Origin of the sequence: Massilia cavernae, assembly GCF_003590855.1 — a bacterium.
GTDB classification, from domain to species: Bacteria; Pseudomonadota; Gammaproteobacteria; order Burkholderiales; family Burkholderiaceae_D; genus Telluria_A; species Telluria_A cavernae.
Window position 1 is genome coordinate 1 of sequence record NZ_QYUP01000121.1, and the last position, 56,834, is coordinate 56,834.

The 56,834-nt window shown below is 63.3% G+C and carries 52 protein-coding genes, 5 tRNA genes and 3 pseudogenes (1 of these 60 running past the window's edge); 27 read left to right on the forward strand and 33 right to left on the reverse strand.

Annotated elements, in window-relative coordinates; translation table 11 throughout:
• The first annotated feature begins 179 nt into the window (after positions 1-179).
• The 6 genes from D3872_RS14950 (at position 180) to D3872_RS14975 (ending at position 5,598) form a co-directional block, all read left to right on the forward strand.
• Entirely contained in the window at positions 180-413 is a 234-nt protein-coding gene (locus tag D3872_RS14950) for a hypothetical protein (RefSeq protein ID WP_119811558.1), read from the forward strand.
• Between the two features lie 97 nt (positions 414-510).
• On the forward strand, positions 511-1,923 hold the full coding sequence (dbpA, locus tag D3872_RS14955) for an ATP-dependent RNA helicase DbpA (RefSeq protein ID WP_119811616.1): 1,413 nt from the start codon (positions 511-513) through the stop codon (positions 1,921-1,923).
• Positions 1,924-2,088: 165 nt separating this feature from the next.
• Complete coding sequence (gene tagH / locus D3872_RS14960; RefSeq protein WP_119811559.1) at positions 2,089-2,733, forward strand: type VI secretion system-associated FHA domain protein TagH; 645 nt, start codon at positions 2,089-2,091, stop codon at positions 2,731-2,733.
• Positions 2,726-3,502 (forward strand): PP2C family protein-serine/threonine phosphatase, encoded by a 777-nt coding sequence (locus D3872_RS14965; protein ID WP_182915813.1) that lies wholly within the window; start codon positions 2,726-2,728, stop codon positions 3,500-3,502. Before tagH ends, D3872_RS14965 begins: the two co-directional genes overlap by 8 nt.
• Positions 3,499-5,133 carry a serine/threonine-protein kinase gene (locus D3872_RS14970; protein ID WP_119811561.1) on the forward strand — a complete coding sequence of 545 codons (1,635 nt, stop codon included), beginning with the start codon at positions 3,499-3,501 and terminating at the stop codon, positions 5,131-5,133. Before D3872_RS14965 ends, D3872_RS14970 begins: the two co-directional genes overlap by 4 nt.
• A gap of 9 nt (positions 5,134-5,142) precedes the next feature.
• A complete protein-coding gene (locus tag D3872_RS14975; protein WP_182915814.1) occupies positions 5,143-5,598 on the forward strand; it encodes a TssQ family T6SS-associated lipoprotein in 456 nt (151 codons plus the stop codon).
• A 10-nt stretch (positions 5,599-5,608) separates the two neighbouring features.
• On the opposite strand, the gene D3872_RS14980 is transcribed toward D3872_RS14975, so the two are convergent.
• Both D3872_RS14980 and earP read right to left on the reverse strand, forming a co-directional pair.
• Positions 5,609-6,184 (reverse strand): elongation factor P, encoded by a 576-nt coding sequence (locus tag D3872_RS14980; RefSeq protein WP_119811562.1) that lies wholly within the window; start codon positions 6,182-6,184, stop codon positions 5,609-5,611.
• Positions 6,185-6,295: 111 nt separating this feature from the next.
• Entirely contained in the window at positions 6,296-7,489 is a 1,194-nt protein-coding gene (earP, locus tag D3872_RS14985; protein ID WP_119811563.1) for an elongation factor P maturation arginine rhamnosyltransferase EarP, read from the reverse strand.
• 457 nt (positions 7,490-7,946) lie between these two features.
• Between earP and D3872_RS27075 the strand changes: the two genes are divergently transcribed.
• The 3 genes from D3872_RS27075 to D3872_RS15000 all read left to right on the forward strand — a co-directional run bounded on the left by D3872_RS27075 (position 7,947) and on the right by D3872_RS15000 (position 11,455).
• On the forward strand, positions 7,947-9,176 hold the full coding sequence (locus D3872_RS27075; RefSeq protein WP_274381727.1) for a hypothetical protein: 1,230 nt from the start codon (positions 7,947-7,949) through the stop codon (positions 9,174-9,176).
• Positions 9,177-9,242: 66 nt separating this feature from the next.
• The gene (locus D3872_RS14995) at positions 9,243-9,503 is read left to right on the forward strand and encodes a hypothetical protein (protein WP_119811565.1); all 261 of its coding nucleotides are present in this window, start codon (positions 9,243-9,245) and stop codon (positions 9,501-9,503) included.
• A 35-nt stretch (positions 9,504-9,538) separates the two neighbouring features.
• Positions 9,539-11,455, forward strand: a complete 1,917-nt coding sequence (locus D3872_RS15000; protein WP_119811566.1) for a S8 family serine peptidase — start codon at positions 9,539-9,541, stop codon at positions 11,453-11,455.
• 70 nt (positions 11,456-11,525) lie between these two features.
• Here D3872_RS15000 and D3872_RS15005 read toward each other — a convergent pair.
• The 6 genes from D3872_RS15005 to gltX form a co-directional block, all read right to left on the reverse strand.
• Positions 11,526-11,601 (reverse strand) — tRNA-Glu (locus D3872_RS15005).
• Positions 11,602-11,635: 34 nt separating this feature from the next.
• A tRNA-Ala gene (locus D3872_RS15010) sits at positions 11,636-11,711 on the reverse strand.
• 95 nt (positions 11,712-11,806) lie between these two features.
• Positions 11,807-11,882 (reverse strand) — tRNA-Glu (locus D3872_RS15015).
• Positions 11,883-12,000: 118 nt separating this feature from the next.
• Positions 12,001-12,076, reverse strand: a tRNA-Glu gene (locus tag D3872_RS15020).
• Between the two features lie 34 nt (positions 12,077-12,110).
• A tRNA-Ala gene (locus D3872_RS15025) sits at positions 12,111-12,186 on the reverse strand.
• Between the two features lie 67 nt (positions 12,187-12,253).
• Positions 12,254-13,648: a glutamate--tRNA ligase gene (gene gltX, locus D3872_RS15030; RefSeq protein WP_119811567.1), complete on the reverse strand. Its 1,395-nt coding sequence runs from the start codon at positions 13,646-13,648 to the stop codon at positions 12,254-12,256.
• Between the two features lie 88 nt (positions 13,649-13,736).
• On the opposite strand from gltX, the gene D3872_RS15035 reads away from it, so the two are divergent.
• Positions 13,737-14,486, forward strand: a complete 750-nt coding sequence (locus D3872_RS15035; protein ID WP_119811568.1) for a Mut7-C RNAse domain-containing protein — start codon at positions 13,737-13,739, stop codon at positions 14,484-14,486.
• On the opposite strand, the gene apbC is transcribed toward D3872_RS15035, so the two are convergent.
• Positions 14,483-15,571, reverse strand: coding sequence for an iron-sulfur cluster carrier protein ApbC (gene apbC, locus D3872_RS15040; protein WP_119811569.1), 1,089 nt, complete (start codon positions 15,569-15,571; stop codon positions 14,483-14,485). The two genes, D3872_RS15035 and apbC, sit on opposite strands and share 4 nt — an antisense overlap.
• Positions 15,572-15,721: 150 nt before the next feature.
• Between apbC and metG the strand changes: the two genes are divergently transcribed.
• From metG to panC, 5 genes are all read left to right on the forward strand, one after another.
• Positions 15,722-17,881, forward strand: coding sequence for a methionine--tRNA ligase (gene metG / locus D3872_RS15045; protein WP_119811570.1), 2,160 nt, complete (start codon positions 15,722-15,724; stop codon positions 17,879-17,881).
• Between the two features lie 145 nt (positions 17,882-18,026).
• Complete coding sequence (locus D3872_RS15050; protein ID WP_119811571.1) at positions 18,027-19,349, forward strand: enoyl ACP reductase FabMG family protein; 1,323 nt, start codon at positions 18,027-18,029, stop codon at positions 19,347-19,349.
• Between the two features lie 217 nt (positions 19,350-19,566).
• Positions 19,567-19,776: a DUF3460 family protein gene (locus tag D3872_RS15055; RefSeq protein ID WP_119811572.1), complete on the forward strand. Its 210-nt coding sequence runs from the start codon at positions 19,567-19,569 to the stop codon at positions 19,774-19,776.
• Between the two features lie 11 nt (positions 19,777-19,787).
• The gene (locus D3872_RS15060; protein ID WP_119811573.1) at positions 19,788-20,669 is read left to right on the forward strand and encodes a segregation and condensation protein A; all 882 of its coding nucleotides are present in this window, start codon (positions 19,788-19,790) and stop codon (positions 20,667-20,669) included.
• 40 nt (positions 20,670-20,709) lie between these two features.
• Positions 20,710-21,549, forward strand: coding sequence for a pantoate--beta-alanine ligase (panC, locus tag D3872_RS15065; RefSeq protein WP_119811574.1), 840 nt, complete (start codon positions 20,710-20,712; stop codon positions 21,547-21,549).
• A gap of 115 nt (positions 21,550-21,664) precedes the next feature.
• Here panC and D3872_RS15070 read toward each other — a convergent pair whose 3' ends face one another.
• Both D3872_RS15070 and D3872_RS15075 read right to left on the reverse strand, forming a co-directional pair.
• Positions 21,665-22,123 (reverse strand): hypothetical protein, encoded by a 459-nt coding sequence (locus D3872_RS15070; RefSeq protein WP_147373893.1) that lies wholly within the window; start codon positions 22,121-22,123, stop codon positions 21,665-21,667.
• Positions 22,124-22,131: 8 nt separating this feature from the next.
• Positions 22,132-22,617, reverse strand: a complete 486-nt coding sequence (locus D3872_RS15075) for a lysozyme (RefSeq protein WP_441295146.1) — start codon at positions 22,615-22,617, stop codon at positions 22,132-22,134.
• A gap of 38 nt (positions 22,618-22,655) precedes the next feature.
• Here D3872_RS15075 and tnpC (D3872_RS15080) point away from each other — a divergent pair, with 38 nt between their 5' ends.
• From tnpC (D3872_RS15080) to D3872_RS15090, 3 genes are all read left to right on the forward strand, one after another.
• Positions 22,656-24,068, forward strand: coding sequence for an IS66 family transposase (tnpC, locus tag D3872_RS15080; RefSeq protein ID WP_119809239.1), 1,413 nt, complete (start codon positions 22,656-22,658; stop codon positions 24,066-24,068).
• A gap of 32 nt (positions 24,069-24,100) precedes the next feature.
• Positions 24,101-24,364: a hypothetical protein gene (locus tag D3872_RS15085; RefSeq protein ID WP_119809238.1), complete on the forward strand. Its 264-nt coding sequence runs from the start codon at positions 24,101-24,103 to the stop codon at positions 24,362-24,364.
• A 229-nt stretch (positions 24,365-24,593) separates the two neighbouring features.
• Complete coding sequence (locus D3872_RS15090; RefSeq protein ID WP_119811577.1) at positions 24,594-25,088, forward strand: Hcp family type VI secretion system effector; 495 nt, start codon at positions 24,594-24,596, stop codon at positions 25,086-25,088.
• A gap of 113 nt (positions 25,089-25,201) precedes the next feature.
• Here the strand turns inward: D3872_RS15090 and D3872_RS15095 are convergent.
• Positions 25,202-25,564 (reverse strand): annotated as a pseudogene (locus D3872_RS15095) (transposase); the annotation flags it as partial.
• Between the two features lie 73 nt (positions 25,565-25,637).
• On the opposite strand from D3872_RS15095, the gene tnpC (D3872_RS15100) reads away from it, so the two are divergent.
• Entirely contained in the window at positions 25,638-27,050 is a 1,413-nt protein-coding gene (gene tnpC, locus D3872_RS15100) for an IS66 family transposase (RefSeq protein ID WP_119809239.1), read from the forward strand.
• Positions 27,051-27,082: 32 nt separating this feature from the next.
• Positions 27,083-27,346: a hypothetical protein gene (locus D3872_RS15105; protein ID WP_119809238.1), complete on the forward strand. Its 264-nt coding sequence runs from the start codon at positions 27,083-27,085 to the stop codon at positions 27,344-27,346.
• A 9-nt stretch (positions 27,347-27,355) separates the two neighbouring features.
• Here D3872_RS15105 and D3872_RS15110 read toward each other — a convergent pair.
• A pseudogene (locus tag D3872_RS15110) lies at positions 27,356-28,030 on the reverse strand (IS630 family transposase); the annotation flags it as partial.
• A 385-nt stretch (positions 28,031-28,415) separates the two neighbouring features.
• Between D3872_RS15110 and D3872_RS15115 the strand changes: the two are divergent.
• Genes D3872_RS15115 through D3872_RS15130 form a run of 4 tightly spaced genes read left to right on the forward strand, consistent with a single transcriptional unit; the run spans position 28,416 to position 34,081 of the window.
• The gene (locus D3872_RS15115; RefSeq protein ID WP_119811578.1) at positions 28,416-29,984 is read left to right on the forward strand and encodes a DUF1800 domain-containing protein; all 1,569 of its coding nucleotides are present in this window, start codon (positions 28,416-28,418) and stop codon (positions 29,982-29,984) included.
• A gap of 9 nt (positions 29,985-29,993) precedes the next feature.
• Positions 29,994-30,899, forward strand: a complete 906-nt coding sequence (locus tag D3872_RS15120; RefSeq protein ID WP_119811579.1) for a DUF1501 domain-containing protein — start codon at positions 29,994-29,996, stop codon at positions 30,897-30,899.
• 57 nt (positions 30,900-30,956) lie between these two features.
• A complete protein-coding gene (locus tag D3872_RS15125; RefSeq protein ID WP_119811580.1) occupies positions 30,957-32,672 on the forward strand; it encodes a DUF1800 domain-containing protein in 1,716 nt (571 codons plus the stop codon).
• Positions 32,673-32,680: 8 nt separating this feature from the next.
• On the forward strand, positions 32,681-34,081 hold the full coding sequence (locus D3872_RS15130; RefSeq protein WP_119811581.1) for a DUF1501 domain-containing protein: 1,401 nt from the start codon (positions 32,681-32,683) through the stop codon (positions 34,079-34,081).
• Positions 34,082-34,141: 60 nt separating this feature from the next.
• On the opposite strand, the gene D3872_RS15135 is transcribed toward D3872_RS15130, so the two are convergent.
• On the reverse strand, positions 34,142-35,296 hold the full coding sequence (locus D3872_RS15135; protein WP_229459343.1) for an EAL and HDOD domain-containing protein: 1,155 nt from the start codon (positions 35,294-35,296) through the stop codon (positions 34,142-34,144).
• A 123-nt stretch (positions 35,297-35,419) separates the two neighbouring features.
• Between D3872_RS15135 and tnpC (D3872_RS15140) the strand changes: the two genes are divergently transcribed.
• Together tnpC (D3872_RS15140) and D3872_RS15145 are read left to right on the forward strand one after the other, a co-directional pair.
• Positions 35,420-36,832: an IS66 family transposase gene (gene tnpC / locus D3872_RS15140; protein WP_119811618.1), complete on the forward strand. Its 1,413-nt coding sequence runs from the start codon at positions 35,420-35,422 to the stop codon at positions 36,830-36,832.
• A gap of 32 nt (positions 36,833-36,864) precedes the next feature.
• Positions 36,865-37,125: a hypothetical protein gene (locus D3872_RS15145; RefSeq protein WP_119808949.1), complete on the forward strand. Its 261-nt coding sequence runs from the start codon at positions 36,865-36,867 to the stop codon at positions 37,123-37,125.
• A 76-nt stretch (positions 37,126-37,201) separates the two neighbouring features.
• Here the strand turns inward: D3872_RS15145 and D3872_RS15150 are convergent.
• The 11 genes and pseudogenes from D3872_RS15150 to D3872_RS15205 form a co-directional block, all read right to left on the reverse strand.
• Positions 37,202-37,531 (reverse strand): annotated as a pseudogene (locus tag D3872_RS15150) (protein phosphatase CheZ); the annotation flags it as partial.
• A gap of 373 nt (positions 37,532-37,904) precedes the next feature.
• Positions 37,905-39,281: an OprD family outer membrane porin gene (locus D3872_RS15160; protein ID WP_119811583.1), complete on the reverse strand. Its 1,377-nt coding sequence runs from the start codon at positions 39,279-39,281 to the stop codon at positions 37,905-37,907.
• The gene (locus D3872_RS15165) at positions 39,278-40,852 is read right to left on the reverse strand and encodes an SDR family oxidoreductase (RefSeq protein WP_147373894.1); all 1,575 of its coding nucleotides are present in this window, start codon (positions 40,850-40,852) and stop codon (positions 39,278-39,280) included. Before D3872_RS15165 ends, D3872_RS15160 begins: the two co-directional genes overlap by 4 nt.
• Positions 40,810-42,255 carry an amino acid adenylation domain-containing protein gene (locus D3872_RS15170; RefSeq protein WP_119811585.1) on the reverse strand — a complete coding sequence of 482 codons (1,446 nt, stop codon included), beginning with the start codon at positions 42,253-42,255 and terminating at the stop codon, positions 40,810-40,812. The genes D3872_RS15165 and D3872_RS15170 overlap by 43 nt, the downstream gene beginning before the upstream one ends.
• A gap of 27 nt (positions 42,256-42,282) precedes the next feature.
• On the reverse strand, positions 42,283-43,239 hold the full coding sequence (locus tag D3872_RS15175) for a DMT family transporter (RefSeq protein ID WP_119811586.1): 957 nt from the start codon (positions 43,237-43,239) through the stop codon (positions 42,283-42,285).
• A 14-nt stretch (positions 43,240-43,253) separates the two neighbouring features.
• Positions 43,254-44,528, reverse strand: coding sequence for an ATP-grasp domain-containing protein (locus D3872_RS15180; protein ID WP_119811587.1), 1,275 nt, complete (start codon positions 44,526-44,528; stop codon positions 43,254-43,256).
• Positions 44,518-45,849, reverse strand: a complete 1,332-nt coding sequence (gene lysA, locus D3872_RS15185) for a diaminopimelate decarboxylase (RefSeq protein ID WP_119811588.1) — start codon at positions 45,847-45,849, stop codon at positions 44,518-44,520. Before lysA ends, D3872_RS15180 begins: the two co-directional genes overlap by 11 nt.
• Before the next feature lie 9 nt (positions 45,850-45,858).
• On the reverse strand, positions 45,859-46,509 hold the full coding sequence (gene cysC, locus D3872_RS15190; RefSeq protein WP_119811589.1) for an adenylyl-sulfate kinase: 651 nt from the start codon (positions 46,507-46,509) through the stop codon (positions 45,859-45,861).
• Positions 46,506-47,243: a sulfotransferase-like domain-containing protein gene (locus D3872_RS15195; RefSeq protein WP_147373895.1), complete on the reverse strand. Its 738-nt coding sequence runs from the start codon at positions 47,241-47,243 to the stop codon at positions 46,506-46,508. The genes cysC and D3872_RS15195 overlap by 4 nt, the downstream gene beginning before the upstream one ends.
• A 36-nt stretch (positions 47,244-47,279) precedes the next feature.
• Entirely contained in the window at positions 47,280-48,446 is a 1,167-nt protein-coding gene (locus tag D3872_RS15200) for an argininosuccinate synthase domain-containing protein (RefSeq protein WP_182915815.1), read from the reverse strand.
• Positions 48,447-48,508: 62 nt separating this feature from the next.
• Positions 48,509-49,432, reverse strand: a complete 924-nt coding sequence (locus D3872_RS15205) for an aldo/keto reductase (RefSeq protein ID WP_220476944.1) — start codon at positions 49,430-49,432, stop codon at positions 48,509-48,511.
• A 195-nt stretch (positions 49,433-49,627) separates the two neighbouring features.
• Between D3872_RS15205 and D3872_RS15210 the strand changes: the two genes are divergently transcribed.
• Entirely contained in the window at positions 49,628-50,545 is a 918-nt protein-coding gene (locus tag D3872_RS15210; RefSeq protein ID WP_182915816.1) for a LysR family transcriptional regulator, read from the forward strand.
• Positions 50,546-50,591: 46 nt separating this feature from the next.
• Here the strand turns inward: D3872_RS15210 and D3872_RS15215 are convergent, their stop codons facing one another.
• The 8 genes from D3872_RS15215 to cheA all read right to left on the reverse strand — a co-directional run.
• Complete coding sequence (locus D3872_RS15215; protein WP_119811593.1) at positions 50,592-51,800, reverse strand: EAL and HDOD domain-containing protein; 1,209 nt, start codon at positions 51,798-51,800, stop codon at positions 50,592-50,594.
• A gap of 57 nt (positions 51,801-51,857) precedes the next feature.
• On the reverse strand, positions 51,858-52,523 hold the full coding sequence (gene cheZ, locus D3872_RS15220) for a protein phosphatase CheZ (RefSeq protein ID WP_119811594.1): 666 nt from the start codon (positions 52,521-52,523) through the stop codon (positions 51,858-51,860).
• Entirely contained in the window at positions 52,524-52,922 is a 399-nt protein-coding gene (gene cheY / locus D3872_RS15225) for a chemotaxis response regulator CheY (protein WP_119811595.1), read from the reverse strand. It abuts the gene before it with no gap.
• Between the two features lie 122 nt (positions 52,923-53,044).
• Positions 53,045-54,112: a protein-glutamate methylesterase/protein-glutamine glutaminase gene (locus D3872_RS15230; RefSeq protein ID WP_119811596.1), complete on the reverse strand. Its 1,068-nt coding sequence runs from the start codon at positions 54,110-54,112 to the stop codon at positions 53,045-53,047.
• 20 nt (positions 54,113-54,132) lie between these two features.
• On the reverse strand, positions 54,133-54,735 hold the full coding sequence (gene cheD, locus D3872_RS15235; RefSeq protein ID WP_119811597.1) for a chemoreceptor glutamine deamidase CheD: 603 nt from the start codon (positions 54,733-54,735) through the stop codon (positions 54,133-54,135).
• 23 nt (positions 54,736-54,758) lie between these two features.
• The gene (locus tag D3872_RS15240) at positions 54,759-55,613 is read right to left on the reverse strand and encodes a CheR family methyltransferase (RefSeq protein WP_119811598.1); all 855 of its coding nucleotides are present in this window, start codon (positions 55,611-55,613) and stop codon (positions 54,759-54,761) included.
• A 55-nt stretch (positions 55,614-55,668) separates the two neighbouring features.
• Entirely contained in the window at positions 55,669-56,169 is a 501-nt protein-coding gene (locus tag D3872_RS15245) for a chemotaxis protein CheW (protein WP_119811599.1), read from the reverse strand.
• Between the two features lie 36 nt (positions 56,170-56,205).
• Positions 56,206-56,834 carry the end of a chemotaxis protein CheA gene (cheA, locus tag D3872_RS15250; protein ID WP_119811600.1) on the reverse strand. It continues 1,540 nt past the right edge of the window, so 629 of the gene's 2,169 nt are visible here — the last part of the coding sequence; its start codon lies off the right edge, out of view; the stop codon is at positions 56,206-56,208.

Sequence of the window (56,834 nt, forward strand, 5' to 3'; positions counted from 1 at the left end):
GCAGCTCGTCGGGCTCATAACCCGAAGGTCACAGGTTCAAATCCTGTCCCCGCAACCAATATCACTACGGAGCCCGACTTTCATCAGCCGGGCTTTTGTTTTTAAGAATGGGAATGGCTGCCTTAAGCCGTTCCGCACCAGCGCAGCCGGTCAACCGCGCTTGGTGTAAAGAGGTCGACATGAGAGACAAAAAAGATAACGCGACGTTTGACCTGCCGGGTTTCGAGGCAGCCGTCCCGCTGGCGCCGTCCACGATTGAAGTGCCGCGCGCCACCACGCGCCGCCCGCGCAAAACCTCCCTCAAGCAAGAACAGCTCGAACTGCTGGACGAAACCGACGCCACCGGCCTGCCGGTCTGGCGCCGCGACGAGAACCTCGACCTGACCGGCCTGCCCATCTGGGCCCAGGCCTGATTCCACCATGCGCGGCCTGCCCGCCGCGCGCGCAGCACCTCCCGGCCCGGTCGCCTGATAGACTAGGCCCGTTCTCCTTTTGCCCGGCCCCGCCACCATGACTACTAACGCCTTCTCCACCCTGCCCCTGTCGCAAGCCCTGCTGTCCAACCTCGACACGCTCGGCTACCACGAGATGACCACCATCCAGGCCCAGAGCCTGCCGCCGGTGCTCGAGGGCCGCGACCTGATCGCGCAGGCGAAGACCGGCAGCGGCAAGACGGCGGCCTTCGGCATCGGCATCCTGCACAAGCTGAACCCGGCGTGGTTCGCGGTGCAGGGCCTGGTGCTGTGCCCTACCCGCGAACTGGCCGACCAGGTGGCGAACGAATTGCGCCGCCTCGCGCGCGGCGAAGGCAATATCAAGGTGCTGACCCTCACCGGCGGCACCGCCATGCGCCCGCAGATCGCGTCGCTCGAACACGGCGCCCACATCGTGGTCGGCACCCCGGGCCGCATCCGCGACCACCTCGGACGCGGCACCATCAACCTGTCGCACGTGCAGACCCTGGTGCTGGACGAAGCGGACCGCATGACCGACATGGGCTTCTACGACGAGATCGCGGGCATCGTGAGCGCCTGCCCGCAGCGCCGCCAGACCCTGCTGTTCTCGGCCACCTACCCGGACGACATCCGCCGCGCCACCGAGCCTTTCCTGGTCGACCCGGTGGAAGTGATCGTCGAGGCGCAGCACACCGGCGACCAGATCGAGCAGCGCTTCTATGAAGTGGGCTTCGACGAGCGCGACCAGGCCGTCGGCCGCCTGCTGAAGCATTTCAAGCCGGTGTCCACCCTCGCCTTCTGCAATACCAAGGTGCATTGCCGCGAACTGGCCGAGGAACTGCAGTCGCAGGGCTTCTCCGCGCTGGCACTGTACGGCGACCTGGAACAGCGCGAGCGCGACGAGATCCTGGTGCTGTTCGCCAACCGCAGCTGCTCGGTGCTGGTGGCAACCGACGTCGCCGCGCGCGGCCTCGACATCGCCAACCTGGGCGCGGTGATCAACGTCGACGTCTCGAAGGACACCGAAGTCCACATCCACCGCGTGGGCCGCACCGGCCGCGCCGGCGAGTCGGGCCTGGCGCTGTCGCTGTGCGCGCCGAACGAGAAGAAGTGGGTGCGCCTGATCGAGGAATACCAGGGCGCGCCGGTGGCGTGGCACGCTTTGTCCGAACTGGATGACACCGAGGGCGAGGAAGCGGCGCCGGCGCCCATGGTCACGCTGTGCATCCACGGCGGCAAGAAGGACAAGCTGCGCCCCGGCGACGTGCTGGGCGCGCTGACCGGCGACGCGCAACTGACGAAGGAACAGGTAGGCAAGATCAACGTTACCGAGTTCCAGACCTACGTGGCGCTCGACCGCCATGTGGCGGAAGCGGCCTTCAAGCGCCTCAACGCCGGCAACAAGCTGGGCCCGGACTTCGGCAACTTCAAGGGCCGCAGCTTCAAGATGCGCTTTATCGCTGCCTGATCGCCCGTACCGGAGGTGCGCCTGCCACTCCTCCTTCTCTTCGGGTGAACTTTCTGTCGCTTTCTGTCCCGTACCGCACAGCGGAGTGCGTTTGACTGATGCACACGGCAGCCAAATCTGGCATTATTGCCTCAGATAAACTTTTCAACCCAATTGACTAGTCAAATGAGCAAGCTTGCGGATATCTCACCTGACAGCGCGGACGCGACCGATGCGCTGACCCAGGCGTTCCTGCGCGGCGCCGGGATTCCCACGGACGCGCTCGCCTCCGGCCTGACGCCCGAGCTGATGGAGCTGGTCGGCAAGCTGCTGGCGAACTCGCTGCAGGGCGCGATCGACCAGCTGGCGCTGCGCTCGCTGGTCAAGCAGGAAGTGAAGGCCGACGTCACCATGGTGGTGGTCCGCAACAACAATCCGCTCAAGTTTTTCCCCGACAGCCCGACTGTGCTGACCCAGATGCTGCGCAAGAAAATGCCCGGCTTTATGGAGCCGATGGAAGCGATCGAGGACGCCAGCCGCGCGCTGCACGGCCACCAGCTTGGCGTGGTCGCCGGCTGCCGCGCCAGCATGGACGGCGTGATGCAGCGCCTCGCCCCCTCGCACCTGGAAGCGGCGCTGGGCGCGCCCGGCGTGCTCGATACGCTGATCCCGTCGCGCCGGCCCGCGGCGCTGTGGCGTGAATACGTGCGCCAGTATGGCGCGCTGGCCACCGAGGCCCGCGATGAATTCAAGGGCGCGTTCGGCGCCGCCTTCCTGGCCGCCTACGAACATGAGGTGGACCGCTTCGACAAGGATGCCGCCCATGTCTGAACTGGCCACCGCCATCGTGAGCCTGGTGTCGTCCAGCCTCTGTGCGCAGGGCATGCGCGAAACTAACCAGGACGCCATCGGCGACGCCGGCAAAGAAGGCATCGCCTGCTTCGTGGTGGCCGACGGCGCCGGCGGCCATGTGGGCGGCGAAGTCGCCTCGCGCCTCGCGGTCGAATCGGTGCTCGGTAGCTTTGCCGGCAACCCGGCCTTCGGCGCCGCCGCGCTGCGCGCCATGGTCGAACAGGCGGGCGAGCGCATCGTCAGCGACAAGCAGGCCGCACCCGGACGCGAAGACATGAGCACCACCATCGCCGCGCTGCTGGTCGACCAGCAGGCCGGCCAGGCAGTGTGGGCGCACCTCGGCGACACCCGGGTCTACCTGTTCCGCGGCGGGCGCCTGCACTCCGTCAGCAAAGACCACAGCCTCACCCAGCAGCTGATCGACGCCGGCTACGCCAGCACCGGCCAGTTGCGCACCCATCCGCAACGCAACGTGCTGTACGCGGCGCTCGGCGCCGGCGGCGACACCAGCGCCGCGGTCAGCGAGGAAACCACGGTCAGTCCGGGCGACGCCTTCCTGCTTTGCAGCGACGGCCTGTGGGAATGGGTGCACGACGACGACATGGAACGCACGCTGCAGGCCGCGCTGTCGCCCGAGGACTGGCTGGCGGCGCTGAGCCGCGTGGCGCAGTCCAATGCCGGCGCCACGCGCAAGGTGCGCGACAACTATTCGGCGTATGCGGTAATGGTGCGCGGGGCGCCGGCATGACGGCTGGCGTGCGCTTCGCGGGCTCGGAAAACTGCCTGCCCATCGGCACCCGGCTGGCCGACTTCGAGATCACCGGCGTGCTCGGCGAAGGCGGCTTCGGCATCGTCTACGTGGCGTTCGACCATTCGCTCCAGCGCAGCGTGGCGATCAAGGAGTACATACCGGGCCCGCTGGCTTCGCGCGCGCCGGACGACAGCGTGACGGTGCGCGCCGAGCGCCACCAGGAGACCTTCGAGCTCGGCCTCAAGAGCTTCATCAACGAAGCGCGTTTCCTGGCGCAGTTCGACCACCCTTCGCTGGTCAAGGTGTACCGCTTCTGGGAGCAGAACCAGACCGCCTACACGGCGATGCAGTACTACGAAGGCCGCACCATCAAGGACATCGTCGCCAACAGCCCCGGACTGGTGACCGAGGAATGGTGCCTGAAGGTGCTCAGGCAGATCCTGGGCGCGCTCGATATGCTGTACACGATGCAGCTGCTGCACCGCGACGTTTCGCCGGACAATATCATCGTGCAGGACAACGGCGACGCCGTGCTGCTCGATTTCGGCTCCGCGCGCCAGGTGATCGGCGACATGACGCGCGGCCTGACCGTGATCCTGAAACCCGGCTACGCGCCGGTCGAACAATACGCGGGCGACGCCTCGCTGCCGCAAGGCCCGTACACCGATATCTACGCGCTGGCCGCGGTGATGTACTTCGCCATCTTCAAGGAAGCGCCACCGACCTCGATCGCGCGCATGATCAGGGACCCGATGGCTCCGCTGGCCAGCCGTGGGCTGGAGGATTACAGCGAGGACTTCCTGTTCGCCCTCGACACCGCGCTGGCGGTGCCGGCGCAGGAGCGCCCGCAAACCATCGACAGCTTTCGCGCCCTGCTTGGCATCGTCGATGCGGGCGCGCCGCGCCCGCGCCCGGCCGGCGCCACCCAGCGCATCGCGACGGTGGAACGCGCGCAGCAGGCACTCAAGGCCGGCACGCCGGCGCCTGCCGCCACCGCGACGCACGACGGCAAACGCGCACCCGCGCCACGCTGGATGTGGGGCATGCTGGGCGGGGGCGTGCTGCTGGCGGGCCTTTTCATGTATGCGGTCGGTGGGGGCGATCCTGTGATGGCCGTCGCCGCCAACCAGGTGAAGCCCGCAGCCGCTGCGGTCGAACAGGCCGAATTGCCCGCGCCCGCACCAATGACAGCCCAGGCGGAACAACAGCCGCCGCCGCCCGATCTCGAAGCGCAAGCCTGGGACAAGATCAAGGACGCCTCCGTCACCAGCACCGACGCTGTCGCCGCCTTCCTGTCGGCGCACCCGGACGGCCGCTTCGCGGCGCACGCGCGCAAGCGCATGGCCGAACTGTCGAAGCCCGCCCTGCCCGAGCCACGCCCGGTGGAAGCAAAGCCCGTTCTTTCGAGCTACAACGTGCGCATCAAACCTTGGGGCACGGTCTACGTGGATGGCAAGGAGCGCGGCGTCAGCCCGCCGATGAAGAAGCTGTCGCTCACAGCGGGCAGGCACGAGGTCCGCGTATCGAATCCTGGCTTCCCCGACCACGTCAGCCGCATCACGGTCAGGCCGGGCGCCTCCGGCACGATTACCCATGATTTTGCGGCCGGTTCGAAGCAAACCCATTAAAATCGCTGGATGAGAGCACTTTCCATCCTGACCATCGCCGCATCCGCGGCCTTCCTCGCCGGCTGCGCAGGCACACCAAGCGCCACGCCACCCGTTCCCGTCCAGCCCGCAGTCCCCGCGCCCGACCAGGTCGCGCTGGACGAAGGCATCAAGCTGTATAACAAGGGCGACTTCAACGGCGCCATCAAGCGCCTGGGCGCAAGCGACATCGCGGCCGGCGGCAACAAGCAGCGCCAGCTCGAAGCGTTGAAGTACCAGGCCTTCAGCTACTGCGTCACCTCGCGCAAGACCTTGTGCCGCAAGCAGTTCGAAACCGCGCTCAAGCTAGACCCGGCGTTCGACCTGGCGCCCGGCGAACACGGACACCCGCTCTGGGGTCCGGTCTTCACCAAACTTAAAAAGCCGAAGGTAACTACAGCAGGCGAAAAAAAAGCACGCCGGCGAACCTGGCGTGCTTCATTTTGAGTGCGGCAGCTTAGTTGCGGACTACGCGCTTGTACTCGTTGGTACGGGTGTCGATCTCGATCACGTCGTCCTGGCTCACGAACAGTGGCACCTGGACGATGTGGCGGTGGGCTTCGATCGCGTTTTCGATCTTGGCTTCCTTCAGGACGTTGCCCGAAGTGTTGCCCTTGACCGCAGGCTCCGAGTAAACAACCTGGCGTGCGATGGTGGTCGGCAGTTCAACCGAGATTGCCTTGCCGTCGTAGAAGACAGCTTCGCATTCCATGCCGTCCTTCAGGTAGGCCAGGGCGTCGCCCAGGTTCTCTTCTTCGATTTCGTACTGGTTGTACTCTTCGTCCATGAAGACGTACAGCGGGTCGGCGAAGTACGAGTAGGTCACTGGCTTCTTGTCCAGCACGACGACGTCGAACTTGTCGTCGCCGCGGAACACGTTTTCCAGCGGGCTGTTGGTCAGCAGGTTCTTCATCTTCCACTTGTAGGTGAAACCGGTGCGGCTGGAACCGTTGACGTCCGAACGCAGGACGATCATAGGCTTTGCGTCAACCATGATGATGTTGCCAACGCGAATTTCTTTTGCAAATTTCATATTGAGGATACGTAAAAAGTAGGTTGCATTAAAATCAGTGTCGCATCATGGCAAAAGCGCCGTCAGCTCACGTCTGATCGAATTAGGAATACCTGATAAATTAACCGGGCATTATACCTGAGTTTCGCGCGCGGCTTGCTCAAGCGAAGCGGCAAACTGCAGCAAATTGCCTGCGAGATCGCCGTTTTCCAACATTTGCTGGTGCCATTGTTCAGACCTTTGCGCAATGACTTGCATGTCTGACCGCAGCGCCAGCCACAACGCGGGCCAATTGGCCTGCTGTTCCGCGTTGCCGAGCGCCCCATTCCATTCAAGCGAGAATTCGTTCAGGCTCGGGATGCCTGGCGAATAACGCTGAAGGAAGGCGCGCAGTTTCTTGTGATGCAGGTTTTCGTCCTGGTGATAGATATGCCAGACGAAGGGCTTGCCGGCCCATTGCGCGCGCACCCAGGAATCCTCGCCGCGCACAAAGTTCAGGTCGCATGCCCACAGCAGCTTGTCGTAGTCCGGCTGCGGCACGAAGGGCAGCACCCGCACCGTCAGCGCACCGCGCGTGGCCACCGCGCCCGGCCTGGCGTCCGCGCCCAGGAATGCGGCCACAGCCTCGGATGCGACGCCTTCCGGCACCAGGCAGGCCAGCTTTGCCTCGCCATGCTGCCACGCTTCCAGCAATTCGGCCACCGGCGCGTGCGGATAGCAGAACAGCGACACCTTCAACATGCCCCGCTCCTCCTCCGTCAGGCCAAGGCGCGACAGGAAGTCCTCGCTGGCCGCCGGGTCGGCTGAGAACTCGCGGTGGCGCTGCTCCAGCAGCCCTTCGCGCAGCAGCCCGCCGGTCTTGGCGGTAAAGCCGGGGAAGAAGAAATGCTTGGTCAGCGGCAGGCGCGGATGCGATGACGGCAAGGTATGGCAGCCTTCCACCCATTCTTCCGCCGTCAGGCCTTCGAGGTTGAGCCACACCGGCCGCGGACTGCATTGCGCCATCGCGGCGATGTAGCCGGGCGGGATATCGCAGCCGAAGAATTCGATGACGATATCGGCAATGTCGGCCGGCGCAAATTCGCCATCCTGCGTGGCCCAGTGGCGCACCGCCACGCCTTCGAGCTCCTGCAGCGCGGCCTCCGGCGCGACGCCCGGACAAATGCGCCTGAATGTATGCAGGTCGTCGACCCACAGCGTGACGGCCACGCCATGCTCGCGCTGCAGCTGCTTCGCCAAGCGCCAGCAGATGCCGATGTCGCCGTAGTTGTCGACGACCTTGCAGAAAATGGCCAGGGTTGTTGCTTGGCTTTTATCGAGGGACATGTGTGATGAACTGGGCCGTGCCGATGGCGGATGGGGCGAGGTGTTGCAAGCTCGCCGGCCTCGGCCAGCGATTCGAAGGCAGCCATTCTAACGCGTTTCTTGCGCAGGCACGCGGAAACGACGTTGCGCATGCGCGCCAGGAAACGAATCGCGAAATAACAGAGAATGACTGCAAAGATTTTCGAACTTTCGCCGTTGTCAGCCTATCCAATCTTCTACCAGCGTGGGCGCCCTTCCTTCTGCAAGCCAGGCTTGCATTCATGGATGCGCATCTGCGCTCGCTCTGGACCTCGCGCGCACCGCCAGCCGCTCCTTACCGGCTTGACGGAGTGCTATACGCGGTGCAGCGGCTGTCTTTGCGCCCGTAGGGAAACCGTCATCCGGCAAGAATCGAGAAACACGATCGGACACGCGGGGGGACATCGGCGACTGCTCGCCTCCAATAAGGGAGTAGGTCATGCAAGATTTTCAAAACGCAGCTTTTGGTATGGGTGGGCAGTTGGCGCCGCAGGGCTTCTTCGGCGGACTTCTTGGCGCTCCGCTGGGCGGGGCGATTGGCCGCGGCATCGGCGGACTGTTCGGTAGCTCGGGGCTCGGCAACCAGATCGGGCAATTCGCGGGCGGCATCGGCGGCTCGCTGCTGCCGTTCGGCGTGGATCCGGTGACTGCCGCCTACGCGCAGCAGGCACAGCAACAGCAACTGATGCAGCAGTTGCAGCAGCAGCAGTCCGGACAACTGGCGCCGCAGGGCTGGTTCGGCAACCTGATCGGCCAGGTCGGGCAACCGCTGGGCGGCGCCATCGGCGGAATGTTCGGCAATCCCCAAGCCGGTTCGACCATCGGCAACGTGGCTGGCCAGCTCGGCAGGCTGCTGCCTTTCGGCGCCGATCCCATCAGCGCGGCTTACGCACAGCAGATGCAGCAGGCGCAGCAGCAGCAACTGGCCCCACAGGGCTGGTTCGGCAACCTGCTCGGACAAGTCGGGCAACCGCTGGGCGGCGCCATCGGCGGGCTGTTCGGCAACCAGGGCGTCGGCAGCACCATTGGCGGCGCTGCGGGCCAGCTCGGCAGATTGCTGCCCTTCGGCGCCGATCCTGTGGCCGCCGCCTACGCACAGCAGATCCAGCAGGCGCAGCAGCAACAACTGGCGCCGCAAGGCTGGCTTGGCAACATGATTGGCCAGGTCGGCCAGCCACTTGGCAGCACGATCGGCGGCTGGCTCGGTAACGCCGGCGTGGGCTCGACCATCGGCGGCGTCGCGGGACAGCTTGGCAAGCTGCTGCCGTTCGGCGCCGAGCCCCAGGGCATGGGCGGCATCCAGCAGATCCAGCAGCTGCAACAACAGCTGCAGCAACAGGTCCAGCAGCTTCACCAGCAATACCAGCAGCAGCTGGCGCAGCTGATCGCCCAACAACAGCAGCAGCAAGCCCAGCAGCTGCAAGGCCAGCTCGGCCCGCAGGGATGGTTCGGCAACCTGATCGGCCAGGTGGGACGCCCGCTGGGCGGCGCCATCGGCGGCCTGTTCGGCAATGCGCAACTGGGCAACACCATTGGCGGCGCCGCGGGACAGCTGGGCCAGATGCTGCCGTTCAGCGTTGACCCGATGGCGGCCGCCTACGCGCAGCAGGCGCAACTGGCAGCCCAGCAAGGCATGCCGCAGTACTCGCCGCAGCAGACGCTGCACTAAGCCCGGCCCCGGCCAGGTCAACAGATCCCGCCGCAGTGGCGGGAGCTGCAACCAGGAGGACAAAGCATGCCCGTGCAACAAGCCGCGCCGCCAAAGGGCCGGTACATCATTCGCGCAAAGCGCGAGCCCGCCCCGCTCGCCACGTTTATCGAAAGTATTCGAGGCGATCCCGACATCGCACTGGTCGACACCATCGGGCCGGCAGGCCAGGTGCACACCGCGGTGATCGAGATTGCCGCCTACAAGGCGCTGGAATTCGAGCGCCGCTTCAGCCATTCAGACGAACTGATGATCGAACGGGACCAGCCGCTGTCGCTGTTCGATTAGCGCGGGTCGCTGTAAACGATCGGAAAGGAACAGAAATGCCAAAGAATCCCGATGGCGGACAAGGTAGTCCGCATGACATCAACCCGGCGCCGGACGACGCGGCGCCGCAATCGCAGCCAGGCCCGGCAGGCCGTCCCATCCACGAGCGCAAGAAGCAATTCCTGATTGCGCCGCGCCACCCCGAAGGCCTGCAGGCGATGGGACTGGCGCCGCTGTCGATGTCCGCCGTCGAACAGGCGCTGCGCGCCAGCGACGACATCGATATCGTCGATACGGTCGGCGCCAGGAATGTAGTCGGCGCATTTGCGGCTGGCGCCGGCGGCGGCCAAGGCGTGCTGGTGGCGCGCATGACCGACCAGAAGGCGGGCGTGCTGATGCAGCAGGGCCAGGGCCAGCTGCTGGTCGAGCGCGACCAGTACCTGAACCTGATGGAGCCGGCCTTCCGCCAGCCTGTCATGGTCAGCAACATACTGCCGACCGCGGGGCCGGCGCTGGTGGCCAGCGTGATCGTGGTCAGCAAGGACGGCACGCCCCTTGCCGACGCCGAGGTGTCGCTGTTCGGCAGCATGTTGCCGGCCAGCGGCGTCACCGATGTCGGCGGCCAAGCCACGCTCACGCTGTACGGCGAAACGCCGTCGTCGATCCGCGGGCTGTACGTCAAGCCGAAGGCCGATTTCTGGAGCTTCTACCAGCGCGATCCCGACATCAGCATCGACGAACCCAATGTGGTCGTGATGCGCATGCTGTCCGAGTGGCCGTCGCTGGCCGGCTTCCCGCACACCAAGCTGTTCGGCTGGGGCCAGAAGGCGATGCGGCTCGACCAGCTGCCGGCCAATTACCGCGGCCAGGGTATCCGCATTGCGGTCATCGATTCGGGCGCTGCCACGTCGCACGAAGGACTGTCGCGCATCCGGGCCGGATTCGACATCATCAACAAGCGCACCAACCCGAACACCTGGAGCGACGACACGATGGGGCATGGTTCGCACTGCTCGGGCGTGATCGGCGCGGCCGACCTTGCGCACGGCATGCGCGGCTTCGCGCCCGACGCCGAAATCCACGCCTGCAAGCTGTTCCCGGGCGGCCAGGTCAGCCAGCTGATCGACGCGCTGGAATACTGCATCGAACACCAGATCGACGTCGTCAACCTGAGCCTCGGCGGCGCCGAACCATCGGAGGCGCTGGAACAGCAGATCGTGCGCGCCAAGCGGGCCGGCATCGCCTGCATTGTCGCGGCCGGCAACTCCGGCGGACCGGTGCAGTATCCCGCTTCCTCGCCCAACGTGCTGGCAGTGGCCGCGATCGGCAAGCTGGATGAATTCCCGCCGGACAGCTACCACGCCGAGACCCTGACCCAGGGCGTGGATGCGAACGGCTACTTCCCTGCCAAGTTCAGCTGCTTCGGCCCGCAGGTCGCGGTGTGCGGGCCGGGCGTCGCCATCGCGTCGACGGTGCCGCCGAATAATTACGCAGCCTGGGACGGCACCTCGATGGCAGCGCCGCATATCACCGGGCTGGCCGCGCTGGTGCTGGCGCACCATTCCGACTTCCAGGGCGCGTTCCGCATGCGCAGTGCCGAACGGGTCGAGCACCTGTTCCAACTGCTGAAGATGAGCGCGCGCCGCGTCAGCCTTGGCGACCAGTTCCAGACCGGGGTGGGCCTGCCGGATGCGCTGATCGCAGTGGGCTTGCAGCCGCAGGCGGTCCAGCCGGGCCAGGGGCAAGCGATCATGCCGCAGCAGTTGATGGGGCAGATTGGCGGCATCGGCAATTTCGGCGGTATCGGTAGCGCGAGGCGCGGCGGATCGCTGGAGTTGTTTGGAATGGATCCGGCGATGGCGGCATATGCGTCGCTGGCGTCGGCTTATCCGCAGCAGTTGATGCAGCGTTTTGGGCAGATGCCGGGGATGCCGTTCGGTATTGGAACCCCTGGATACCGCAACGGATGGTGAGTACAGCCCTGCGCGGGCCGCGTCATGGCCAAAAAAGCAAAAAGCCGCTCAAGGCGGCTTTTTGCATGACTGGCGTCCCCAGGGGGATTCGAACCCCCGTACTCACCGTGAAAGGGTGATGTCCTAGGCCTCTAGACGATGGGGACCTTGAACTGCACTGCTCACTGCTCTCTTCAACATTGGTGGAGGTAAGCGGGATCGAACCGCTGACCTCTTGCATGCCATGCAAGCGCTCTCCCAGCTGAGCTATACCCCCGTACTGGTGAAGAAGCAAAGTGATGCGATCGAGGCCTTACAGCGCCTCTTTACTACTTAAATTCAAAAGCCGCCCGCAGGCGGCTTTGAATAAACTGGCGTCCCCAGGGGGATTCGAACCCCCGTACTCACCGTGAAAGGGTGATGTCCTAGGCCTCTAGACGATGGGGACAGAAACCTGTCCTGGATGATCTTCGATCACCCGGCCTTCTGGTACCGCACCAATAAAAAACCCTGACTAGTCAGGGTGTTTAGCGGTACCAAACTCCTACTGCATCCTACTCGAATCCTGGCGTCCCCAGGGGGATTCGAACCCCCGTACTCACCGTGAAAGGGTGATGTCCTAGGCCTCTAGACGATGGGGACCTTGAACTGCAACGGTTACTTCTCTCTTCAACGTTGGTGGAGGTAAGCGGGATCGAACCGCTGACCTCTTGCATGCCATGCAAGCGCTCTCCCAGCTGAGCTATACCCCCGTACCGGTGAAGAAGCAAAATTATAGCGTACCGTCATGCAATATGCAAATAGCGAAAAGCAAAAATATCAAAGATAGTTGTTCACGCGCGCGAGCACGGTTTCGCGTCCGACGATGGCAAGCACCGCATCGATGGCAGGCGTCTGCAGCTGGCCGGTGATGATGAGGCGCAGCGGCATCGCAATCTGCGGCATCTTCAATCCGTCTGCGGCGAGCACTTCCTTGATCATCGCGGCGATCGCTTCCTTGGTCCACTCCACCGTTGCGATGCGCTCGGCCAACTGCGCCAGCGCCGGCTTGACGGCGTCGGTCAGGTGCTGGGTCATCAGCGCGGCATCCGGCTGCGGTTCGCGGTAGAACAGCATCGCCGCTTCGGCCAGTTCGTTGACCGTGTTGACGCGCTCCTTCATCAGGCCGAACACTGCCGCCACTGGCGGATTGCCTTCGAACACGGCCCCCTGCTCTTCCATCAGCGGACGCGCCAGCGCGGCCAGGCGTTCATTGTCCGCCTGCTTGATGTAGTGGTTGTTCAGCCATGCCAGCTTCTCGTTGTTGAACTGCGCGGCCGAACGGGTAAGGTGGTCGAGGTTGAACCACGCGCAGAACTGCTCCATCGAAAACACTTCGTCGTCGCCGTGGCTCCAGCCCAGGCGCGCCAGGTAGTTCAGCATCGCTTCCGGCAGGTAGCCCTTGGCCGGATAGTCCATCACGCTGACCGCGCCGTGGCGCTTGGACAGCTTCTCGCCGTCGGCGCCGAGGATCATCGGCAGGTGGCCGTACAGCGGCAGCGGTGCGCCGATCGCGCGCAGGATGTTGATCTGGCGCGGGGTGTTGTTAACGTGGTCGTCGCCGCGCAGCACGTGGGTGATCTGCATGTCCCAGTCGTCGACCGCGACGCAGAAGTTGTAGGTCGGCGTGCCGTCCGGGCGCGCGATGACCAAGTCGTCCAGTTCGCGGTTCGAGATGGTGATGGTGCCCTTGACCACGTCGTCCCAGGTCACGTCGCCGTCGAGCGGATTCTTGAAACGGACCACCGGCTTGCGGTCGCCTGGCACTGGCGGCAGGGTCTTGCCTGCCTCGGGGCGCCAGGTGCCGTCGTAGCGCGGTTTCTCACCGTTGGCGCGCATGCGTTCGCGCATCGCCTCGACTTCTTCCGGCGACGAGTAGCACAGGTAGGCGGTGCCGGCTTCCAGCATCTGCGCCACTACTTCGCGGTAGCGGTCCATGCGCTTCATCTGGTAGAACGGGCCTTCGTCGTGGTCCAGGCCCAGCCACTTCATGCCGTCGAGGATGGCCTGCACTGCTTCCGGGGTCGAGCGATCGAGGTCGGTGTCTTCGATGCGCAGGATGAAGGTGCCGCCAAAGTGGCGCGCGTAGGCCCACGAATACAGGGCGGTGCGCGCGCCACCGAGGTGGAGGTAGCCGGTTGGACTTGGTGCGAAACGGGTGCGGACGACGGTCATGGCGAGATAAGCTTGGATATAAAAGCGTCTATTTTACAGGGTCGGCGCAGGACGCGCGGCCCGGATCGGCTGGTAGTACGATAGCGGAATGGTCACCGCCACCTTCCGCTTCTACGAAGAGCTCAACGACTTCATCGCGCCCGACCGCCGCCGGCGCGAGTTTTCCACGCCCTGCGCGCGCGCCGCCACGACCAAGCACATGATCGAGGCCATCGGCGTGCCGCATACGGAGGTGGAACTGATCCTGGTAAATGGAGAATCGGCCGGCTTCGACCGCTTGCTCGAAGACGGCGACCGCGTCGCGGTCTATCCAAAGTTCGAGTCGCTCGACGTCAGCGAACTGCTGCGCGTACGCGACCACACGCTGCGCGAACTGCGCTTCGTCGCCGACGCCCACCTGGGCGGGCTCGCACGCTTCCTGCGCATGGCCGGCTTCGACACGCTGTACGACAACAACTACCAGGATGAAGCGATCGTGGAGGTGTCGATCGCCGAGAACCGTATCGTACTGACGCGCGACCGCGAACTGCTCAAGCGCCGCGGCGTCACCCATGGCTGCTACGTGCACGCGCTGAAGTCGCCCGACCAGTTCCGCGAGATCGTCAAAAGGCTGGACCTGACCGGCAGCGTCAAGCCCTTCACCTTATGCCTCAAATGTAATGCGCCGCTGCGCGACATTCCCAAGGAAGCGGTCATCGACCAGCTGCCGCCCAGCGTAAAACTGCACCACGCCGAGTTCTCCACCTGCGACGTGTGTCGCGGCGTGTTCTGGAAAGGCTCGCACTGGCAGCGCATGAACGCGGCGCTCGCCGGAGCGGCGCCGCCCGCGCAGCCCTAGTCGTTCTTGATGACGATATTGGGGAACTTGCTGGTCATGTCCTTGGCCTTCTCGGCCACCTTGACCGCCACCTTGCGTGCGATTTCCTTGTAGACCTGGGCGATCGGGCCGTCCGGCTCGGACACCACGGTCGGCTTGCCCGAATCGGTCTGCTCGCGGATCGCCATCGTCAGCGGCAGCGCGCCGAGGAAGTCGACGCCGAAGTCGGCGCACATCTTCTGGCCGCCGCCGTGGCCAAAAATCGCCTCGGTGTGGCCGCAGTTCGAGCAGATGTGGGTGCTCATGTTCTCCACCACGCCCAGGATCGGGATGCCCACCTTCTCGAACATCTTCAGGCCCTTGCGCGCGTCCAGCAGCGCGATGTCCTGCGGTGTCGTGACGATGACGGCGCCGGTGACGGGCACCTTCTGCGACAGCGTCAGCTGGATGTCGCCGGTACCCGGCGGCATGTCGACGATCAGGTAATCGAGGTCGCGCCAGTTGGTCTGCTCCAGCAGCTGCTGCAGCGCCTGCGTCACCATCGGGCCGCGCCACACCATCGGCTCGTCCGGATCGATCATGAAACCGATCGACGACACCTGCAGGCCGTGGCTCTCCAGCGGCTCCATGGTCTTGCCGTCCTTCGACAGCGGACGGCCGCTCACGCCCAGCATCATCGGCTGCGAAGGACCATAGATGTCGGCATCCAGGATGCCGACGCTGGCGCCTTCGGCCGCCAGCGCCAGCGCCAGGTTGACCGCGGTGGTCGACTTGCCGACGCCGCCCTTGCCCGAGGCCACGGCGATGATGTTCTTCACGTTCGGCATCAGCTTCAGGCCGCGCTGAACTGTGTGCGAAATGATCTTGCTATATACATTGGCGCTGACCTTGCCCGCGCCCGGAATCGACTGCACGGCGCCGGTGACGGCGGAGCGGATGGCTTCGACCTGGCTTTTGGCCGGGTAGCCCAGTTCGACGTCGAGCGAAATATCGCCGCCTTCGACCTTGATATTCTTGATGGATTTGGACGAGACGAAGTCTTTCTCGGTATTGGTATCGATGAGGGAGGAAAGGCTGGCCTTGACGTCTTCTGCTGTGATGCTCATGTGAATCTCCGTTGGTGATCCGCCAAGTTTAGCGCAAAAACACACTATCCGACCTTGCAAAAACGGCAAAGTCCGGGATTCCCCTCTGCTCATGATGGTCTTCCGCTGTTAAAATGCATCTCTTCATCTACTCACTAGCGCACTTCGACCATGACACGCAAGCTGTTCGTCACCACTGCCCTGCCCTACGCCAACGCAGCCTTCCACATCGGCCACATGATGGAATACATCCAGGCCGATATCTGGGTACGCTTCCAGCGAATGCAGGACGACGGCGGCAACAAGCGCGAGGTCCATTTCGTCTGCGCCGACGACACCCACGGCACGCCGATCATGATCGCGGCCGAAAAGGAAGGCCTCACGCCGCAGGAATTCGTCGCCAAGATCGCGGCGGGCCGCCAGCAGTACCTGGACGGCTTCCACATCGCCTTCGACAACTGGTACTCCACCGACTCGCCGGAAAACGTCGAACTGTCGCAGGGCATCTACCGCAAGCTGCGCGACGCCGGCCTGATCGTCACCAGGACCGTCGACCGCTTCTTCGACCCGGTCAAGGGCATGTTCCTGGCCGACCGCAACATCAAGGGCGAGTGCCCGAAGTGCGGCGCCAAGGACCAGTACGGCGACAACTGCGAAGTCTGCGGCGCCGCCTACCAGCCTACCGAACTGGTCAACCCGTTCTCGGTGTTCACCGGCTCCACGCCTGTGCTCAAGCCGTCGGAACAGTACTTCTTCGCGCTGTCGGATCCGCGCTGCTTCACCTTCCTCAAGGAATGGCTGAATACCCCAGGCCGCCTGCAGTCCGAGATGGTCAACAAGGTCTCCGAGTGGCTGGGCGAGTCCGGCGAAAAGCTGGCCGACTGGGACATCTCGCGCGACGCGCCCTACTTCGGCATCCCGATCCCTGACGCACCGGGCAAGTTCTTCTACGTGTGGCTGGACGCGCCGGTCGGCTACCTGGCCAGCCTGAAGAATTACTGCGACAAGAAAGGCATCGACTTCAACGCGCTGCTGAACGACCCGGCCACCGAGCAGGTCCACTTCATCGGCAAGGACATCGTCTCCTTCCACCTGCTGTTCTGGCCGGCGATGCTCAATTTCGCCCAGCACCCGATCATCGACAAGCTGAAGGTCAACGTGCACGGCCACCTGACCGTCAACAACGAAAAGATGTCCAAGTCGCGCGGCACCGGCATTTCGCCACTGCGCTACCTCGACCTGAAGATGAACCCGGAATGGCTGCGCTACTACATCGCGTTCAAGCTGAACTCGAAAGTGGAAGACCTGGACTTCAACGGCGACGACTTCGTGGCGCGCGTCAACAGCGACCTGATCGGCAAGTACGTCAACATCGCGAGCCGCTGCGCCGGCTTCATCGCCAAGAAGTTCGACGGCAAGCTGGCGCCAAGCCTGTCGCCGAAGGCGCAGGAGTGGATCAGCCGCGCACTGACGGTCGACGGCGTGGAACGCCAGGCCGGCATCGCCGCCAACTTCGAGAATCGCGAGTACGGCAAGGCGCTGCGCGAGATCATGGAAATCGCCGACATCACCAACCAGTACGTCGACGAGAACAAGCCGTGGATCCTGGCCAAGGATGCTGAAAAGATCGGTGCGCCGAACCGTGCCGAACTGCACGACGTCTGCACCACCGCGCTGATCCTGTTCCGCCAGCTGACCATCCTGCTGTCGCCGGTGCTGCCGCAAGTGGCTGCGCGCGTCGGCGAGTTCCTGAACGACGACACGTTCAGCTGGAGCGACACCAGCGGCGACGCCGTCTACAGCACCATGCTCGGCCGCACCATCGGCGCCTACAACCACCTGATGACCCGCGTCGACGCGAAGATGGTGGAAGACCTGTTCGACAAGCCGGCGGCGCCTGCGCTGGCAGCACCAGCGGAAGCAGCGCCTGCGGCCACCGCGGCGACGCCGGCCGAAGGCGTCGAGGAACTCGCGCCGGAAATCAAGATCGACGACTTCACCAAGATCGACCTGCGCATCGCCAGGATCGTCAACTGCGAACACGTCGACGGCTCCGACAAGCTGCTGCGCCTGACGCTGGACGTGGGCGAAGGCCGCCTGCGCAACGTATTCTCCGGCATCAAGTCAGCGTACACGCCTGACCAGCTGGTTGGCAAGCTGACCGTGCTGGTCGCCAACCTGGCGCCGCGCAAGATGAAATTCGGCGTATCGGAAGGCATGGTACTGTGCGCATCTGCCGCCGATGAAAAAGCCAAGCGCGACGGCGCACCGCCGGCCCTCTACGTGCTGGAACCATGGCCGGGCGCACAGCCGGGCATGCGCATCCGCTAAGCGGTTTCGCGCGGCGGCCACGCGCCGCCGCGCGAAAATGTGTTTCACGGTTGCATTTTGCAAGCGTTATAATATTGCGCTGAGCCGGCAGAACGCATAAAGTTCGCCCGTCCCCAAAAATCATTTTTAAGTGATGAAAAACCATATGACCGAATTGACCTCCCTTAGGCACATCCCGCACGCCAACCTGTTCCGCAAAGGCGACGTGTTCGTACTGTTTGGCGAGCTGTTCGGCCGCGGCTACGTCAATGGCCTGATCGACCAGGCGCGTGCCGCCGGCATGACCATCGTCGGCATCACCGTCGGCCGCCGCGACGACAACGGCACCCTGCGCGCGCTGACCGCTGAAGAACACGCGGAAGCCGAGGAAAAGCTGGGCGGCCGCATCATCAACGTGCCGCTGATGGCCGGTTTCGACATGGACGCGCCTGAAGGCGAACAGAATCCGACCGAACTGCTGTCGGGCATCACCCTGAAGAGCTGGCAGGAAGACAAGCTGGACTGGGCCAAGATCGAAGCCTGCCGCGCAGCCGGCATCAAGCGCTTCACCGGCTCGGTAGAAAAGGCGATGGCCGAGATCGACAAGCTGATCCCCGACGGCGCAAACGCCTTCTTCGCCCACACCATGGCCGGCGGCATTCCGAAGGTCAAGGCCTTCCTGGCGATCGCCAACCGCATCTACAAGGGCCGCGGCGAGCGCTTCATGTCCTCGCGCGCCCTGCTCGACAGCGACCTGGGCAAGCTGATCCTGATGAACTTCGACGAAGTCACCGCCAACACGCTGCAGCACCTGATCAACGGCAGCGCGAAGATCCGCGCCCGCCTCGAGAGCGCCGGCGGCCAGGTCCGCTACACCGCCTATGGCTACCATGGCACCGAGATCCTGATCGGCGACGAATACCAGTGGCAGACCTACACCAACTACACCCAGGGCTACGCCAAGATGCGCCTGGAAAGCGTGGCCGAAGCCGCGTGGAAGGATGGCGTTGCCGCGACCGTGTTCAACTGCCCGGAAATCCGCACCAATTCCTCCGACATCTTCGTCGGCGTCGAACTGTCGCTGTTCCCGCTGCTGAAGGCGCTGAAGAAGGAAGGCGGCGGCAAGTGGGCGGACGAGCAATGGAAGGTCTGCGACAGCCTGCTGGAAGAAGGCACCTCGGTGGATGACATCCTCGACACCATCGAAAAATACAACAACGACGCCACCAGCGCCGAGTTCCGCAACTTCCCGGCCTGGCCGATGGACAACACCCCAGCGCTGGCCGACGTGATGATCGGCACCTCGGAAGAGATCACCAAGCTGCACAAGGATAAGAAGGAACTGATCACCGACCACCTGAGCTCGCTCGTGCTGGAAGGCGCAGGTCCCCTGATGTTCCATGGCGCGGCCGAGAAGATCGGGCCAGTGCTGTGGCTCAATCACGACATCATCGCCAAGCAGCTGACCGCACTGCATCCCGAGAAGTAACAGGTAAACACGTAGGGCGGATAAACGAATGTGCATCCGCCGATGCATGCGTCAACACGGCGCATAATTCGGCGGATGCGCATACGCTTATCCGCCCTACGCGTTTATGGTCGTGTTTCCGTGATCGTTCCCATTCGTAATTTATCGAGGGAATTACCCGCCCTTTCCCACGCCGCGTTAGAATAGACGGGTTTGCCCACCTCTTGCATTGAAAACAATGAAATTCCTCAAACAATTCAGCCTGTACGAATCCGACCACACCAAGTTCATCAACGAACTGAAGGCCAGCAACCCGGCCATCGAAGAAGGCCAGCGCGAAGGCCGTGCGCTGCTGTGGGACAAGGCTCCGCACTCGCTGGACGAGCAGGAGCGCCGCGCCGCGTCGCGTGTGCGCCAGCAGGCTTACGTCTACCAGAACAAACTGTGACCGAATAAACCATGTCGCCAGACGCGGCAGCGGAAACGCTCGCCGAACCCGTAGCAGAACCGGCCGCGGCCCTTGAAGCGGCCGCCGCTCCCGAACCGGACAATGCGGCCGACGCCGCCGCCATCGCGCGCCTGTACGGCGAGCCGCTGCTGCGCATGCCGACGGACCTCTACATCCCGCCGGACGCGCTCGAGATCTTCCTCGACGCCTTCGAAGGCCCGCTCGACCTCCTGCTCTACCTGATCCGCAAGCAGAACTTCAACATCCTCGACATCCCGATGGCGCAGGTCACCCTGCAATACCTGGAGTACGTCGACCAGATCCGCGTGCACAACCTGGAGCTGGCGGCCGAGTACCTGCTGATGGCGGCGATGCTCATCGAGATCAAGTCGCGCATGCTGCTGCCGCAGCGCAAGGTCGAAGGCGACGAGGAAGCCGGCGACCCGCGCGCCGAACTGGTGCGCCGCCTGTTGGAATACGAGCAGATCAAGCTGGCCGCCTACGACATCAACGCCGTGCCCCAGCTCGACCGCGACTTCGTGCGCACCCAGCTATTCATCGAGCAGAGCTCGGTGCCGGTGTGGCCCGACGTCGACGCGGGCGACCTGCAGCGCGCCTGGATGGACGTGCTCAAGCGCGCCAAGCTAACCCAGCATCACAAGATCAGCCGCCAGGAACTGTCGGTGCGCGAGCACATGACCGCCATCCTGCGCCAGCTGCAGTCCTCGCGCTTCGTCGAGTTCGCCGACCTGTTCAATGGCGTGGGCAGCGTGCCCATCGTGGTCGTGCACTTCGTCGCGATGCTCGAGCTGGCCAAGGAAACCCTGATCGAAATTACACAAGCCGAACCGTTCGCACCGATTTACGTGCGGCTGGCATACTCGCCGGCATAGGCCACCGAACACCCTTTCCAAAAATTAGGATTCGCATCCCATGAAAATCGTCTCAACCATCGAAGAACTGCGCGACCAGCTGAGCGGCCAACTGCGCACGGCGTTTGTCCCGACCATGGGCAACCTGCACGAAGGCCACCTGTCGCTGATGCGCCTGGCGCGCAAGCACGGCGACCCGGTGGTCGCGTCCATCTTCGTCAACCGCCTGCAGTTCGGCCCGAACGAAGACTTCGACAAGTACCCGCGCACCTTCCAGGCCGACGTCGAGAAGCTGGAGAAGGAAGGCGTGTACGTGCTGTTCGCGCCGACCGAGAAGGAACTGTACCCGGAGCCGCAGGAATTCCGCGTCAACCCGCCAGCCCAGCTGGGCGATACCCTGGAAGGTGAATTCCGCCCGGGCTTCTTCACCGGCGTGACCACGGTGGTGCTCAAGCTGTTCTCCTGCGTGCAGCCGAAGGTGGCCGTGTTCGGCAAGAAGGACTACCAGCAGTTGATGATGGTGCGGAACATGGCACGCCAGTTCGCCCTGCCGACCCAGATCATCGCGGCCGAAACCTGGCGTGCCGACGACGGCCTGGCGCTGTCGTCGCGCAATATGTACCTGTCGGAAGCCGAACGCGCCGAAGCGCCGGCGCTGTACCAGGCGCTGACCTCGGTAGCCAACGAAGTGCGCTCCGGCCACCTGGACGTGTTCCAGCTCGAACACAAGGCGATGGACGACCTGGCCAAGCGCGGCTGGAAGCCGGACTACATCTCGATCCGCAAGCAGATGGACCTGCAGCCGCCGTCGGCCGGCGACCTGGCCCAGGGCGCGCCGCTGGTGGTGCTGGCCGCCGCCAAGCTCGGCACGACCCGCCTGATCGACAACCTCGAAATTTGACGGCGGCAAGCCTTCACCAAAGGAAATCGGTGTTGTTTTGCAACTGCTTTCTGGTACATAAGAGCATTTAAGATGGCAGGTGCAAGGAACTAGCACACGTTGCACAGACACTACACTACCGCTGCCGCCGCGCGTCGAAGAACCAACCGTCCCAGTGGATAACGAGCCGATCCTTGGCTTTGATGAACGCGACAGTACACCCGAGGTTGACGACCGTCACAGGATTTGGCAACCCGAGGTTCGATGCGCTTGCGTGGGCCTGCTCACGCAGATACAGGCGAGGCTCAACATGCTCGGCGGCGAAGTCAGGCGGTAAGCACTTCCGGGTGCCGAACTGAACCCGGCTCTGACTTATCGTAAATACTTTCCCGACAAGCTGCTGCGCCTCCCGCTCATCGAGTGATGTTATCTCGGACGCATCGAGCGCAGCGGTCAACCGCCATTTACCGATAACGCTGCGCTCCTGATTATCCACGGCATGTACAGGAGTCGACAAACTCGCAAATGCTAGAACAGCGATAATCCGAAACGATTGTGCGCGTTGGCGCAGAGTAGGACAGTGCAGAAAGGACATGTACCCTCCTATTTAGCAGCCCTTGCTTGTTTTACGCGGAAAGGCGCGCTCTCTTCTTCACGCCGTTTAATAAGGCCAGGAGCAATAACGAGTTTCTTTTTACCCTTCTCTTTAACCGTAACTTTAATCATTCTCGAAATATTATCAGCCGCACCCGCAAGATCGTTTGCATTTATATAACCGTAAGTTCCGCTTGCACCAGTCGGACCGGTGTTATAAGTAAGACTACAAAGCGCATCAAATTGCGATTGATTAAGAGGCACTCTAATATTACGGCGAACTGCCCGTTCAGCAACTGCAACGCGACGCTCGAATTCCTGGTCAACCATCTCAACATTAACTTTCTTGCTGAGCTCCTCGGGAGTACAAACCCCGCGATGTGCGAGAATACCCGCACCCCAGGTACAATGCCCTTTATTCTTTCCCATATCGTTATAATACTTATAGACATTCTTTTCTGGTAACTGTTCAGCCTGAATGACCGAAGCAATCAGCGGTTGTAAACTTTGTACAGTTGCCGCATCATGTTGTCATGCCACCGAAACCGCCCCGTCCCGACCTCACGCAGTTGTCCCATCAGGACAAGGACAGACTCATCGACGCGCTGTTTTCGCGCTTGGATGCGGTCGAAGCAAAGCTGGGCATGAACAGCCAGAATTCGAGCAAGCCACCATCCTCGGATGGACTGGCCAAGAAGCAGAAGACCAGTTCCTTGCGCGGCAAGTCGGGCAAGGCGGTTGGCGGCCAGCCGGGCCATAAAGGCAGTACCCTCAAGCGGGTGGCCGAGCCCACCAGCACGAAGGATCATCCTCCGCCGTCGCATTGCAACCGCTGCCACAGTGCGCTGGCGCTCGAACAGGCGCACGTGCTGGAGCGCCGTCAGGTATTCGATGTGCCGACGATGTGTTTCGAGGTGGTGGAACACCGTGTCTACACGGTGGTCTGCGCCTGCGGTCAGCGGCACGACAGCGTCTTCCCCGCTGCGGTCGGCGACCTCGCGCAATACGGCCCGAACGTGCGCGCACTGGGGGTGCATCTGACCCAGGGCCAGATGCTGCCATATGCCCGCGCCGCCGAGTTGATTGGCGAGATGACGGGCTTGTCTGTGTCGCCGGCAACCCTGCTTGCCTGGGTTGGCGAAGCGAGCCTGGCCCTGCAGGGCACAGCCGACCTGATAGCGCGGCAATTGCACCACGCGCCAGTGCTGTGCGCCGACGAATCGGGCTTGCGCGTCGACGGCAAACTGCACTGGATGCATGTGGCGGCCACGGCGGAACTGACCTGGTATGGCATGCACGCAAAGCGCGGCTTGGACGCCATCGTCGCGCATGGCATTCTCCCCAAACGCATCGGCGTTCTGGTGCATGATTGCTGGGCCCCATACTGGAAACTCGACGATGGCCTGCATGCCTTGTGCAATGCCCATCTCCTTCGAGAACTGGTGTATGCGCAGGAAGTGACTGGCCAGCAATGGCCGACCGCCATGACGGAACTGCTGCTCAACGCCCAACGACTGAGCGCGGCGGCGCGACAGCAGGGCCGGCCATTTGATGCCGATGCCATCGCCGCCTTCACCACCGTCTACAACGACATCGTGCGCCAAGGCGAACAACTGAACCCTCCCCAACTCAAGCCCGACGGAAAATCCGGTCGCTGCAAACAGTCCGACGCCCACAACCTGCTGCGCCGCTTCCGGCTGCACGCCGACGCCATCTTGCGCTTCATCGCCGATCCGACCGTTCCGTTCTCCAACAATATTGCCGAACGGGCCGTCCGCATGCCCAAGGTCAAGCAAAAAATATCGGGCTGCTTCCGCACCATTGCTGGCGCCGACAATTTCTGCATCATTCGCTCCTGCCTCGACACGCTACGCAAACAGGGATACAGCATGTTGGAAGTGCTGCGCCGCGCATTTGCTGGCGATCCGATCATGCCAGCTGCGTAGCGGCCGAACAGTCAGCAATCGCAATCAATCCCATGGCCAAACCGAAGCGCAAACTGACCGCCGCCCAGAAGAGGGAGAAGGCGCAGTTCATGACTATCTTCATCAACGGAAAACAAAAGCGCGTGCGTCGTCCGGTCCTGATCGACGGCCTGCATTCCGATGAGTTCTACTTGCGAAATGCAGACTCGATCGCGCTGCATCAAGACGGGCTGTGGGAATGCATTGCGGAGGCCGAACCAGGCGACATCGCTTTCACCGATGCGAATGACGCGGATTGCTTTGGTCATTCAGGCTGAACAGTTACCTTTTCTGTAGCGCGCATCCTTGCCTTTGTTTCAGGACTCATGTTCAAACTAGAATTAGGATTAACGGCTACAGGCTTAGCGAGCACGCCGGTCATAAGATACTCCGTAGTCGAGAAAACAGTCAATTTAGCACTACAACACGCAAACTTATTGCGGCACCGCAAGCGAGCTCTTCATTGATCGCTGCAATATGGCAGTCTCAACAAATACCGGAGGACTTATGGCAATCGACGTGTATCTGCAAATCGATGGCATTAAAGGCGAATCCCAAGATGACAAACATAAAGATTGGATTGAATGCGGGTCGGTAAACTGGGGCATCATACAACCCCGCAGCGCAACGGCATCCACCGGCGGCGGACATACCGCAGAACGAGTTGAGATGGAAGAAATAACATTCAGCAAAATGGCTGATTTGTCGTCGCCCATTCTGATGCAGACCTGCGCAATGGGAAAAACGATTCCTAAGGCAAAATTCGAATTCATGCGAGCCGACGGCAATGGCACGCCAATCAAATATTTCGAAATCGAACTCGAAAACGTGCTGGTCGGCGCAGTTACGCCGGGTATCGAAGCCGGATCTATTCTAGGCGAGCATGTCAGCCTGAAATTCTCCAAAGTCAAATGGAAATACAGTCAACAGAAGATTGGCGGCGGAGTCGGAGGAAGTACAATTGGCGGATGGGATTTGACCGCCAATAAAGTAGCGGCATAACTTTGCCCGATTTGGCATGAAAAAGCCCCGGCCGGAGTAACCGGGCTTTTTACTTTGGAACTCGCGTTCCCCCCATATTCACAGCGTTACTAACCTTCTAGAAAGTAAAGCAATTAGCCGGCATACTGGCACTCGGGTTGCCTGAAGAACGATTTGACCAGTGCTGGCAATTTCTGAAGGCGCCGTAGCGCGCCGATAGCGAGCTTTTTCATGTCGTCCTTGGATTGCACGAATTGCTTGCTGACTTGGCGCTTCACGTGAGCCCATACTTGCTCGTCCGGATTCAGGTGTGGCGAGTACGGCGGCAGGTAGAACAACTTGAGATTGCCCTTGAGGCTGTCGACATAGTCCTTGATCAGCTTGGCTTTATGAATCGAATGCCCATCGACAACGACAAAGACCGGCTTGGTTGCACCGATCATCAGGCGCTTGAGGAATTCTTTGAATACCGGGGCGTTCACGGGACCTTCATGAATCGTAACTGTTCAGCCTGAATGACCGAAGCAATCAGCGGTTGTAAACTTTGTACAGTTGCCGCATCATGTTGTCATGCCACCGAAACCGCCCCGTCCCGACCTCACGCAGTTGTCCCATCAGGACAAGGACAGACTCATCGACGCGCTGTTTTCGCGCTTGGATGCGGTCGAAGCAAAGCTGGGCATGAACAGCCAGAATTCGAGCAAGCCACCATCCTCGGATGGACTGGCCAAGAAGCAGAAGACCAGTTCCTTGCGCGGCAAGTCGGGCAAGGCGGTTGGCGGCCAGCCGGGCCATAAAGGCAGTACCCTCAAGCGGGTGGCCGAGCCCACCAGCACGAAGGATCATCCTCCGCCGTCGCATTGCAACCGCTGCCACAGTGCGCTGGCGCTCGAACAGGCGCACGTGCTGGAGCGCCGTCAGGTATTCGATGTGCCGACGATGTGTTTCGAGGTGGTGGAACACCGTGTCTACACGGTGGTCTGCGCCTGCGGTCAGCGGCACGACAGCGTCTTCCCCGCTGCGGTCGGCGACCTCGCGCAATACGGCCCGAACGTGCGCGCACTGGGGGTGCATCTGACCCAGGGCCAGATGCTGCCATATGCCCGCGCCGCCGAGTTGATTGGCGAGATGACGGGCTTGTCTGTGTCGCCGGCAACCCTGCTTGCCTGGGTTGGCGAAGCGAGCCTGGCCCTGCAGGGCACAGCCGACCTGATAGCGCGGCAATTGCACCACGCGCCAGTGCTGTGCGCCGACGAATCGGGCTTGCGCGTCGACGGCAAACTGCACTGGATGCATGTGGCGGCCACGGCGGAACTGACCTGGTATGGCATGCACGCAAAGCGCGGCTTGGACGCCATCGTCGCGCATGGCATTCTCCCCAAACGCATCGGCGTTCTGGTGCATGATTGCTGGGCCCCATACTGGAAACTCGACGATGGCCTGCATGCCTTGTGCAATGCCCATCTCCTTCGAGAACTGGTGTATGCGCAGGAAGTGACTGGCCAGCAATGGCCGACCGCCATGACGGAACTGCTGCTCAACGCCCAACGACTGAGCGCGGCGGCGCGACAGCAGGGCCGGCCATTTGATGCCGATGCCATCGCCGCCTTCACCACCGTCTACAACGACATCGTGCGCCAAGGCGAACAACTGAACCCTCCCCAACTCAAGCCCGACGGAAAATCCGGTCGCTGCAAACAGTCCGACGCCCACAACCTGCTGCGCCGCTTCCGGCTGCACGCCGACGCCATCTTGCGCTTCATCGCCGATCCGACCGTTCCGTTCTCCAACAATATTGCCGAACGGGCCGTCCGCATGCCCAAGGTCAAGCAAAAAATATCGGGCTGCTTCCGCACCATTGCTGGCGCCGACAATTTCTGCATCATTCGCTCCTGCCTCGACACGCTACGCAAACAGGGATACAGCATGTTGGAAGTGCTGCGCCGCGCATTTGCTGGCGATCCGATCATGCCAGCTGCGTAGCGGCCGAACAGTCAGCAATCGCAATCAATCCCATGGCCAAACCGAAGCGCAAACTGACCGCCGCCCAGAAGAGGGAGAAGGCGCAGTTCATGACTATCTTCATCAACGGAAAACAAAAGCGCGTGCGTCGTCCGGTCCTGATCGACGGCCTGCATTCCGATGAGTTCTACTTGCGAAATGCAGACTCGATCGCGCTGCATCAAGACGGGCTGTGGGAATGCATTGCGGAGGCCGAACCAGGCGACATCGCTTTCACCGATGCGAATGACGCGGATTGCTTTGGTCATTCAGGCTGAACAGTTACCATGAATCATGAATCGAATATCGCCACGTGGGCTCACGGCAGAAATCATGTTGAAGGAAAAGCGACGCCCGGTCACGGTGACCACGGGCGTTTCACCAATCGGTGCCCAAGTCGTGCCAGTGTGGTAGTCGGATCGAATACCAGCCTCGTCGGCGAAATAGATCGTGGCGCCAGCAGCCTGCGCTTCCGCTTTGATGGCCGGATAGGTTTCGCTTTCCCACTGTTTGACCAGCACGGGATCTTGCTGCCACGCTTGATAAAGCGGCTTCTGAGTCGAGAAGCCGAGCAACTTCATGACGCGCCTAACGGATTCGAGCGACAAGGATTTGCCGAACTCGCGGTTGATCAATTCGCGCAACAGCGACAAGGTCCACAGGCCAAATTCAAACTTGAACTGTTGGGGAGTATTGTCCTTTACCGCCTGCGCGATCCAGCGCATTTCTTCGGCACTGACCTTCGGCGGACGACCTGGGATCGGTTTGGCCAGAAGGGCATTCTGACCACCCTCGGCGAACTTCGCGAGCCAGCGGAATATCGTCGTGACGTTCATGCCGAATGCGGCAGCCACGCTCGCCACTGGTTGCCCATCACGCACCGCCTTGATGGCTTGTTGGCGCATTACTTGAAGCGCGTGATGGTCAAGTTTGCGGCCGTCAGAAGTTCGTTTGCATTTCATGCCAACATTATATTACAAACTAACTTTACTTTCTAGAAGGTTAGTATAGCAACCTCACAACAAGTCTCCCAACAAGCAACCACGCGCGCGTCATCCCATTGGCGTGGCGGTGCATGAAAGAGCGGGCGCGAGTCCCGTGCCAACAAATCACTGGCCCAGGGGCTGCACGGTCGTGCAGCCCTACCTCGTCCGCCCGTGCGAGACATTTCCAAGCGCCCAGAGGCGCAAGCTGGAAACCGATATCGAGCGCTATCGATGGCGGAGTCCCTCACGAAAAAGTTCCAATATTTTTGTACCAGTTTATTTACAAACTGCCCGTTGGAGGCTTGCCGAAACTCTAATACCATCGCGATAAATTTGCTCAAGTCCACTGTTTGGGATCGCCATGGTCAATGGTTTTTCTCCCGCTTCCACCGCTGCGCGGATATCGCCCGAACAGGCGTCGCGCTTCCTTTCACAAGCCTCGATGGGCGCCACCCGCGCACAGATCGCGCGCGTGCAGGCCCTCGGATACTCAGGCTGGCTGGACGAACAGTTCGCCATGCCGCCCTCGTCCACCCGCTGGGACTGGCTGGTGGAAGCGGGCTTCGCTACCCCCGCCTTCAAGAAGGGCGAACGCGGCGCCGACGCCGCGATCTGGCGCAAGCTGTTGGCCTCGCCTGACACCCTGCGCCAGCGCGTGACCCTGGCCCTGTCCGAAATCCTGGTCACCTCGGTGTCCGGTTTCCGTGGCGGCTGGAAGGCCTTCACGGCGGCCGCCTACCTCGACATGCTCGAATCCGAAGCTTTCGGCAACTACCGCAGGCTGCTCGAAAAGGTATCGACCAGCGCGGCGATGGGCGAATACCTGACCTTCCGCGGCAACACGAAATTCAATGCCAACACCGGCGCCATGCCCGACGAGAACTATGCGCGCGAACTGCTGCAACTGTTCTCCATCGGCCTGCTGGCCCTGGAAGCTGACGGCACGCCGAAGATGGAGGGCGGCGTCCCGCTGGAAACCTACGGCCAGGACGACATCGGCGGCCTGGCCCGCGTGTTCACCGGCTGGAACTACGACTTTGCCGCCAGCGACAACACCACACCGGACTTCAAGCGCCGTCCAATGGCCAACTTCCCGCGCCGCCACGAGCGCGGCAGCAATGCATTCCTGGGCAGCACCATTCCGGCCAACCTGGGCGGCGAGGAGAGCCTGCGCCGTGCCCTCGACATCATCTTCGCCCACCCGAACGTCGCGCCCTTCATCGGCCGTCAGTTGATCCAGCGCCTGGTGTGCAGCAACCCGAGCCCGGCCTATGTGGCGCGGGTCGCCCGCACTTTCAACGACGACGGCGCCGGCGCCGGCGTCAAGGGCAACCTGAAAGCGGTCGTCCGCGCCATTCTGCTCGATGACGAAGCCCGTTCGCCATCGCGCCTGGACGACCCGGCCTTCGGCAAGCAGCGCGAACCGATCCTGCGCATGAGCGCATGGGCGCGCGCCTTCGACGCCGATTCGGCAAGCGGCGCCTGGAAGGTCGGCAACACCTCCAATCCGGCTACCCGCCTCGGTCAGAGCCCGCTGCGCTCGCCAAGCGTGTTCAACTTCTTCCGTCCCGGCTACGTGCCGCCGAACAGCGCGATCGCCGGCGCAGGCCTGGTGGCGCCGGAGTTCCAGTCCACCAACGAATCGAGCGTGGTCGGCTATGTCAACTTCATGCAGCGCGCGGTGAGCCGCGGTTTCGGCGACGTGCGAGCAGACTATTCTTCGCTGTTGCCACTGGCCGACGATGCCGGTGCACTGCTGAACGAGCTGAACCTGGTGCTGGCCGCCGGCCAGCTGTCGGCGCCAACGGTGGCGCTGCTGGAACGCGCTGTCGGCAGCATGCCGGCACGTTCCGACCCGGCGCGCCTGAAACGCATCCATGCGGCCCTGACGCTGGTGCTTGCGGCGCCTGAGTTCATCATCCAGAAATAAGGAGGCGCCATGCCAAAGCTCGATCTGTCGGCCTCGCGCCGTGCTTTCCTGAAACGCGCCTCGGCCCTGTCGGCCGCAGGCATCGCCGCGCCATGGGCGCTGAACCTCGGCGCCATGGCCGAAGCGTCAGCGGCAACCGCCACCGACTACAAAGCACTGGTCTGCGTGTTCCTTTACGGCGGCAATGACTACGCCAACACCCTGGTGCCCTTCGACACTGCCAGCCACGCCGCCTACCAGCAGATGCGGCCGTCCTTCGCCTATGGCCGCGAGCGCCTCGCCGCTACCGCGCTGAACCCGGTGCACGCCCCGCTCGACAGCGCCGGCTTCGCCCACCAGTGCGCGCTGGCGCCCGAGCTTGCGCCGCTGCTGCCCTTGTTTAACGCCGAAAAGCTTGCCGTCATGCTCAACGTCGGCACGCTGGTGCAGCCGACGACCAAGCAGCAGTACGCCAGCAAGTCGGTGCGCCTACCGCCCAAGCTGTTCTCGCACAACGACCAGCAGTCGGTGTGGCAGTCGTCGATGCCGGAGGGCGCCACCTCGGGATGGGGCGGCCGCATGGGCGACCTGTTTGAAAGTGGCAACGGCAATGCCACCTTCACCTGCGTGAACGTGTCCGGCAACGCAGTCTTCATGTCCGGAAAATCGGCGGTGCAGTACCAGGTATCGCCGAACGGCTCGGTGCCAGTTGCCGGCCTGAAAGCGCCGCTGTTCGGATCCGCCGCCTGCAGCGATGCGCTGCGTGCCCTGATTACCCAGCAGCGCCCCCACCTGCTGGAAAACGAATACACCCGCGTCACCCGGCGCGCGATCGAGGCCGACGCGGTGCTGACCCGCGCGCTCGGCGCGGCGCCCGCGCTGCTCACGCCTTTCTCCGGATTCTTTCCAATTCTTACAACTTGTCGATTGGAATGAAACCTGAACTCCACTAAGATCGCGTAAACACTTGCTCATATCCAACTTCAGGATGCCATGGCAGACCACGAACTAACGATCGACTCCACTGGGGAACAGGACCGCGAAAGCGGTGGATCAACGCTGGCTGTGGCGGTGCCCGCCCTGTTGCTGGCTGCCTGTGGCGGCGGCTCGGGCGCCCCGGCGCCATCCCCTGCCCCCGCACCTGCGCCGGGCCCGGCGCCTGTCCCGCCACCTGTCCCGTCCGGTCCGTCCGCCGTCGAAGCATCCCGCTTCCTGGCCCAGGCCTCGATGGGCGCCACCCGCGAACAGATCGCGCGCGTGCAGGCGGTCGGCTACGCAGGCTGGCTCGACGAACAATTCGCGATGGCGCCCTCGTCCACGCGCTGGGACTTTCTGGTGGCCAGGGGACTGAACACCGTCGCCAACAAGAACGGCGAAGCCGGCGCGGATGCGGCGGTCTGGCGCAAGCTGCTGACCTCACCCGATACCCTGCGCCAGCGGGTCACGCTGGCGCTGTCGGAAATCATCGTGACCTCGGTCTCCGGATTCAGCGGCGGCTGGAAGGCCTTCTCGGCCGCCGCCTTCCTCGACCTGCTCGAAGCCGACGCCTTCGGCAATTACCGCATCCTGCTCGAAAAAGTCTCGACCAGCGCGCCGATGGGCGAATACCTCACCTTCCGCGGCAGCGTCAAATTCAACGCCACCACCGGCGCCCTGCCGGACGAGAATTACGCGCGCGAACTGCTGCAGCTGTTCACCATCGGCCTGGTCGCCCTGAACCTCGACGGCACCCCGAAACTCGCCGGCGGCCAGCAGCAGGAAACCTACGGCCAGGACGACATCGCCGGCTTGGCGCGGGTGTTTACCGGCTGGAACTACGACCTGGCCGGAGGTAATACCGATACGCCGGACTTCAAGCGGAGGCCGATGGTCGTCACCGCCGCCCGCCACGAGACCGGCGCCAAGGCTTTCCTGGGCACGACCATCCCGGCCGGCACCAGCGCCGACGAGAGCCTGCGGCGCGCGCTCGACGTGATCTTCGCGCATCCCAACACCGCGCCTTTCATCGGCCGCCAGCTAATCATGCGCCTGGTCTGCAGCAATCCAAGCCCGGCCTACGTGACGCGCATCGCGACGGTATTCAACAACGACGGCACCGGCATCAAGGGCAACCTGAAGGCCGTCGTCAAGGCGATCCTGCTGGACGATGAAGCACGCGCCGCCGCGCGCATCGCCGACCCGGCCTTCGGCAAGCAGCGCGAGCCCATCCTGCGTCTTGCAGCCTGGGCACGCGCCTTCAAGGCGGACTCGCCGAGCAACGCCTGGGCGGTCGGCAACACCTCCGATCCCGCCACCCGCCTCGGGCAAAGCCCGCTGCGCTCCGCCAGCGTGTTCAATTTCTTCCGGCCCGGCTATGTACCGCCCAACAGCGCGATCGGCAGCGCCGGCATGGTTGCGCCCGAATTCCAGATCACCAATGAATCGAGTGTGGTCGGCTACGTCAATTTCATGCAAACGGTGGTCAGAAGCGGCATCGGCGACGTCAAGGCCGACTACACGGCACTGATGCCGCTGGCCGATACCGCGCAGGCGCTGCTCGACGAGCTGAACCTCGTGCTCGCCGCCGGCCAGTTGTCCGCGGCCACCATGTCGCTGCTGAAGGGTGCGCTCGACAGCATGCCTTCCGGGACTGACGCCGCGCGCCAGAACCGCATCCACACGGCGCTGACGCTGATGCTGGCCGCGCCCGAATTCATCATCCAGAAATAGGAGGCGCCATGCCCAGCAATCCCGACATGCCGGCCTCGCGCCGCGCCTTCCTGAAACGCGCTTCCGCACTGTCGCTGGCCGGCATCGCCTCGCCGTGGGCGCTCAACCTCGCCGCGATGGCGGAGGCATCCGCGGCCACCGCCGGCGACTACAAGGCCCTGGTCTGCGTGTTCCTGTACGGCGGCAACGACTACGCCAACACGGTCGTACCCTACGACCTAAGCAGCCACACTGCGTACCAGCAGATGCGGCCATCCTTCGCGTACAGCCGCGACAGCCTGGCCGCGACGGTGCTGAACGCGGCCAATACTTCGGTCGACCGCAACGACTACCTGCACCAGTACGCGCTGGCGCCCGAACTGGCGCCGCTGCTGCCGCTGTTCGACGCGGAGAAACTGGCCGTCATGCTCAACGTCGGCACGCTGGTCCAGCCCACCACCAAGCTGCAGTACACCAACAAGTCGGTCAAGCTGCCGCCCAAGCTGTTCTCGCACAACGACCAGCAATCGGTGTGGCAATCCTCGTCGCCGGAAGGCGCCACCTCGGGCTGGGGCGGGCGCATGGGCGACCTGTTCGAAAGCGGCAACGGCAATTCCACTTTCACTTGCGTCAACGTGTCGGGCAATGCGGTGTTCATGTCCGGCAAATCGGCGGTGCAGTACCAGGTCTCGACCAGCGGCTCGGTGCCGTTGGCAGGCCTGAAGAGCCCGCTGTTCGGCTCCGCCACGGCCAGCGAAGCGCTGCGCGCGCTGATCACCCAGCCGCGCACCCACCTGCTGGAAAACGAATACACCCGCGTCACCAAACGCTCGATCGACGCCAACTCGGTGCTGACCAGCGCGCTCGACGCGGCGCCGGTGCTGGCGACGCCTTTCGCCGCCGGCAACAACCTCGCGGCCCAGCTCAAGATGGTGGCGCGCATGATCTCGGCCGCGCCCGCGCTGGGCGCGAAGCGGCAGGTGTTCTTCGTATCGATGGGCGGCTTCGACACCCATGACGACATGCTGGGCACCCATCCGGGCCTGCTGGCCGGGGTCAGTTCGGCGCTGTCCTCGTTCTACGCGTCGACCGTCGAACTTGGCTTGGCCGACAAGGTGACGGCTTTCACGGCATCCGACTTCGGCCGCACCATGAGCGGCAATAACGACGGCTCCGACCACGGCTGGGGCAGCATGCACTTCGTGCTTGGCGGCGCGGTGGCGGGCAAAAAGCTGTATGGCACAGCGCCGGTGGTGGCGAATGGCGGGCCGGACGACGTCGGCCAGGGACGGCTGTTGCCGACCACTTCAGTCGACCAGTTCGCGGCGACACTGGGCAAGTGGCTGGGCGTGTCGGACAGCGAATTGCTGTCGATGCTGCCCGGGCTGGCGAACTTCAACGCCAGCGCGCGCAATATCGGGTTTGTGTAGGCTTTGACCGAACGTGTGAAAAAAAACCGGAGCGTGCTCCGGTTTTTTCTGCTTCAAACTTCAGGCCGTGACGTTCTGCGCCCAGGCCAGCGCCTGCAAGTGCATCCTGTTCACATCCTCCGGGCTGATGTCCAGCGACGACGCCAGCGACGCCACCAGGTTCGAATTCAGCTCGCAGGCCTCGGCCAGCGCCAGGTAAGGCCCGTAGGAGCCGCCACGCGTCAGCAGCGCGCGCACCACTTCGTCCGGCAGCGGAATGGTGTCGAGCACTTCCTTCATCGGCAGGCCCAGCAGGCGGTCAAGCAACGAGAACATGCCGCACACGAACAGGTTTTCGCCCTCCCCGCGCGGCATGAACTTTTGTCCCAGCAGCTCGGCCAGGCGGCCGCGGATGACAGCGGTTTCCATCAGCACCGGCGAGTAGCCGCTGGAGCTCGCGGTGGCCAGCAGCAGGGTCAGCCAGCGGTACAGCGGCGCATAGCCGAGCATCGTGATGGCCTGGCGCAGCGACTGGATCTCGCGGCCGGAACCGAAGCCGGCGGTGTTAATGAAGCGCAGCAGCTTGTACGACAATGCCGGGTCGCGCTTGAGTACGCCTTCGATCCTGGGAATGTCTTCGTTGTTCTGCACCATCGTCATCAGCTGCAGGATGATGGTCTGGGCCGGGTTCATGCCCTTGACAGGGTTGCCCGGGCGCGGGGTCAGGTGCAGCTTGCCGACGAAGGCGTCGAGGCCGAGCGCGGCGCAGGCGTCGAAATCGGCCCAGGTGGTCACCGGGCGGCCCACCATGCGCACCGATGCCTGCTTCAGCGCGGCGTAGGTGCGCGCCTGCGCGGCCACGTCGGCGCCGGAGAAGCGCACTTCGACGTAGGAGGCGCTGCGGCCGATGTGCTTGCCGAGCTGGGCGACGTCGCCCTCGCGCACCGAGATGCCGACTCCGCCCGCGCGCAGGCCCTGGACCGCAGCCAGCGTGTCCGGGTCGGACAGGTCGCCCGCCCTCAGCGTCAGCACCGTGCGTTCCGGCGGCAAGTCGTGCAGCGCGTCGGTCGACAGCATGGCCGGCACGGCGTCGAGGAACAGAACCTTGTCGCGCAGCAGCCAGCCGCGCTCTTCGTCATTGACATTCCCGGCAACGAAACCGACCAGGGCTTCCATGTCGGCGTCGGTGGCAAGCTGTCCCGCATGCTGCTGCCACGACAATTCATAGCCGATCACGCGCTGCTTCGGATCGAGCAGCGGTTCGCGAACGATAAAGTTTGTTTGATGGTAACTATTCAGCCTGAATGAACACGGCAATGAGCAGTTGTAAACTATTGGCTATTGCCGCATCATGTCGGCATGCCACCGAAACCGCCTCGTCCCGACCTCACGCAGCTGTCCGATACCGACAAGGATCGTCTCATCGACGTGCTCTTTGCACGCATGGATGCGCTTGAGGCAAAGCTGGGAATGAACAGCCAGAATTCGAGCAAGCCACCATCCTCGGATGGACTGGCCAAGAAGCAGAAGACTAGCTCGTTGCGCGGCAAGTCTGGCAAGGCGGTTGGCGGCCAACCGGGCCATAAAGGCAGTACACTCAAGCGGGTGGCCGAGCCCACCAGTACGAAGGATTATCCGCCGCCGTCGCATTGCAACCGCTGCCACAGTGCGCTGGCGCTCGAACAGGCGCAGGTGCTGGAGCGCCGCCAGGTATTCGATGTGCCTGCGATGAGCTTCGAGGTGGTGGAACACCGTGTCTACACGGTGGTCTGCGCCTGCGGTCAGCGGCACGACAGCGTATTCCCGGCTGCGGTCGGCGACCTTGCGCAATACGGCCCGAACGTGCGCGCACTGGGCGTGCATCTGACCCAGGGCCAGATGCTGCCATATGCCCGCGCCGCCGAGTTGATTGGCGAGATGACGGGCTTGTCTGTGTCGCCAGCAACCCTGCTTGCCTGGGTTGGCGAAGCGAGCCTGGCCCTGCAGGGTACAGCCGACCTGATAGCGCGGCAATTGCACCACGCGCCAGTGCTGTGCGCCGACGAATCGGGCTTGCGCGTGGATGGCAAACTGCACTGGATGCATGTGGCGGCCACGGCGGAACTGACCTGGTATGGCATGCACGCAAAGCGCGGCCTGGATGCCATCGTCGCGCATGGCATTCTCCCCAAACGCATCGGCGTTCTGGTGCATGATTGCTGGGCCCCTTACTGGAAACTCGACGATGGCCTGCATGCCTTGTGCAATGCCCATCTCCTTCGAGAACTGGTGTATGCGCAGGAAGTGACTGGCCAGCAATGGCCGACCGCCATGACGGAACTGCTGCTCAACGCCCAACGACTGAGCGCGGCGGCGCGACAGCAGGGCCGGCCATTTGATGCCGATGCCATCGCCGCCTTCACCATCGTCTACAACGACATCGTGCGCCAAGGGGAGCAATTGAACCCTCCCCAACTCAAACCAGACGGATCATCCGGTCGCTGCAAGCAATCCGACGCCTATAACTTGCTGCGCCGCTTCCGGCTGCACGCCGATGCTATCTTGCGCTTCATCGCCGATCCGACCGTCCCGTTCTCCAACAATATTGCCGAGCGGGCCGTCCGCATGCCCAAGGTCAAACAAAAAATATCGGGATGCTTCCGCACCATTGCCGGCGCCGACAATTTCTGCATCATTCGCTCCTGCCTCGACACGCTACGCAAACAGGGGCACAGCATGCTGGAAGTGCTACGCCGCGCATTTACTGGCGATCCGATCATGCCAGCTGCGTAGCGGCCGAACAGTTAACAATCGCATTCAATACCATGGCCCCGAAGCGCAAACTGACCGTCGCCCAGAAGAGGGAGAAGGCACAGTTCATGACTATCTTCATCAACGGAAAACAAAGGCGGGTACGTCGTCCGGTCCTGATCGATGGCCTGGATCCCGATGAGTTCTACTTGCGAAATGCCGATTCGATCGCGCTGCATCAAGACGGCCTGTGGGAATGCATAGCTGAGGCCGAACAAGGCGACATCGCGTTCACCGATGCGGATGACGCGGATTGCTTTGGCCATTCAGGCTGAACAGTTACGTTTGATGCATGGTTTGCCTTGCCAGTGATGCTAGTGGTCGGCCGGCGGACTCGCGTCCGACGCGCGCTTAGAAGCCCAGGCTGTCCAGCAGGTCGTCGACCTGGCCCTGGTTAGACACCACGTCCTGGCCGGTCGGGTTGATCTGCGGACCGTTGATCAGGCCGTTGTCGAACTCGCGCTTGACTTCGGTCGGTGCAAAATCGACCAGCAGCTGCACCAGCTGCTGTTCCAGGTTCTGGGCGATGGAAGTCACGCGCGTGATCACCTGCCCGGTCAGGTCCTGGAAGTCCTGCGCCATCATGATGTCCATCAGGTGGCCCTTGGTGGCGCCTGCCGCCAGCTTCGACTGTTCCAGCTGGGCGATGGTCTGGCTGGCCAGCGCGCGCCATTGTGGGTCGCCGCCGGGACAGCGCACAACGTGATCATCACGATGTCTACCAGTTTGTGCAGCTTGTTGCGGGTCTCCCTGCGAGGATCGGGAAGGTCAGCAAAGAAGGGGTGAGGATTCGGGAGCATCGGCAAGTCTCAAAAGTAAACTTGCTGTTTACACCATCCAGAAATAGTTTACAAGGACTTCGAAGCGCGATTGCCCTGAGGCGCACGGCCAGGCTATTGCCCCATTTCGCAACTTGCATCATGCGCTCCTTGATATACGGATGCTTCATATCCCGAATCCTGACGAACGCAAGGCATGGAAATCCGTCAACGCTATGTTTGACACGCAACTGCAGACCGGCGCGAACCTGCACGCCTGCACGCTTGTTCGCCTCTCAGAACAACTTGATCGGCACATTCACCGTCAACCGGTACTCACGCTCGCTTGGTTCGACATAGTGAGCCGAGCCACGGTGCACCAGGGCGATGAACGCGATATTGATCCCCCTGACCTCCCCCCAATTGAACGCATAGCTGGTCTTGATCCCCAGCTCGTGATGGGCGCCATGCACCGGCTTGCCGCCCCGCCAGTAGGCATCACGCCAGCTCGCCTCCGGCACGGGTGCAAACAAGGTTGCCGGCGCCTTGCTGCGTCCCGCAATGCCCCAGAACAGCACGTCCATGCCTGGCACGCCGAAGTCGGCGCCGCCGGCCAAGTAGCGCAACTGCACCGACTTTTCGCGCGGGGCATTGTAGTCGGCGACCATGCCGTTGGCAAGGTATAATCCATTGGCCTCCTGGACGTAATCGAGGTACTGGTCGCCCATCACGTGCTGGAACGAGAGCGCCACCTCGGATGCTCCCTGCTGCGCGGCCAGCGCCAGGCTATAGGCCTTGCCGTCAATCGGTCCCTGCAAACTCGCCCCCTGGTCACGCGTGCGGTACATTGTCGCCGTTGCGGTCCATTTGGTCGACTCAACGGTACCCACGCTGTGGCGCGCGGACGCATACAGCTGCTTCCACACGTTGCGCGCCTGCGCCACATACAGCAACACCCGGCTCGACCCCAGTACTGCATTCGTACCCATGTAACTGAGACGTTCGATTGGCGTTCCACCATACGCGGACGACAGCGCTTGCACACCCGTGCGCCCGCGCGCGCTGACCGCGTCGAAGCTGCCCGCCTCGAACGTCATCCCTTCGGCCAGTTCGCTGACGGCGGCAACGCCCCTGAAGGTCGGAGGAAGCGCGCGGTTGTCTTTCGATTCGAGGAAGGGGTTTTCCATCTGCTGCAAGCCGTACTTGACGACCGTCTTGCCAAAGCGCGCCTTGACAGCGTAGCCGCCCAAGTACGCCCAGCCGGTGCGGTTCTCGCCGCCGCCGCTGCGCGACAAGTGGACCATGTCGCCCACGCCCCGGCCGCCATCGAGCTTGATCGCCCCGAACAGCGAGGCATCCACGCCGAGGCCAATCTCACCGCCGCTGAAGCCGGAGATGAAATTCGCCTGCGCGCCCTGCACCCAGCCGTGGAGCGTGCCAACCCCGTTGATACTGAGGAAGTCGGCGTAATTGCGCAACACAAGCTGAAGGCTGCTATCAGCCATCACGCCGGTCGGCGGGGGAACGAGCGGCTCGGCGCTGAGCGTCGCCGGCTGGGCCTGGCGGGCATCGCTCTGAAGCACCCCGTCCGCCTCGTGCGCGGCTACGCCGAACGACATACTGGCCAATGCGGAAGCGAGAGCAAGCGCGCAGTCCGATGGTGTGAAACTCATACGTTCCCGCCGCGCTGCTTCAGGGCGCCCCCATCCAGCTCGCGCCCCAGCGCCCGGATGTACAGATTGAAGTCGTCCGTATTGGCTGCAAGCAGCTGTGCCTGCGGGATGCCCGCATTCACTGGCTGCTCTTCACCGGCAAGGCCAAGCTTGGTGAATGCCACCCGCGCGCCGCCCGCCGGCGGCAAAATGTCGTGCAACAGTGCCGCGCCACTGTGATCGAGCTGTTTGAGGAACGCCAGAAACGCATCGTAGGCAATCGGCACCGCACTGCGTTCAAGCTTTGTGGCCACGCTTCGTACCAGCTGATCGAACGGCACCAGTTGCTGTCCAATCACGTCGAGAACCGGCGGTGCCGCCGCGAAGCGCTCACGTGTGCCGATGAAGCCGCACAGCCATTGCGCAAGCGCGTCTGCCGACAGCAGCCCCAAGTCGCCGCAGCCTTGTGGCGCCAAGCCATGCTGCAGGCAGTGCATCAGCAGAATGTGCGCCAGCGACTGGCTGTTGGCCAGTCCGGTGCCGATCGATGGCAGCACATCGTCGACATGGTAGATCCGGGCTGCCAGTCCCTGCGCCTGCGCGCTCGCCACGAGATGGTCGGACAGGTACTTGGTGTAGCCGTAACCGGTGGCTCCCAGCGCGCTGGCATCGGCAAACGATAGCGCCTTGCCGGTTGTCGGCGCCAATTTCGCCGCCATCGACGAAATGTGATGCAGCTGCTTGACCTTGCCCTCGTCGCAAAAGCGGATTAGCGCCAGCGTGCCGCCGACGTTGACGGCGAACAGCTGCGACGCGTGGAACAGGAAATTGACCTCTGCGCCGCAATGGACAACTTCGTCGATGGCCTGCGTGTGGTAGCGCCAGGCCTGCTCCGACAGTCCCCAGCCTGGCTGGACCAAGTCGCCGAGCAGCACCTCGATCCGTTCATGCGGCAGTGTCTGGCCGGGATGCGCGCGCCGGTAGGCGGCGGCGAGCCGCGCCAGCGCGGCCTCGGCGCTAGCGCCACGCAGCAGGACGGTGATAGCTAGCGTCGTCGTGGCCACCAGGCGCCCCAGCAGGTGAATGCCGATAAAACCGGTCGCGCCGGTCAGCAGCAGCTTGCGGCTGACCGCAGCCGGTGCTCCCCGGTTGCTGAATTCGACTTCGGGCAGCGCGCATTCGTCCCCGCCCACCGTGCCGCAGCCCGACAGAAAGCCGTCCAGTGCGCGCGGCGTCGGGTAGCGATACAGCGCCGTTACCGCTACCGTCCTGTCAATCGTCCGGGCCAACATCAGCGACAGGTTCACGGCCGCGAGCGAATCGCCGCCATGGTCGAAAAAATTCCCGTCCGGGCCGACATCGTTATCAAGCAGCACGCTGCGGTAGCAAGTGACGATCCTGTCGAGCATGCAGGCTTGCGTGCCTGGGGCTTCCGCTTCAGCCGGCGCCCACAGGGCGGACAGTTGCTCAGCGACGCGCTTGCGGTCCACCTTCCCGTTCGGCGAAATCGGCAACGCCGGCAGGCACAGTACCAACTGCGGAATATGCGTCATCGGCAGGTGCCGCGACAAGTCCCGCCGCAACTGGCGCACGTCGATCGCAGCCGGTGCCGCGTAGGCCAGCGCCAGGCTGGCGTCGCCCCCGAATTGGGGACGACCACCGCCATCGCGTCCTGCACCTGCGGGAAACAGGCCTTCATCGCCAGCGAAACTTCCCCCAGTTCGATTCGTACGCCACGCACCTTGACCTGGTCATCGGTCCGGCCGCCGTATTCCAGCATGCCGTCGGCGCGCACGCGCCCGATGTCGCCGGTGCGGTAGACAAGCTCGCCCGGCAGGTCGCGAAACGGGTTCGGGACGAAGGCGCGCGCCGACAGTTCCGGCATGTTCAGGTAGCCCGCGCCGACGCAAATTCCGGCCACCGCCATCTCGCCGAACTCCCCCTCCGGCATCGTCTTCATGTCCGCATCGACGATCCTGACGTAGGTGTTGTCGATCGGACGACCCAGGGGGATGTGCTCGCCGTCCTCGTCGCGCACTTCGTGGAACACCATCCCGATCGATGCCTCGGTGTGGCCGTAGGTGTTGATGATCCGGCAGCGCGGCATCAGGCGCCGGAAGGTGTGCACCGAGGCCGGGTCGATCTCCTCGCCGCCGATCAGCACATTGCGCAGGCTGGCCAGCCTGACGGGGGCGACACTGCCATTCTCCAGTGCGCGTACCAGCAGCTTGAACAGCGTCGGTACGAAATCGGTCATGCTGATACCGTGGCGCGAGATGTCGGCGACGACTGTATCGATATCCCAGTGGTCGCGCCGCTCGGGCAGCACGGAAACACTGCCGCCGGTCAGTGGCCACAACATTTGCCAGATCGACGAATCGAACAGCGGCGCGCTATTCTGGTACACCACGTGCCCCTGCCCGAAGCGGCGCGTCATGTAACTGAAACGGTTGACCAATCCCGCATGATGGTTCAGCGCGCATTTCGGAGTGCCGGTCGAGCCGGAAGTAAAAAAACCGTACAACAGATCGGCGCCTGTTGGCGGCGCAACGCCCGCATCGGCCTGGCCGACAGGCAATTCGACGTCGATCCCGTACAGTTGAAGGCCCGTCGCCGCAAGCGCCGCGTTGTCGGCGCCGTCGCCGATGGCCAGGCGCGCGCCAGTGGCCGCCACCACCGCCTGCAGCCGCATCGCAGGCCAGCGCGCATCAATCGGAACGATGACAGCGCCCGCTATCATGACAGACAGCCAGGCCAGCGGCAGCTCGACGCCAGTGGACAAGGCGCACAACACCATGTCGCGTGGCGCCACGCCGCATGCCGCAAGGCGCACCGCATTGGCGTTGGCCGCCGCCATCATGTCCGCATAGCTGATGCTGCGCGTGCCGCAGGTAACGGCGATGCGGTCGGCGTGCGTGCGGGCAGCAGCGCAGATCATTTCGAGCACACTTTCGGCACCGGACAGGCGTGCGTGGTCAATCCCGTTTACGAGCATGCTGAAACCCTCAAGAGAAAAGCTGGATTAAACGGGGCGCCTGGGCGCCAGGATGATGCGAATGGCGGCGACACTGACGGCAAAGCTCATACCGACGCCGATCACTGAGAACGTCGAAATGGCGAGTCGTCCGTCGAACAGCTGCAGTACGATGCTGGCAAGCGGCGCCGCGGCAATGACAACCATAGTCAGGAACGGGGAACCGAGCGTGATGCCGCGCTGGAGCAAAACCATCGGTATCACCACGCCGACGCTGCACAGCGTGGCGATGATGGCACTGTCGCGCATTGCGGTAGCCAGCAAGGTGCCGTTCCAGAGCGCATACACACCGGTTGCCGCGAGCAGCAGATAGAAACGGTGCGACATGACCTGGTCGGTGCGAAAACCGCGCGCGCTCAGGCGCTTCAGGTACACGGTACTGAGGGTCATGAAGTAGCCACAGCCGACTGAGGCCGCCGCGCCGAGCGCGATCCTGCCCGGATCGAAGCCGCTGACGGCAGACTGTCCCGTCAGGCTGCCATAGAACAGCACCGCGCCGCCAGCCAGGAAACCGCCTGCGAGTGCCCATCGCGGGCCGGCCGGGTGCTCACTCTTCTTCTCGAAAGCGATCGCCACGAAGGGGCCAACTGAACACATCAGCGTGGCGGCGACCGCCGGTTCCATATTGGCGTAAGCAACATACATCAGAATCCAGCTGGCAGCCGTCGAGAGGTTCAGGGCGGCCAGCTCGCGCCAGCCGAGGCTCAGCGCCAGCACATTCGCTGGTCCGCGTCGCTCGCGGTAACGGCGAACGCCATGGAACATCAAGGCCGCGCACAGGAAGCTGAGGAAAGTGAACGCGGCGATATCTATCTGCTGCAGCAGCATGGCAGCGGTCACGCCGTTGGCTGCGGCAAGGATTGCATAGGCCGCAACGAAGCACAGTGCGGCGACCGGACGGTAGTTCGCCGTCGCCGGCAAGATGGCGGTGGTTTCGCGCTTCATGATGGGTTTCCTCGCTATGCGAATTCGGCCTGGCAGACCGAGAACATGCGCTTTGCCCGTTCCAGCGCGCGGATGGTGTCGTAATCGCGCCGCAGCACGTCCTGGTCGGCGTGGCTCAGGTACACCACGCCCGGGATCGAGAACAGATCGGTCGTGCACCTGATTTCATCGCCCGGAATCGGCGTGTGGAAATGGCAGGCATACGAGGCCAGTTTGCGCACCGCCTCGAAACCGGAGACGTCGTCGACGATGCCTGCCTGGTTCGAAATGAGCGCCACGCACATCACGTGCCTTGTGAGTGTGTAGGGTTGAGAGAGGCGGCGCAAGAACGCTTGCGGGTCGCAGCAGCGTTCAACGGCCAGCGTGATCTGGCTCGCGCCAAGCGCGTCGATCACCGGTTGCTCCAGCATGCTTCCCTGCAGGCGCGCGCCGGTTTCGATCAGCACGGGTCCCAATTCGGTCATCATCACTTCGGAATGCGCGGGTCCGTTGCGCAGCTCCAGCGCGTCGAGCACTTTGCGCATGTAGCCGGTCAGGCGATTCTGGACTTCCCCCGTGGCCGCCAGCAGTTCCTCGCAGTCGTAGATGTTCGATGCGCCCGGCATCACCTTGCGGCGGTCGATCCAGATATCGGAAAAATAGTGCTGTCCATCGATCGAAACGCTGTTGACGACATACTGGGTGCCACGCAGAAAGGTCTGCGCCAGCACATGGGTGTTGATCTCGCCCATGCGGTTGCGCTGTCCGAACATGGCGCCAAAGGCGCTGCGCAGCTGGTCCGGGCTATTACAGAAAAAAACGTTGTCGTTGCCAGCGCTGGCAAGCGGTTTGACCACAATCGGCCAGCTGGCGCGCTGCCCGGCCCAGTCGAGCAGAGCCTGCAGGTCATCGGTGCGAAGGCAGGCGGGCGTCGCCAGACCGGCCTTGGCGAGCGCGCGCGCCATGTCGTACTTGTCGCGCCGGCTGCGCGAACTGGCAACGGGATTGCCGGGCAATCCGAATTGCGCCGCCAGCAGGTCGGCCAGTTCCACCGCAGTCTCGGTGCCGGCCATCACCCAGGACGGCTTCGCGCCAGCGAACACAGCCTCGATCCGTGCCAGGCAATCGGGCAGGTCGCGATAGACGATATTGACGGTGAAGTCGTCCGGCCGGAAGCCAGGCAGAAAGTCCGCCGGGATCGTCTGCGTACTCTGGACGTGTATCGACGCGACGCCGCGCGCGCGCAATTTCGGCGCGAGCTCGGCACCGGTTGAATAGGCGTCGACGATCAGTACGAATTTATCCTGCATGGTGAGCTCCGGTCAGACCGCACAACTCGTGCGCCACCAGGTCGGCGTGATTTTCGCGGGTGCGGATCACGCGCGCCTTGCCACCATCGACCATCACTTCCGCCGGACGGCCGCGCGAGTTGTATTGGCTGGCCATGCTCATGCCGTAGGCGCCGCAGGAATAGATCGCCAGCAGGTCGCCACCACCGAGCACCGGCAGTGCATGGCCAAGCGCGAAGTAATCACCTGTTTCGCAGATGGGGCCGACGATGTCGATCGCTTCGAGCCCCGCGTCGGCGAGTGCGTCTTCACGCGGCAGCGCGGTCCAGTGGCCGCCGAATCGGTTGAAGCGGGCCGGCCAGATCACGTGGCTGGCGCCATATAGCGTCGGGCGCAACAGGACGTTCATGCCCGCATCGACGATCGCGATCTTGCGCTCCCATCCCTGCTTGATGTATTCCACCGTGGTCAGCAGGATGCCTGCGTTGGCGCTGATCGAGCGGCCCGGTTCGATGATGAAATGTTTGCCGCGCGCCTTGAGCCCTTGCAGGCGCGTACAGATCGCGTCGCCCATGTCAGTGAGCGAGCAGACCGGCTTGGCTTCGGTCCGGTACTGTGCCGGGAAGCCGCCGCCGACGTTGATGAATTCGATCTGGCGCCCGCCCGCCTCCAGGCGGTCGACCATCTGTTCAACCTTGTCGATCGCCGCCAGATAGGTCTTGGCCGCCGGAATCGGCGAGCCGAGATGGATGTGGATGCCGACCACGTCGACGTTGCTGTAGCGGCCCGCCTCGAACAGCACGTCGGCGCGTTCGATCGGCACGCCGAACTTGGTCTGGCGTCCGCCGGTGGAGGTTTTTTCAGGCGTGTCGGCGTCGGCAACGTCGGGATTTACGCGGATTGCCGCCTTGACCCGCTTGCCTGCGGCGCTGGCCACGGCGTCGATGCGCAGCAGTTCGGCCTCCGACTCGGCGTTGAAGAGGAATACCCCCGCGTCGATCGCCTGGACCAGTTCATCGCGCGACTTGCCGACACCGGCGAACACGATCTTGTCGGCGGGCGCGCCCGCCTTGAGCGCGCGGAACAGCTCACCGCCGCTGACGACGTCGAGCCCGCAGCCCTGGTCAACCAGCAGCTTGAGCACGCTCAGATTGCTGCAGCTCTTGACCGAAAAGCAGATCAGCGGCGCGATGCCGGCGAAGGCGTTCTCGAGCACCGCGAAGTGGTCCCTGAACGTCTGCGCGCTGTACACGTACACAGGACTGCCGTGTTCCTCCGCGATGTGGCGGGCGGCCACGCCCTCGATATGCAGTTCGCCGTCGACGTAATTGAAGTAGTCCATCTGATTTTCCTAAGAGTGTTCATGAGGTCGCGCTACAGCGCCGGACAACAGCCAGCCGCCCTGATGCAGGTAGTCGACGATTTTTTGCGCGCATTCGGCGGCCGGCATCGTGGAGGTGTCGAGCGCGATGTCCGGGAGCTGCGGCGCTTCGTAAGGCGAGTCCACGCCGGTGAAGTGCGGCAGGCTTCCATTCCTGGCCTTGCGGTACAAGCCCTTAGGGTCGCGCGCCTCGCATACGCTGAGTGAAGCGTTGACGAAAATTTCGACGAACTGGTCCTCGCCGATCAATTCGCGCACCAGTGCGCGGTCGCGGGCGAATGGCGAAATGAAGGCCGTCAGCACGATCAGCCCTGCATCAACGAACAGCTTGCTGACCTCGCCGACGCGGCGGATGTTCTCGATCCGCGCCTGGTAGCTGAAATCGAGATCGTTGCACAGGCCGTGGCGCACATTGTCACCATCGAGCACATAGGTCAGGTAGCCGCGCTTGAACAGGCTCGCTTCAACCAGGCCGGACAGCGTGCTCTTGCCTGCGCCGCTCAGACCGGTAAACCAGAGCACGCAGGGCTTCTGGCGCAGACGCTCGGCGCGCATCGAACGCACGACCGGAAAGGCCTGCGGGGTCAAGGCCGGCGCGCCCGCCTTCAGCTGCGCGCTCATGGGTGGCGGCCTTCCGCCTGCTGCTTCAGATATTCATAGAAGGGCAGGTTGGCGCGATAGAAGTCGCGCAGCAGTTCGTGGTTGTCGACCCGCGTCGCGTACCGACGTTCGATCAGGGCGATGCCCGTGCTGTTGGCCGCATCCAGATGCCAGCGCCGGGTGCGCTCCCACACGTCCAGATGGCCGCCCTCCCAGCGCAGCGAGTCAGGCATGTGCGCCAGTCCGGCGCTGGCGCAAAAGCGCGCCATCGTCCCGTCGGGGTCCGCGGCCAGTTGGTCGGCGTCGACGAATAGGGGCGCGTTGTGCGATTCAGCCCGCACCAGCTTGTAGACGCGCGCCAGGTGCTCATAGCCCACTTCGGCGCAACGCAGGTCGGGGTTGATGTGGTAGTGCGAGTTGATGACCTTTTCCGGGTCGCGCAGCATGAACACGTGGGTGGCGTCGCGCAGGTACGCCGTCCCCGCCAGCACGTCGTCGTAGGCATACTCGCAGGTGTCCTTGATGAACACCTGGCCGTCGCGGCGCAGCAGCTCGACGTAGTCGAACAGCGCCTGTGCGCTGTCGACCTGGTGCGCCGGCGCGCCCGCGCGCTTGTCGAGATAGTGGCCGCAGGCGGCCAGATCGCACAAGGGCTCGTGCAGGATCGTGAAGTCCGCGCGCGCGGCGACGATCCGCACGAACGCGGTGGACAGCGATCGCGGCGGCGCCCACATCACGAACAGACGCTTAGGCATATAGATGTTCATCCTTTCATCCTCGGGCGCCGGCGCTTACGCTACCGCTTCGGTAATCCACTTCTGCCCGCCATGGGCGAATCGGAACTGCTGCGCGGTGAAGCGCGACTTGCTGTAGTCGCGCACGCGGTCGACCAGGTAGGTGCCTTTGAAGGCGAGCATCTCGACGACGCCGCTGGCGTTCTCGGTCAGTTCCTCGGCACTGGCCAGGGCGATCTGGGTCGCCGGGTCGTACAGGCGTCCCGCATAGGTCTGGCGCGCGATGAAGGGCGACAGAAAGCGCATCAGCTCCCAGCCGTCCTTGTCAACGGTAGCCTGGAACAGGTGGCGCGCGGCGGTGCCGAGCAGGTCTAGGCCCGGGGACTCGTACAGGCCACGGCCCTTGGTGCCGTTCATCCGGTTTTCCAGCACGTTCTTGAGCACTACGCCGTTGCGCCCGGCGATCTGGTTCGCCATGGCGATGGCCTGGTAGGCACTGACGGCCTGGCCGTTGATCTCGACCGGCAGACCGTTCTTGAAGACGATCGTGCAGCGCTCCGGCTGGTCGGGCGCATCGGCTACCCGCACGCCCATGATCGGCGCGATTGAGTTGGTCGAATTCGACAGCAGCTCGACTTCGCGGCTTTCATGCGACACGCCACCGAGGTTGGCGTCGACCGAATGGTGTGCCTTACTGCGCATCAGCGCCTGGTCGGCGTCGGCCACGAAGTCGCCCATCGCGGCGCGGGTGCGAAAGCGGTCCGATGTCGTCGGGTCTTCCCAAGGCGAGAACGGGATGATTTCCGGCGCAAACATCTTCAGGTAGTAGGTAAAGCGGAATTCGTCATTGCCGCCATGGACCGCGCCGTGCGCCAGCACATTGCACTGCTGCGAACGCAGGGCGGCGACCAGGCCCTTGACTGTGACTGCCCGCGCGATGCCGGTGGTGTTCCAGTAGCCGCCGTCGTACTGGGCCTGGGCCCGCACCGCCTGCAGGAATACCTGGGCGATGTCTTCCTTGAGGTCGATGACCCTGGTGCCTTGCATCAGGTCGATATTATCCGAGCAATAGGCGTGCGCCTCTTCGCCCGGCTGGCCGATGTCGACGATGAATTGCTCGTAGCCGACGCCTTCTTCCTTGAGGCGCTGGGTGATGAACAAGCTGACCAGCCCCCCCGATGCACAGATGCCAATCTTCTTGCCTTGGAGTTCAGCGAATTTCAAGATAATGTCCTTATGGATGCTGCGATGGATGAAAACGGGCGCATAGCCCCCGCTGGAGTTTGCTATTGCGACCACCAGGTCGGCTCGCGGTCCCAGCGGTGCTGGCGCAGTAGCCGGCTCAGGGGCTCGGTTAGCGGCCCGAGCTCTGAGCACGCGAGGTTGGCGTCCACATGGGCGATCGAACGCATGCCGGGAATGACCGTCGAGACGGCGTCGTTGTCCAGGATGAAACGGAGGGCTGTTTGCGCCAGCGGGGCGTCGCCGGGCAAGGCGGCGCGCAGGGCCTCGACGCGGGCGACGGTGGGCACCAGGTTCTCGGGCACGAAGTAGCTGGCCCGCCAGTCGCCCTCGAGCCAAGTCGTGCTGGCGCTCAACGCGCCGGTCAGTGAGCCTTCGTCGAACGGCACTCTGGCGATGACGCCGATGTCGAGTTCGCGGCACAGAGGGAACAGCTGGTCTTCCGGCGCCTGGTCGAAAATGTTGTAGATGACCTGTACCGAATCGATCAGGCCCGTCTTGAGTGTGTCGATCACGTTGAGCGGCTCCCAGCGGTTGACGCTGATGCCGACCGCGCCGATCAGCTTGGTGCGCTTGAGCTCGTCGACCGCGCGCATCCAGGACTGGTCGTTGGCCCAGGCATCTTCCCATACGTGAAACTGCAACAGGTCGAGCGAGTCCGTACCCAGAGCCGCGAGGCTCTTCTCGACGTACTCTGCGATATGGTCGGGCGGAAAAATGGCGTCGAGGCGGTCGCCGCGGCGCGACGGCCATGCGCGGTTCTTGGGCGGCACCTTGGTGGCGACGTAGAGCTTCTTGTGCGGATGGTCGCGCAAGGCGGCGCCGAGCATCTTTTCGCTGTGGCCGCGGCCATAGATCCAGGCCGTGTCAAAGAAGTTGCAGCCGCTCTCGATGGCGTGGTGCAGCGCTTCCATGCCGGTGCGGTCGGAGGCGCCGGTCCAGCCGCCCTCGCCCCAGCGACGCCCCACATCCCGTAACCGACATCGGAAACTTGCCAGTTCATGCGGCCAAAGCGACGGTATTTCATCTTTTCTGCTCTTATCTTGTACTTCGAATAAATACATTATTACCGGAATGGCAGCGTGAAGAAAATATCAATATTTACGCGTACTATTCATTTCTGATATGCTCTTATGCCACTTAATGCAGAATGGATAAACGTGATGGACTTCAGTTTTCGCCATGTCGAGGTGTTCTGGGCGGTAATGACGAGCGGCAGCGCGACCGGCGCCGCGGCCATGCTGCATACGTCCCAGCCCACCATCAGCCGGGAATTGAGCCGGTTCGAAAAGCTGTCGCAACTGACGCTGTTCAAGCGCAGCGGCGGCAAGCTGGTGCCGACCGAACATGGCCTGATGCTGTTCGACGAAGTGCAGCGCAGCTACCTCGGCCTGGAACGGATTGGCAATGCGGCAGAGGCGATCCGTCATTTCCGGCACGGGCAGATCGCGGTCGCGTGCTTGCCCGCGTTTTCCAGCACGCTGCTGCCGCGCGCGAGCCAGCAATTCCGCAGCAAGTTCCCCGGAGTGAGTCTCAACGTCACGCCGCTGGAGACGCCGGCACTGCAGGAATCGCTTACCAGCCAGAGCTACCATCTGGGGCTGACGGAAGATCCGGGCACGCCGCAGGGCACGCGCTTGGAGACTTTGCTGGTGCAAGATGTGGTCTGCGTGCTGCCGGTGGGGCACGCGCTGTGCGAAAAACGCGTACTGACGCCGCAGGATTTTTCCGGCCAGGACTTCATCTACCTCGCGGCCGCCGATCCGTACCGCAAGAAGGTCGACAGCCTGTTTCGCACCACGGGGATAGAACGGCGGATGGTAGTGGAGACACACAGCGCGGCGGCTGTCTGCGCGACCGTCAATCTCGGGGTCGGGGTTGCGATCGTCAACCCGCTGACGGCGCTGGAATATACGGGCCTAGGCTTGCAGATCCGGCGCTTCTCGCACTCGATTCCGTATTCGGTGAACATGGTCACCCCGCTGTTCCGGCCGGAATCACCCGGCATGGCGCGGTTCGTCGACGCGCTGCGCGAGAGCTGCCGCCAAATCAGCGAGGAACTACACGCGGTGATGGATTAAACCAGACCTGACCCCGGTGTTTTCGTCAGCCGGACAGCGCCACCACTCAGGCCGTGACGTTTTGCGCCCAGGCCAGCGCCTGCAAGTGCATCCTGTTCACATCCTCCGGGCTGATGTCCAGCGACGACGCCAGCGACGCCACCAGGTTCGAATTCAGCTCGCATGCCTCGGCCAGCGCCAGGTAAGGCCCGTAGGAGCCGCCACGCGTCAGCAGCGCGCGCACCACTTCGTCCGGTAGCGGAATGGTGTCGAGCACTTCCTTCATCGGCAGGCCCAGCAGGCGGTCAAGCAACGAGAACATGCCGCACACGAACAGGTTTTCGCCCTCCCCGCGCGGCATGAACTTTTGTCCCAGCAGCTCGGCCAGGCGGCCGCGGATGACAGCGGTTTCCATCAGCACCGGCGAGTAGCCGCTGGAGCTCGCGGTGGCCAGCAGCAGGGTCAGCCAGCGGTACAGCGGCGCATAGCCGAGCATCGTGATGGCCTGGCGCAGCGACTGGATCTCGCGGCCGGAACCGAAGCCGGCGGTGTTAATGAAGCGCAGCAGCTTGTACGACAATGCCGGGTCGCGCTTGAGTACGCCTTCGATCCTGGGAATGTCTTCGTTGTTCTGCACCATCGTCATCAGCTGCAGGATGATGGTCTGGGCCGGGTTCATGCCCTTGACAGGGTTGCCCGGGCGCGGGGTCAGGTGCAGCTTGCCGACGAAGGCGTCGAGGCCGAGCGCGGCGCAGGCGTCGAAATCGGCCCAGGTGGTCACCGGGCGGCCCACCATGCGCACCGATGCCTGCTTCAGCGCGGCGTAGGTGCGCGCCTGCGCGGCCACGTCGGCGCCGGAGAAGCGCACTTCGACGTAGGAAGCGCTGCGGCCGATATGCTTGCCCAGCTGGGTGACGTCGCCTTCGCGCACCGAGATGCCGACGCCGCCCGCGCGCAGGCCCTGTACCGCGGCCAGCGTGTCCGGGTCGGACAGGTCGCCCGCCCTCAGCGTCAGCACCGTGCGTTCCGGCGGCATGTCATGCAGCGCGTCGGTCGACAGCATGGCCGGCACGGCGTCGAGGAACAGCACCTTGTCGCGCAGCAGCCAGCCGCGCTCTTCGTCATTGACATTCTCGGCCACGAAGCCGACCAGGGCTTCCATGTCGGCGTCGGTGGCAAGCTGTCCCGCATGCTGCTGCCACGACAATTCATAGCCAATCACGCGCTGCTTCGGATCGAGCAGCGGTTCGCGAACGATAAAGTTTGTTTGATGCATGGTTTGCTTTGCCAGTGATGCTAGGGGTCGGCCGGCGGACTCGCGTCCGACGCTCGCTTAGAAGCCCAGGCTGTCCAGCAGGTCGTCGACCTGGCCCTGGTTCGAGACCACGTCCTGGCCGGTCGGGTTGATCTGCGGACCGTTGATCAGGCCGTTGTCGAGCTCGCGCTTGACTTCGGCAGGCGCGAAATCGACCAGCAGCTGCACCAGCTGCTGTTCCAGGCCCTGGGCGATCGTGGTCACGCGCGTGATCACCTGCCCGGTCAGGTCCTGGAAGTCCTGCGCCATCATGATGTCCATCAGGTGGCCCTTGGTGGCGCCTGCCGCCAGCTTCGACTGTTCCAGCTGGGCGATGGTCTGGCTGGCCAGCGCGCGCCATTGTGCGTCGCCGCCGGGGCCGTCCAGCAGTGCCTGCCACGACGACGCCAGTCCCGCCGCGCCGGACGTGATCGTGTCCTGCAGCGGGCTGGCCGCGTCGGTGGCGTTGAGGACTTTTTGCGCGGCCTGTTCGGACAGGCGCGCCACGTAGTCGAGGCGGTCGCGCGCGTCCGGGATGTCGGACGCGGCTTTCTCGATCAGCTTGTCGAGGCCCAGTCCGCGCAGGCTCTCGTGCAGCGCGCGCGTCATGTGGCCGATCCGGCTCATGAACTCGTCGTGCACACCGGCGTCGCTTTCCGCGGCGCCACTCCCGAGGATAGCGCCCACGGCGTTGTGCTCAGCCATTTAAGCTCCGACTTTTTCGAGTTTCTCGAAAATCTTGTTCAGCTTCTCGTCCAGCGTAGCGGCCGTGAATGGCTTGACCACATAACCATTGGCGCCGGCCTGGGCCGCGGCAATGATGTTTTCCTTCTTGGCTTCCGCGGTCACCATCAGTACCGGCAGCTTGGCCAGTGCCGGATCGGAACGGATGTTCTGCAGCATGGTCAGGCCATCCATGTTCGGCATGTTCCAGTCCGACACCACGAAGTCGAACTGCTCGCTGCGCAGCTTGGCCAGGGCCATCACGCCGTCTTCAGCCTCGTCGACGTTGGAGTAACCCAGTTCCTTCAACAGATTACGGACAATGCGGCGCATCGTCGAGAAATCGTCCACTACTAAAAACTTCATCTTTGGATCAGCCATAATTACTCCGTTGATTCTCTTACTCTGTTGTTGATGGGCGCTGCCACGACATTGCAGGCCTAAAGCATAGCATTTTTGTTGCTCTGAGCGAACAAAGTGACCGCAAAAAAACACCGTCGCACTTAAACGCGCAACGCCCTGCTGCCCTGCGTTGCAAGATAATTAAGGACCATGCCGGGCAATGCTGTCAAAGCGCCAACTTCATGGGCGGCGCCCAGCGCGATCGCCTCGCGCGGCATGCCGAACACGACGCAGGACGCCTCGTCCTGGGCAAAGTTGTACGCGCCAGCAGCCTTCATTTCCAGCATGCCGGCGGCGCCGTCCTTGCCCATCCCGGTCAATATCACGCCTACCGCGTTTTTACCGGCGGACAGCGCAGCGGACCGGAACAGCACGTCGACCGACGGCCGGTGCCGGTTGACCGGATCGGTCTGCTCGACACGGGTCACGTAGTTGGCGCCCGAGCGGGCCAGCAGCAGGTGCGAGTGGCCCGGCGCGATGTAGGCGTGGCCGGGCAGGATGCGCTCGGCGCCGGCCGCTTCGCGCACGCTGATCTTGCACAGCGAATCGAGCCTGCGCGCGAACGAGGAAGTGAAGCCTTCCGGCATGTGCTGGGCGATCAGGATGCCCGGGCAGTCGGACGGCATCTGCATCAGGAATTCGCGGATCGCCTCGGTGCCGCCGGTCGACGCCCCGATGATGATCAGCTTTTCCGACGAGGTCAAAGGATTGCGCAGCGCCGGCAAGGCGCCGCCCGGCGCCGCGCCGCTGGCGACGGTGCGCGCGCGGATGCGCGCCTTGGCCGCCGCGCGGATCTTGTCGGCGATGAGGTCGGTGTATTCGCGCATGCCGCTCTGGATCGAGATCTTTGGTTTGGTGACGAAGTCGACCGCACCCAGTTCCAGCGCGCGCATCGTGATTTCCGAGCCGCGTTCGGTCAGCGACGATACCATCACCACCGGCATCGGGCGCAGCCGCATCAGCTTTTCGAGGAAGTCGAGGCCGTCCATCTTGGGCATCTCGACGTCCAGCGTCAGCACGTCCGGGTTGGTCTGCTTGATCAGCTCGCGCGCGACGATCGGGTCGGGCGCGACGCCCACCACTTCCATGTCGGGCTGGCTGCCGATGATCTCCTTCATGACGCTGCGGATCAACGCGGAGTCGTCCACGATCAGTACCTTGGTCTTCATATGGCTGGCTTTCAGTATGATTAGAACAGGTCGATTTCGCCGCCCACCGGCTGGACCTTGAGCCTGCTGGCGTAATCGAGTTCACGCCGCGCCAGCGTGTCGTTATGGGTCTGCATCAGCTTCTTGACCATCACCTTGCCGGTGCGCGGGAAGAAGTACACCTTGCGCGGATAGATGTCGTTCAGGTCCTCGGCCAGCACGCGGATGCCCTCGGTCTTCAGGAAGTTCATCACGAAGGCCGAGTTGCGCTCGCCCACGTTGATCGCGGTAAAGCCGCGCAGCACAGCGCCGCCGCCGAATACCTTGGCTTCCAGGTTCTCGCGCCGCGCGCCTGCCTTGAGCAGGTCGTTGATCAGCACTTCCATCGCGAAGCTGCCATAGCGCATCGATGCCGACACCGGGCTGTGCGGGTCGCCGCCGCCGTCGGGCAGCATGAAGTGGTTCATGCCGCCCAGGCCGGTGGCGCGGTCGCGGATGCAGGCCGACACGCACGAACCGAGCACCGTCACGATCAGCATGTCGCGGCTGGTGTAGTAGTACTCGCCCGGCAGGATCTTGGCGGCGTCGCAGTCAAACGTCCTGTCGTAATAGACGTTCGTGGCGAATTGTTCTTTCGAGTTCATGGGTCAATCTCATTTCGCTGCGACTATCGGGAAGCGGCACGGGCGTCGAGCTCGTAAACCGTTTTGCCACGCAATTTCAAGGATTCCGATACGTACAGGAAATTCTCCGAATGGCCGGCGAACAGCAGCGCGTCCGGCTTCATCAGGGGTACAAAGCGCGCCAGGATCTTGCGCTGGGTCGCCTTGTCAAAATAGATCATCACGTTGCGGCAGAAGATCACGTCGAACTGGCCGTTCAGGGGCCAGCCGTCGGCCAGCAGGTTCAGCTGACTGAACGTCACCAGCTGGCGCAGTTCGGGACGCACCCGCGCCATGCCTTCGTGCGCCCCCTTCCCCTTCAGGAAAAAGCGGCGCAGGCGCTCGGGTTCGAGCTTGCCGATGCGCTCCATCGGGTACACGCCGTTGGCGCCCACCTGCAGCACGTTGGTGTCGATGTCGGTGGCGATGATCTGCACCGGCGGCGCGAGCGTGTTGAAGGCTTCGCACACCGTCATCGCGATCGAATACGGCTCTTCGCCGGTCGAACTGGCCGAGCACCAGATCGTGATCGGCGCGCCGCGCGCCTTTTTCTTCACGTGCTCGGCGAGCAGCGGGAAGTGGTGGGCTTCGCGGAAGAACGAGGTCAGGTTGGTGGTCAGGGCGTTGGTGAACGATTCCCACTCCTCGCCCAGGCGGCCGCTTTCCAAATCGTCCAGGTAGCGCTGGAACGAGGCGATGCCGGTCGCACGCAGGCGCCGCGCCAGGCGGCTGTATACCATCTCCTGCTTGCTGTCGGCCAGCGAGATGCCGGCGCGCTGGTAGATCAGCGCCCGCACCCGTTCGAAGTCGCTCCGCGTGAACGAGAATTCCTTGACCGTTTCCTGCTTTGATGGCCCCACGTCATTTCACCTGTGTTCAATTGCCCGGCCGCCGAATCGCGGCCGGTGCCGGCATTTAAGCGGCCATCTTGTCGATCAGGCCCATTTCGCCCGAGGACATCAGCTTGTCGATGTCGACCAGGATCAGCATGCGCTCGTCGATCGTGCCCAGGCCGATCATGTAGTCCGAGTTGAACGCGCTGCCCATTTCCGGAGCCGGCTTGATCTGGTCCGGGCTCAGCGTGGTCACGTCGGAGACGCTGTCGACCACCATGCCCATAATGCGGCCGCCGATATTGAGGATGATCACGACCGTGAACTGGTCGTAGGTCGGGGTGCCCAGGTTGAACTTGATGCGCATGTCGACCACCGGGATGATGATGCCGCGCAGGTTGATCACGCCCTTGATGAATTCAGGCGCGTTGGCGATGCGGGTCACCGCTTCGTAGCCGCGGATTTCCTGCACTTTCAGGATGTCGATGCCGTATTCTTCCGAGCCGAGGGTGAAGGCCAGGAACTCGCTGCCTGCGCCATCCTTGGCGTCGCCGGTCTTCATGAGGTTTGCGGTGAGGGACATGGTGTACTCCTATCTGCGTGTTGGATAAAGGTAGATTTACGAAAAAATGGTGTCGCCGGCCAGCTGGCGCGACGAACGGATCAGGGCCGAAACGTCCAGGATCAGCGATACGCCGCCGTCGCCCAGGATGGTGGCGCCGGAAATGCCGGTGACCTTGCGGTAGTTCGATTCGAGGTTCTTGACCACCACCTGCTGCTGGCCGACCAGCTCGTCGACGAACAGCGCCGACTTGCGCCCGTCCGATTCGAGGATCACGACGATCCCCTCGCACGGGTCGGTGAAGCGCGGCGCGATGTCGAACATCTGGTACAAGGGCACCAGCGGCAGGTATTCGCCGCGCACCTTGAGCACGCGGCCGCGGCCGGCGATGTCGCGAATATCCTCGGCGGACGGCTGCAGCGACTCGACCACGAAGCCGAGCGGCAGGATGTAGATCTCTTCGCCGCAGCGGATCGACATGCCGTCGAGGATCGCCAGGGTCAGCGGCAGCGAGATCGACATGGTGGTGCCGAAGCCCTTGGCCGAACGGATCTCGACGCTGCCGCCCATCGCGGCGATGTTGCGCTTGACGACATCCATGCCGACCCCGCGGCCCGACACGTCGGTCACGGTTTCGGCGGTCGAGAAGCCGGGCGCGAAGATCAGCTGCCAGACCTCGGCGTCGC

Coding starts and splice junctions, on each gene's coding strand:
- D3872_RS15215 (WP_119811593.1), bottom strand. CDS start 51,800: ATGCATCAAACAAACTTTATCGTTCGCGAACCGCTGCTCGATCCGAAG.
- tnpC (WP_119809239.1), top strand. CDS start 22,656: ATGCCACCGAAACCGCCCCGTCCCGACCTCACGCAGTTGTCCCATCAG.
- cheY (WP_119811595.1), bottom strand. CDS start 52,922: ATGGCTGATCCAAAGATGAAGTTTTTAGTAGTGGACGATTTCTCGACG.
- D3872_RS15120 (WP_119811579.1), top strand. CDS start 29,994: ATGCCAAAGCTCGATCTGTCGGCCTCGCGCCGTGCTTTCCTGAAACGC.
- earP (WP_119811563.1), bottom strand. CDS start 7,489: ATGTCCCTCGATAAAAGCCAAGCAACAACCCTGGCCATTTTCTGCAAG.
- D3872_RS15160 (WP_119811583.1), bottom strand. CDS start 39,281: ATGAGTTTCACACCATCGGACTGCGCGCTTGCTCTCGCTTCCGCATTG.
- gltX (WP_119811567.1), bottom strand. CDS start 13,648: ATGACCGTCGTCCGCACCCGTTTCGCACCAAGTCCAACCGGCTACCTC.
- D3872_RS15115 (WP_119811578.1), top strand. CDS start 28,416: ATGGTCAATGGTTTTTCTCCCGCTTCCACCGCTGCGCGGATATCGCCC.
- metG (WP_119811570.1), top strand. CDS start 15,722: ATGACACGCAAGCTGTTCGTCACCACTGCCCTGCCCTACGCCAACGCA.
- D3872_RS15245 (WP_119811599.1), bottom strand. CDS start 56,169: ATGTCCCTCACCGCAAACCTCATGAAGACCGGCGACGCCAAGGATGGC.
- cheZ (WP_119811594.1), bottom strand. CDS start 52,523: ATGGCTGAGCACAACGCCGTGGGCGCTATCCTCGGGAGTGGCGCCGCG.
- D3872_RS15035 (WP_119811568.1), top strand. CDS start 13,737: ATGGTCACCGCCACCTTCCGCTTCTACGAAGAGCTCAACGACTTCATC.
- cysC (WP_119811589.1), bottom strand. CDS start 46,509: ATGAGCGCGCAGCTGAAGGCGGGCGCGCCGGCCTTGACCCCGCAGGCC.
- D3872_RS15195 (WP_147373895.1), bottom strand. CDS start 47,243: ATGCCTAAGCGTCTGTTCGTGATGTGGGCGCCGCCGCGATCGCTGTCC.
- D3872_RS15050 (WP_119811571.1), top strand. CDS start 18,027: ATGACCGAATTGACCTCCCTTAGGCACATCCCGCACGCCAACCTGTTC.
- D3872_RS14970 (WP_119811561.1), top strand. CDS start 3,499: ATGACGGCTGGCGTGCGCTTCGCGGGCTCGGAAAACTGCCTGCCCATC.
- D3872_RS15060 (WP_119811573.1), top strand. CDS start 19,788: ATGTCGCCAGACGCGGCAGCGGAAACGCTCGCCGAACCCGTAGCAGAA.
- D3872_RS15125 (WP_119811580.1), top strand. CDS start 30,957: ATGGCAGACCACGAACTAACGATCGACTCCACTGGGGAACAGGACCGC.
- D3872_RS15170 (WP_119811585.1), bottom strand. CDS start 42,255: ATGCTCGTAAACGGGATTGACCACGCACGCCTGTCCGGTGCCGAAAGT.
- D3872_RS15230 (WP_119811596.1), bottom strand. CDS start 54,112: ATGAAGACCAAGGTACTGATCGTGGACGACTCCGCGTTGATCCGCAGC.
- D3872_RS15145 (WP_119808949.1), top strand. CDS start 36,865: ATGGCCCCGAAGCGCAAACTGACCGTCGCCCAGAAGAGGGAGAAGGCA.
- panC (WP_119811574.1), top strand. CDS start 20,710: ATGAAAATCGTCTCAACCATCGAAGAACTGCGCGACCAGCTGAGCGGC.
- tagH (WP_119811559.1), top strand. CDS start 2,089: ATGAGCAAGCTTGCGGATATCTCACCTGACAGCGCGGACGCGACCGAT.
- D3872_RS15090 (WP_119811577.1), top strand. CDS start 24,594: ATGGCAATCGACGTGTATCTGCAAATCGATGGCATTAAAGGCGAATCC.
- D3872_RS14950 (WP_119811558.1), top strand. CDS start 180: ATGAGAGACAAAAAAGATAACGCGACGTTTGACCTGCCGGGTTTCGAG.
- lysA (WP_119811588.1), bottom strand. CDS start 45,849: ATGGACTACTTCAATTACGTCGACGGCGAACTGCATATCGAGGGCGTG.
- D3872_RS15130 (WP_119811581.1), top strand. CDS start 32,681: ATGCCCAGCAATCCCGACATGCCGGCCTCGCGCCGCGCCTTCCTGAAA.
- D3872_RS15070 (WP_147373893.1), bottom strand. CDS start 22,123: ATGTCCTTTCTGCACTGTCCTACTCTGCGCCAACGCGCACAATCGTTT.
- D3872_RS15210 (WP_182915816.1), top strand. CDS start 49,628: ATGGACTTCAGTTTTCGCCATGTCGAGGTGTTCTGGGCGGTAATGACG.
- dbpA (WP_119811616.1), top strand. CDS start 511: ATGACTACTAACGCCTTCTCCACCCTGCCCCTGTCGCAAGCCCTGCTG.
- tnpC (WP_119811618.1), top strand. CDS start 35,420: ATGCCACCGAAACCGCCTCGTCCCGACCTCACGCAGCTGTCCGATACC.
- apbC (WP_119811569.1), bottom strand. CDS start 15,571: ATGAGCATCACAGCAGAAGACGTCAAGGCCAGCCTTTCCTCCCTCATC.
- D3872_RS15175 (WP_119811586.1), bottom strand. CDS start 43,239: ATGAAGCGCGAAACCACCGCCATCTTGCCGGCGACGGCGAACTACCGT.
- D3872_RS15055 (WP_119811572.1), top strand. CDS start 19,567: ATGAAATTCCTCAAACAATTCAGCCTGTACGAATCCGACCACACCAAG.
- D3872_RS15085 (WP_119809238.1), top strand. CDS start 24,101: ATGGCCAAACCGAAGCGCAAACTGACCGCCGCCCAGAAGAGGGAGAAG.
- D3872_RS15000 (WP_119811566.1), top strand. CDS start 9,539: ATGCCAAAGAATCCCGATGGCGGACAAGGTAGTCCGCATGACATCAAC.
- D3872_RS15105 (WP_119809238.1), top strand. CDS start 27,083: ATGGCCAAACCGAAGCGCAAACTGACCGCCGCCCAGAAGAGGGAGAAG.
- D3872_RS27075 (WP_274381727.1), top strand. CDS start 7,947: ATGCAAGATTTTCAAAACGCAGCTTTTGGTATGGGTGGGCAGTTGGCG.
- D3872_RS14965 (WP_182915813.1), top strand. CDS start 2,726: ATGTCTGAACTGGCCACCGCCATCGTGAGCCTGGTGTCGTCCAGCCTC.
- cheD (WP_119811597.1), bottom strand. CDS start 54,735: ATGAACTCGAAAGAACAATTCGCCACGAACGTCTATTACGACAGGACG.
- D3872_RS14995 (WP_119811565.1), top strand. CDS start 9,243: ATGCCCGTGCAACAAGCCGCGCCGCCAAAGGGCCGGTACATCATTCGC.
- tnpC (WP_119809239.1), top strand. CDS start 25,638: ATGCCACCGAAACCGCCCCGTCCCGACCTCACGCAGTTGTCCCATCAG.
- D3872_RS14975 (WP_182915814.1), top strand. CDS start 5,143: ATGAGAGCACTTTCCATCCTGACCATCGCCGCATCCGCGGCCTTCCTC.
- D3872_RS14980 (WP_119811562.1), bottom strand. CDS start 6,184: ATGAAATTTGCAAAAGAAATTCGCGTTGGCAACATCATCATGGTTGAC.
- D3872_RS15180 (WP_119811587.1), bottom strand. CDS start 44,528: ATGCAGGATAAATTCGTACTGATCGTCGACGCCTATTCAACCGGTGCC.